Genomic DNA, 51,470 nt, shown 5'->3' with positions numbered 1-51,470 from the left:
GCCTTCGCCGCGCCCGTCCGCGCCTCCACCGCCCGCGAACTGCGCGGCAGCGACCTGAGCCTGGCCATCGGCCGCTCGCAGGTCAATTTCACCGGCCGCAGCCGCGGCGCCATCACCGTCAACGGCTCGTTGCCGGCGCCGACCCTGCGCTGGCGCGAGGGCGATACCGTCAACATCCGCGTGGCCAATACGCTTACCGACGAAATGAGCTCGATCCACTGGCATGGCCTGCTGCTGCCGGCCAACATGGACGGCGTGCCCGGGCTGAGCTTCGACGGCATCGCGCCGGGCGAGGCCTACCAGTACCGCTTCCAGCTCAGGCAGTCCGGCACCTACTGGTACCACAGCCATTCGCTGTTCCAGGAGCAGGCCGGCCTGTACGGCGCACTGGTGATCGATCCGCTGGAACCGGCGCCCTACCACTACGACCGCGAGCACGTGATCCTGCTCTCGGACTGGACCGACCTGGACCCGGCCGCGCTGCACCGGCGCATGAAGAAGATGGCCATGCACGACAACACCTACCAGCGCACGGTCGGTGATTTCCTGCGCGATGCCCGCCGCGACGGCCTGCGCGAGACGCTGGCCGACCGCGGCATGTGGGGCCGGATGCGGATGACGCCGTCGGACATCTCCGACATCAATGCGCACACCTACACCTACCTGATGAACGGCACCGCGCCGGCCGGCAACTGGACCGGGCTGTTCCGCAGTGGCGAGAAGGTGTTGCTGCGTTTCATCAACGGCGCGGCGATGACCTACTTCGACGTGCGCATTCCCGGTCTGAAGATGACCGTGGTCGCCGCCGATGGCCAGTACATCCATCCGGTGAGCGTGGACGAGTTCCGCATCGCGGTGGCCGAGACCTTCGACGTGATCGTCGAACCCGGCGGGCAGGATGCGTTCACCGTATTCGCGCAGGACATGGGCCGCACCGGTTATGCCTGCGGCACGCTGGCGGTCAGCAACGGACTGCGGGCACCGGTGCCGGCGATCGACCCGCGGCCGCTGCTGACCATGGCCGACATGGGCCATGACATGGGCAGCCACGGCGGCATGGAACACGGCGGCGCGGCGCCCATGGACCACGCTGGCCACGGCGGCGGCAAGGCGCCGAAGCATCCTCCCGGCGAAACCGGCAATCCGCTGGTGGACATGCAGACCGCGGCCAGCGAACCGAAGCTGGACGACCCCGGCATCGGCCTGCGCGACAACGGCCGCACCGTGCTGACCTATGGCGACATGCACTCGTTGTTCGAGGATCCGGACGGCCGCGAGCCGGGCCGCGAGATCGAGCTGCACTTGACCGGCCACATGGAAAAATTCGCCTGGAATTTCGACGGCATTCCCTTTGCCGGCGCCGAGCCGATCCGCCTGAACTACGGCGAGCGCCTGCGCATCGTGCTGGTCAACGACACGATGATGCAGCACCCGATCCATCTGCACGGCGTATGGAGCGACCTGGAAGATGCCGACGGTGAATTCCAGTTGCGCAAGCACACCATCGACATGCCACCGGGTACGCGCCGCAGCTACCGCGTGCGTGCCGATGCACTCGGCCGCTGGGCCTTCCACTGCCACCTGCTGTACCACATGGAAGCGGGCATGATGCGCGAAGTGAGGATCGAGGCATGAAGACGCTTGCCCACTCGCTGCTGTTCATCGCGCTGGCCGCCAGCGGCGCGGCGTATGCGAAGGATCCGCATGCCGGGCATGGTGCTGCGGCAAAGCCGTCAGCGGATCCACACGCCGCACATGCCAAGNGGCCGCCAGCGGCGCGGCGTATGCGAAGGATCCGCATGCCGGGCATGGTGCTGCGGCAAAGCCGTCAGCGGATCCACACGCCGCACATGCCAAGCCGAAAGCCAAGGCCGGCGCGCACGCTGCCCATGCAGGGCATCACAGGCCGGTCGCGAAAAGCGACCCCCATGCACCATTGGCGACGAAGGATGACCCGCATGCCGGCCATGACATGTCGGCGATGGACCCCAGCGCCCACGGCGCTGATCCACATGCCGGGCACACCACGCCGGCGGCGAAGGACGATCCGCATGCCGGGCACACCACGCTGGCGACGAAGGATGACCCGCATCCCGGCCATGACATGTCAGCGATGGACCACAGCGCCCACGGCGCCGATCCGCATGCCGGCCACCGGATGCCCGCCAAGGCCGCCAGTGCCACGCCACGCGAACCGATTCCGGTACCGACCGCCGAGGATTTCGCCGCCGCGTTCCCGACACTGGCGCCGCACGCGATGGAGCACGCGTCTGCCTTCAACAGCCTGGTGGTGTTCGACCACCTGGAAGCCTGGGACAACGCGCATGGCAGCGGCCAGGCCTGGGGCATCGACTCGTGGTTTGGCGGTGACATCAACCGGCTGTGGCTGCGCAGCGAAGGCGAACGCAGCGGAAGCCGTGTGCAGGACTGGTCGGCCGATGCGCTGTACGGCCGCGCGATCTCGCCGTGGTGGGACTTCGTGGCCGGCGTACGCCACGACAACGGTCGCGACAGCGCGGATCTGACCCGCGCGGCCGTCGGCTTCCAGGGCATGGCGCCGTACAAGTTCGAGGTATCGGCGATGGCTTATCTCGGCGGCACGCGCAAGGCCGAGCTGGCCTTCGAGGTGGAGTACGACGTGCTGCTGACCAACCGGCTGATCCTGCAGCCGGTGATCGAGGCCAACCTAGTCGCCGATGACGATCCGCAGCGCGGCGTGGGCAAGGGCATGAGCAGCGTGGAGGCGGGCCTGCGCCTGCGCTACGAGATCACCCGACGCTTCGCGCCGTATGTGGGCTTCGTCCACGAACGCGTGTACGGCAACACCGCCGACCTGCACCGCGACGCCGGCGAAGGCATCAGCGAGTCGCGCTGGGTTGCCGGCGTGCGCCTCTGGTTCTGACCTGCCGGGACGGGCGCCGCCTGGCGTCCGTCCCCCGGGCCGAACCGGCCACTACGCCATGACCGCACCGCGGTGGCGGTGCGACGACACCAAGGAATCAAACCCCATGAACTTCAATGCAAAGACCTCGCGGTTCCTGCTGCTGGCCGGCAGCGCGCTGCTGACCAGTGCCTGCAGCGCCGCCTCCCCGGCCCCGGCCGCACAGACGGCGACCATCGCCGCCAGTGCCGCATCGGCCACCCCACCGGTGACGGCTCCGGCCAGCAAACGCCTGCCGCTGGTGAAGGTGCACAAGGACCCGAACTGCGGCTGCTGCGGCGGCTGGGCCGAGCACATGCGCGCGGCCGGCTTCCCGGTGGAGATCCACAACACCGCCGACATGGCCGCGCTGAAACAGCGCCTGGGCATCGGCGAAGGCATGTACTCCTGCCACACCTCCGAGATCGACGGCTATGTGGTGGAAGGCCACGTGCCGGTGGCTGCGATCCACAAGCTGCTGGCCGAACGGCCGAAGGCGCGCGGACTGGTGCTGCCGGGCATGCCGATCGGCTCGCCGGGCATGGAATCGCCAGACGGCTACCGCCAGCCGTTCGCCGTCGCATTGCTCACCGAAGACGGCAGCGTAAGTGCGTTCTCGCAACACCCCTGAGCGGGCAACGACGGCGGCGGTTACGGCCGCCGTCATCCGCGAGCCGGACGCCGCACGTAAAATGACGCTCTGTGCCCCATGCATTCCCCCATCAAGGAGCCTCCATGAGCCTTCCATCCCTGCGTGAACAGCCCGGCGTCGCCGCCAGCGTGCCGGCGCAAACCCATGGCTTCGTCTTCAACCACACCATGCTGCGGGTCAAGGACATCCGCGCCTCGCTGGACTTCTACACCCGCGTGCTGGGCTTTTCGCTGATCGACCAGCGCGACTTCCCCGAAGCCGCGTTCAGTCTGTACTTCCTGGCCTACGTGCCGGCCGGCACCGCCATTCCCGAAGACGATGCGCAGCGTCGCCTGTGGATGGCCGGCATTCCCGGCGTACTGGAGTTGACCCACAACCACGGCACCGAGCAGCAGGATGGCCCGGTCTACCACGACGGCAACAGCGAGCCGCGTGGCTTCGGCCATATCTGTGTGTCGGTGCCGGATATCGAAGCGGCCTGCACCCGTTTCGAGCAGCTCGATGTGCCGTTCCAGAAGCGCTTGAGCGATGGCCGCATGAAGCACCTGGCCTTCATCAAGGACCCGGATGGCTACTGGGTGGAGATCATCTCCAACAGCGCGCGGCCCTGATCCATCGCACCGCGGACAGCAAAAGAAAACGCCGGCAACTGCCGGCGTTTTCAATGGCGGTGGTCCACGCCACACACGCCATCATCATCCATGCCATCAATGGCGGCCTGCGTGTTACTCCACCGTCACACTCTTGGCCAGGTTGCGCGGCTTGTCGACGTCGGTGCCGCGGGCCAGGGCGGTGTGATAGGCCAGCAGCTGCACCGGGATGGTATGCACGATCGGGCTGAGCACGCCGGCGTGGCGCGGGGTGCGGATCACGTGCACCCCTTCGGATTCGCTGAAGTTGCTGTCCTGGTCGGTGAACACGAACAGCTCGCCGCCGCGGGCGCGCACCTCCTGCATGTTGGACTTCACCTTCTCCAGCAGGCGGTCGTTGGGCGCGATCACCACCACCGGCATTTCCGCGTCCACCAGCGCCAGCGGACCATGCTTGAGCTCGCCGGCCGGATAGGCTTCGGCATGGATGTAGGAGATTTCCTTGAGCTTGAGCGCGCCTTCCAGCGCGATCGGATAATGCAGGCCGCGGCCGAGGAACAGCGCATTGGCCTTGCCGGCAAACCGCTCGGCCCAGGCGACGATCTGCGGCTCCAGGTTGAGCGCGTGCTGCACGCTGCCCGGCAGGTGCCGCAGCTGTTCCAGGTAATCGGCTTCCTGCGCGGCGTCGATGCGGCCATGCAGCTTGCCCAGCACCACGGTCAGCTGGAACAGCGCCGCCAGCTGGGTGGTGAAGGCCTTGGTCGAGGCCACGCCGATCTCGGCGCCGGCGCGGGTATAGCAGACCAGCTCGCTGGCGCGCGGGATCGCGCTTTCGGGCACGTTGCAGATCGACAGCGTATGCAGGTGGCCGAGCGACTTGGCGTATTTCAGCGCCTCCATCGTGTCCAGGGTTTCGCCGGACTGGGAGATGGTGACGATCAGGTGCTTCGGGTTGGCATAGGCGGCGCGGTAGCGGTACTCGCTGGCGATCTCCACGCTGCATGGCAGCCCGGAAATCGCCTCGATCCAGTAACGCGCGGTCAGCCCGGCGTAGTAGCTGGTGCCGCAGGCCAGGATCTGCACGCCCTCGATGCCGGCCAGCACCGCTTCGGCATGGGCGCCGAACAGCGTGGCGGGAAAGCCGCCGGCGTCGATGGCCGCTTCGACGGTATCGCCCAGTGCGCGCGGCTGTTCGTGGATTTCCTTCTGCATGAAGTGGCGGTACGGCCCCAGCTCCAGCGAGGCCAGCGACACGTCGGACAGATGCAGTTCGCGCTGCACCGGCTGATCGTGCGCATCGAACACCCGCACGCCATCACAACGCAGCTCGGCGGTGTCGCCCTCTTCGAGGAAGATCACCTGGCGGGTAGCCTGCAGGATCGCCGAAACGTCGGAGGCGACGAAGTTCTCGCCCTCACCGACCCCGACCAGCAACGGACAGCCCATGCGCGCGACCACCAGCCGCTGCGGCTCGGCGCGGCTGACCACCGCCAGCGCAAAGGCCCCGGTCAGTTCCTTGACCGTGCGCTGCAGCGCGGCCAGCAGGTCGTCGTCGTGCTTGAGATGGTGGTGCAGCAGGTGGGCGATGACTTCGGTGTCGGTCTGCGACTCGAAGGTGTAGCCCAGGGTGAGCAGCTTTTCGCGCTGCTGCTCGTGGTTTTCGATGATGCCGTTGTGCACCAGTGCCACCCCGTCGCTGATGTGCGGGTGCGCGTTGGCTTCGGTGACGCCGCCATGGGTGGCCCAGCGGGTGTGGCCGATGCCGAGCCGGGCACTGAACTGCTCGCCCTGCGCCGCCGACTCCATCTCCGTCACGCGGCCGGTACGTCGTACCCGGCGCACCTGGCCCGCCTCAACCACGGCAATGCCGGAGGAATCGTATCCCCGGTATTCCAGACGCTTCAGTCCTTCGATCAGTACCGGAACCACATCGCGATTGGCGATCGCACCCACAATGCCGCACATAGTTTGTCTACCCGTAACGTCAGGCAGGCATTTTAGCCTCGCTCGCGCCTGACTTTCCGGGCGTGCCGGCCACGCCAGCGGCCGCCCGTGTCCGCGCGGGTGTCCGCGGACACCCGGACACGGCGGAAAACGGGAACATCCCAACAATTTCAACAGGTTGAGATTGGCACGGCTTCTGCTTCAGCTAAGGCAACCCTCCAGCGAAGCCGAACGATGATCCGCGACACCTCTGCCCAGGACCAGTCCGTCACCCCCACGCGGGCCGCCTCGTGGCGACGCTGGCGCTGGCCGGCCCTCGCCGCGCTGGTGCTGGTGGCCGGCATCGGCCTGGCCGCGCAGAGCTGGCTCGCCGGCAGCCGTTCATTCGACCGCGCGCGGGTACGCATCGCCGAGGTCAAGCGTGGCGATCTGGTGCGCGACATTGCCGCCGACGGCCGCGTGATCGCCGCCAACAGTCCGATCCTGTATGCGATCTCGGCCGGCACCGTGGACCTGAAAGTGGTTGCCGGCGACGTGGTCAGCCAGGGCCAGGAACTGGCGGTGATCGACAGCCCGGAACTGCGCAGCAGGCTGGCCCAGGAGCAGACCACGCTGGCCGGGATGGAGGCCGAAGCCGGCCGCGCCGCGCTCGATGCCACCCTCGCCCGCGCCAACGCGCGCAAACTCACCGACCAGGCCGAAATCGACCGCCAGGCCGCGGCGCGCGAGCTGGAGCGGTTCCAGCGCGGCTTCGACGGCGGTGCGGTGCCGCAGGTCAACCTGTCCAAGGCGCAGGATGACCTGAAGAAGGCCGACATCCAGCTGCAGCATGCCCACCAGGATGCCGGCCTGCAGGGCCAAGGCGCGGACCTGGATGCCCGCAACAAACGGCTGCTGGCCGAGCGCCAGAAAGCGGTGGTGGTCGAAGTGCAGCGGCAGGTCGATGCGCTGACACTGCGCGCGCCGTTCGACGGCCAGGTGGGCCAGGTACAGGCCGCCCAGCACACCCAGGTCATCGCCAACGCGCCGGTACTGGGCGTGGTCGACCTGTCCCAGTTCGAAGTGGAAATAAAGGTGCCGGAAAGCTTCGCCCGCGATCTGGCCATCGGCATGCCGGCACAGCTGTCCAGCGGCAACGGCCAGCCGTTTGCCGGCGCCATTTCCGCCGTCTCCCCGGAAGTGGTCAATGGCGAGGTCACCGCCCGTATCCGCTTCTCTTCCACCCAGCCGCCGGGGCTGCGCCAGAGCCAGCGCATGAGCGCGCGGGTGCTGCTCGATACCCGCCGGGACGTGCTCAAGCTCGAACGCGGTCCGTTCGTCGAACAGAGCGGCGGCCGCTACGCCTATGTCATGGACGGCCGCAGCGCCGTGCGTCGCCCGGTGCAACTGGGGGTGAGCAGCCTGGGCGAAGTGGAAGTGCTGTCCGGCCTGAAACCCGGCGACCGCGTGGTGGTCTCCGGCAGCGAGCTGTTCGGCGATGCCGAGCGCGTCACCCTCAACTGATTCCGTTTCCCACTCTCCGCACAGGAACTTCCCATGCTCCAGATGCAATCCGTCTCCAAGGTGTTCCGCACCGAACAGGTTGAAACCCACGCGCTGCGTTCGCTGGACCTGCATGTCCGCGAAGGCGAATTCGTCGCGGTCACCGGCCCGTCCGGCTCGGGCAAGACCACCTTCCTCAACATTGCCGGGCTGCTGGAAACCTTCACCAGTGGCCAGTACCTGCTCGATGGCCAGGACGTCAGCCACCTCGGCGATGACGCCCGCTCGCGGCTGCGCAACCAGAAGATCGGCTTCATCTTCCAGGGCTTCAACCTGATTCCCGACCTGAACCTGTTCGACAATGTCGATGTGCCGCTGCGCTACCGCGGCATGCCCGCGGCCGAGCGCAAGCAGCGCATCGAGAAGGCATTGAGCGATGTCGGCCTGGGCTCGCGCATGAAGCACTACCCGGCTGAACTGTCCGGCGGCCAGCAACAGCGCGCCGCCATCGCCCGCGCCCTGGCCGGCAGCCCGCGCCTGCTGCTGGCCGACGAACCGACCGGCAACCTGGACACGCAGATGGCCCGCGGTGTGATGGAACTGCTGGAGGAGATCAACTCCCAGGGCACCACCATCGTCATGGTCACCCACGATCCGGAACTGGCCGCGCGCGCGCAGCGCAACGTGCACATCGTCGATGGCCAGGCCACCGACCTGCTGCGCGAACCGGTGCTGGCCCGTCCGCATCCCGTTTCCGTCGCAGGCTGAGGCCACCGCCATGTTCGGCTACTACTTCAAACTCGCGCTGCGCAGCTTTGGCCGCAACAAGGTCCTGACCGCGCTGATGGTGCTGGCCATCGCGCTGGGCATCGGCGCGGCGATGACCACCCTGACCGTGTTCAAGGTGCTCTCCGGCGACCCGATCCCGCACAAGAGCGAGCGCCTGTTCTACGTGCAGCTCGATCCCTACACCAGGGAAGGCTACAAGCCCGGCGAAGAGCCCGAAATGCAGATGACCCGCTTCGACTCGGAAGAACTGCTGCGGCAGAAGAAGGCGCCGCGCCAGGCGATGATGACCGGCGGCGGCGGCATCGTCGATCCGCGCGTGGATGCACTCAAGCCCTTCAGCCTGTCCATGCGCTACACCTCGGCCGACTTCTTCCCGATGTTCGATACGCCGTTCGCGTTCGGCCAGGGCTGGAGTGGCGAGGAAGACCAGGGCCGCAGCCGCGTGGCGGTGATCAGCAGCACGCTCAACGACAAGCTGTTCAAGGGCGCCAACAGCGTCGGCAAGGAAGTACTGGTGGAAGGCAACGCGCTGCGCATCGTCGGCGTGCTCAAGGAATGGAAGCCGGCGCCGAAGTTCTACGACCTGTATTCGGGCAAGTTCGACTCCGAGGAAGATGTCTACGTGCCCTTCAGCACCGCGCTGGACCTCAAGCTGGGCCGCAACGGCAGCATGAACTGCTTCGGCCGCGAACTGGTCAACGACACCAGCGCGCTGAACGTGCCCTGCTCGTGGATCCAGTACTGGGTGGAACTGGACTCGCCTGGCGATGCCCAAAGCTTCAAGGGCTACCTGGACAACTACTCCGAGCAGCAGCGCGCCGCGGGCCGCTTCGAGCGCCCGGCCAACACCCGCCTGCGCAATGTCATGGAGCTGATGGAATACCGCAATGCGGTGCCGGGCGATGTGCGCCTGCAGATGTGGCTGGCGTTCGGCTTCCTGCTGGTGTGCCTGGTCAATACCGTCGGCCTGCTGCTGGCCAAATTCCTGCGCCGCAGTGGTGAGATCGGTGTACGCCGGGCGCTGGGTGCCAGCCGCGCCGAGATCTTCAAGCAGTGCCTGGTCGAAGCCGGCACGATTGGTCTGGCCGGTGGCCTGCTGGGTCTGGTGTTCGCCCTGTTCGGGCTGTGGGCGGTGCGCCAGCGCCCGGCCGAGTACGCCTCGCTCGCCCACCTGGACGGTTCGATGCTGCTGATCACCTTCGCCCTGGCCGTGTTCGCCAGCATGCTCGCCGGCATCCTGCCCGCCTGGCGGGCGATGCAGGTGGCACCGGCCCTGCAGCTCAAGAGCCAGTAACGCGGTTGCCTTGCCGCCTCCCTTGCGCAATGCGCAGGAGGGCTGGGGAGGGCGGCCGTTGCAGGTGCCCTCGCCTTTTCCCCATCAACCTCATTCCCAGCTCCACGCTTCCCCGGAGAAACTTCATGGAAATCCGCCCCATCCTCTCCACGTTGTCGCGGCACAAGACCGCCGCGGCACTGATCGTGCTGGAGATCGCGCTGAGCTGCGCCATCATCTGCAACGCGCTGTTCATCGTCTCCCAGCGCATCGACGCCATGCAGCTGGCCAGCGGCATCGATGACAACCAGCTGATCGAGATCGGCCTCCGCGGCATCGGCAAGCAGGTGAATGCCGATGCCCGCACCGCCGAGGATCTGGCCTCGCTGCGCGGCATTCCCGGTGTGGAGAATGTCGCCATCGTCAACCAGCTGCCGTTCCAGGGCGGCTCCTGGAACACCTCTTTGTCCGCCTCGGCCGACCCGGACGCGCAGTCGATCAACGGCGCCCAATACATGATCGGCGAGAACGCGATCAAGACGCTCGGCGTGAAGCTGATCGCCGGCCGCGACTTCAACGCCGACGAGTACCAGAGCAGCGATGTGCTGGAGAAGGTGGAAGATCTGGGCAAGCTGAATGCGCCTGCGATCCTCACCGAGGCCATGGCCAAGCAGTTCTTCCCGGATGGCAACGCCGTCGGCAAGACCCTGTACATGGCCAACATCCCGGTCACCGTGGTGGGTGTGGCGCAGACCCTGCTGCGCCCGAACATGCAGGACAATAACCGCACCCATTCGGTGATCTTCCCGATCCGGATGAACTTCTCCAACGGCGGCCGCTACATCCTGCGCGTCACCGAGCCGGGCCGTCGCGACGAGGTGCTGACGCAGGCGCTGGCAACGCTGGAAAAGAACGATCCCAACCGTCTGGTGCGGAGCAAGCTCACCGTCGAGGAAAAGCGCGCCACGTACTTCGCCAACGACCGCGACATGATCGGCCTGCTGCTGATCGTCAGCGGCCTGCTGTTGCTGGTGACCGCGCTGGGCATCATCGGCCTGGCCAGCTTCTGGGTGCAGCAGCGCACCAAGCAGATCGGCATCCGCCGTGCGCTGGGCGCCACCCGCGCGCAGATCCTGCGCTACTTCCAGACCGAGAACTTCCTGCTGGCCAGCATCGGCATCGTGGTCGGCATGTTGCTGGCCTACCTGCTCAACCAGTGGCTGATGGGCCGCTACGAGCTGCCACGGCTGCCGCTGCTGTATCTGCCGGTCGGCGCGCTGGCGCTGTGGCTGCTGGGCCAGATCGCCGTGTTCGGCCCGGCACGGCGGGCGGCGGCGATTCCGCCGGCGGTGGCCACGCGCAGCGCATGAGCTCGCCCTGCTTCCTGCCATCGCACCTGCGGCGGCTGATGACGCCAATGCTGCTGAGCGTGCTGCTGGCACCGGGCTGTGCGCTGGCCCAGACCGGCGCTGCGGGCGACACCGCGCTGCACGCCACCATCGCCGCGCTCGACCAGGCGGTGTTCGACAGCTTCAACCGCTGCGCCGATCCGGCGCAGCTGGACAGGCACGCCAGCTACTTCGACCCGGCGGTGGAGTTCTATCACGACACCGGCGGGGTGACCTGGACGCGTGCGGCGATGCTGGCCAACACCGGCAAGTTCGCCTGCGGCCATTTCACCCGGCAGTTGGTCCCGGGCACGCTGGAGGTGTTTGCGATCAGGGACTTCGGCGCCTTGGCACGTGGCCAGCACCGCTTCTGCGACAGCGGCAACGGCAAGTGTGAAGGGCTGGCCGACTTCACCCTCCTCTGGCGCCTGCGCGACGGCCATTGGCAGATCACCCGCGTGCTGAGCTATGCCCACCGCGCCGACCGCATGGATGCCCCGCAATGAACTACACGCTGGAAACCGGCCTGCGCGGCTGCCTGCGCCATCCGCGGACGATGGCGCTGGTGATGCTCACCCTGGCCCTGGGGCTGGCCTCGGTGATGACGATGCTGACCCTGCTCTCGGTGCTGGGCGCCGATCCCCTGCCCGGCATCAGCCACACGCTGCACCTGGCCTGGGCCGACTCGCGTGAAACAGCGAGAAGCGGCGACAGCGACACCTATGGTGACGGCTCGCCGGTGCCGCCGCTGTGGAAGCTGGCCGATGCACGCGCGATGCAGCAGTTGCGCCCGGACGTCCGCCAGGTGGCGCTGGTCACCGCGCCCGTGACGCTGGCCAGCCTCGACGGCAGTGCCCGCAAGCAGGTCTCGGCGGCCTTCGCGCTCGGGCCGATGCTGCCGGTGTTCGACGTGCCGTTGCGCCATGGCCGCTACTGGACGCCGGAGGAGGAAGCGGCGCGCACGCCGGTGGTGGTGATCAGCCGTTCGTTGAGCCAGCGCCTGCTCGGGCGCGAGGACGGTACCGGCGCCGAGGTGCGTCTGGGCAAGCACAACTTCCGCGTCATCGGCATCAGCGAGCGCTGGGCGCCGCGGCCGCGCCCGCACTTCCTGCCGGCCAGCGACGCCGGCTGGCGTGGCGAGGGCGATGAAGTCTTCGCCCCGGCCGAAGCCGCGCTGGCGTCGGGCATCGAGATCAGCAGTACCCGCATCTGCGACGACGCCGGTTTCGGCGGTTTCCGCTTCGACCAGGTCAACGTGGAGCAGTGCCGCTGGCTGGTGCTGTGGGCCGAACTGGCCGATGCCGCCCAGCAGCGCAGCTACGCGCAGAGCCTGCAGGCCTTCGCCGCCGACCGGCACGCCGCCGGCATCTTCCCGCGGCCACCGCTCACCCGGCTGCAGTCCATGCCGCAATGGCTGCATCTCAACCGCGTGGTACCCGACAGCGTGCGCCTGAACCTGTGGCTGGCGATCGGCCTGCTGGTGCTGTGCCTGGTCAACGTCGCCGGCCTGCTGGCGGCGCGCTTCCTGCGCCGCTCCGGCGAATACGGGGTGCGCCGCGTGCTGGGCGCTCCCCGCCGCGCGATCATCGCCACCTGCCTGGTCGAATCCACCCTCGCCGGGCTGCTGGGCGGATTGCTGGCCTTGCCGCTGACCCTGGCCGGGCTGTGGCTGATGCGCCAGCAGGGCGATGCCTACGCGCCGCTGGCCCGCCTGGACCTTCCGCTGTTCGCACTGCTGGTGCTGCTGGCACTGCTCACCGGCGTGCTGGTCGGCCTGCTGCCGGCGCTGCGTGCCGCGCGCCAGGAGCCTGCGCTGCAGGTGAAAACGCTTTGAACGAGAGCACCGCATGAATCCCCTGTTTTCGCAGTTGCGCCGTCACCCGCTGATGCCCTGGCTGATCGTGCTGCAGATCGCGGTGGCCTGCGCGATCCTCTGCAACACCCTGTTCCTGCTCGCGCAGCAGGGCGGCCCCCTGCTCACCGACGATGGCATCGTCCGCGACGAGGTGATCATCGTCGACCAGCTGGTCAACGGTGGTGGCAACTGGAGCGCGGCACAGGCCCGCACCGGGGCCGACGCGCTGGCCCGCATTCCCGGGGTAAAGCGCGCCTCGGCGGTGGTCGGTGCACCGATGCGGCAGACCCTGACCATGGTCTACGACCTCAAGTCCGCCAATGACCCCACCCTGCAGGTCAGCGGCTTCATCGGCGAGCGGCTGATCGGCACCCTGGGCCTGCAGCTCAGCGCCGGCCGTGATTTTTTTGCCGAGGAATACCGCGACCTGCAACTGGACGGGGACGATGGCAGCGCCACCACACCGGTCATCCTCACCCGGGCGCTGGCGCGCAGCCTGTTCGGCACCGCCAACCCGCTCGGCCAGTCGCTGACCGGCGGCGATGGCAGCGGCCACTACGTGGTGGTGGGCGTGGTCGCGCACCTGATGCGCTATCAACTGGCCGAGCTGGACGACGGCAAGGCCGAGTACGCGATGCTGCTGCCGCGCCGACCGGCCGGCCTGCCGATGCTCAACTTCGTCATCCGCAGCGACGCCGGGCAGCGCGAGGCCGTGCTCAAGGCCGTGCCCGGCGTGTTGCAGGCCACCTTCGCCGGGCAGATCGCCAGCGGCTTCGAACCGCTCGTCGCCGACTACGAACAATTGCGCGATGCCGGCCTGCGCTCGCGCCGTGCCGCGGTATGGCTGCTGCTCACCGTCAATGCGGTGGTCACAGCCATCACCGCGATCGGCATCGCCAGCCTGAGCGGCTACTGGATCCAGCAGCGCACCCGCCAGATCGGTATCCGCCGTGCGCTCGGTGCCCGCCGTGGCCAGATCCTGCGCCAGTTCCTGGCCGAGAACCTGCTGCTCACCGCTGCGGGCGTGTTCACCGGCGTGCTGCTGGCGCTGCTGATCAACCAGTGGCTGATGCACCACTACGAGCTGCCCAGATTGCCGCTGGTCTACCTGCCCATCGCCGCGCTGCTGCTGGTGCTGCTCGGGCAGCTGGCCGTGGCCGCGCCGGCCCGGCGTGCCGCCAATCTTCCCCCTGCCAGCGCCTGCCGCAGCGTGTAATGTGCGGATGCGCCCCACTCTCGCTTTTTTCGACCGCCGATGCCGCAGATCCTGATCATTGACGACAACGCCGCCGTGGCCACCGCGCTGGACGTGCTGTTCTCCCTGCACGACATCGACACCCGCCATGCCAGCTCGCCCGAGCAGGGACTGGCGATGCTGGCCGAGCAGGAATTCGACCTGGTCCTGCAGGACATGAACTTCACCGCCGACACCACCTCCGGCGAGGAGGGCCAGGCGCTGTTCCAGCAGATCCGCCAGCGCCATCCGGACCTGCCGGTGATCCTGCTCACCGCCTGGACCCATCTGGGCAGCGCGGTGGATCTGGTCAAGGCCGGCGCCGCCGACTACCTGGCCAAGCCGTGGGATGACAGCAAGCTGCTGACCACGGTCAACAATCTGCTGGAACTGGCCGAGGCCAGCCGCGCCCTGGACCACCGGCGCGAGCGCGAACAGCTCAACCGCGAGCGGCTGCAGGCCCGCTACGATCTGCGCGGCGCGGTGTTCGCCGATGCCGCCAGCGAGCGCGTGATCGCGCTGGCCTGCCAGGTCGCCCGCTCCGACCTGCCGGTCCTGGTCACCGGCCCCAATGGCAGCGGCAAGGAAAAGATCGCCGAGATCATCCAGGCCAACTCCAGCGTCAGCCGCGGTCCGTTCCTCACCCTGAACTGTGGCGCGATTCCGGCCGAGCTGATCGAGGCCGAGCTGTTCGGGGCCGAAGCCGGGGCCTACACCGGTGCCAACAAACCGCGCGAGGGCAAGTTCGAAGCCGCCGATGGCGGCACCCTGTTCCTGGACGAGATCGGCAACCTGCCGCTGGGCGGGCAGATGAAGCTGCTGCGGGTGCTGGAAACCGGCCGTTTCGAGCGGCTGGGCTCCAACCGCGAGCGCCACGTGAGCGTGCGCATCATCAGCGCCACCAATGCCGACCTGGCGGCGATGATCCGCGACGGCAGCTTCCGCGAAGACCTGTATTACCGGCTCAACACCATTGAACTGGCGATGCCCGCGCTGGCCGAACGGCGCGAGGATATCCTGCCGCTGGCCACGCACTTCCTCGGCGACGGCAAGCCGTTGTCACCGCAGGCCTGCAGCGCATTGCAGCGGCACAGCTGGCCCGGCAACGTGCGCGAACTGCGCAATGTGATCCAGCGCGCCGGCCTGCTGGCGATGGGGCCGCGGATAGAAAGCGCCGACCTCAACCTGCCGCGTACCGCGAGCCGGCCCACGCCGCCGGAGCATGAACCGGACCGCGCGCGGATCCAGTCGGCGTTGAGCCGCGCCGGTGGCGTGATCAGCCAGGCCGCGGCCGATCTGGGACTGAGCCGGCAGGCGCTGTACCGGCGCATGGACCGCCACGGCATTCCGCGCGTATGAAATCGCGCTCCTTCACCTTCAGCCTGTTCCTGAGGCTGCTGCCGGTGCTGGCCTTGGCGGCGGCATTTCCGTGGCTGCTGGCCTACTGGATGGACCGCGGCTGGGTGGTTGCACTTGTTTCGGCCGCGTTGCTGGCGGCGTTCATGTGGTGGGCGTTGCGTCGCGCCACCGCGCCGGTGCGCTCACTGCTGCGCGCCCTGGCGGGCACCACCAGCAGCTACCGCGATGGCGAATTCAACTTCAGCGTGCACTGGCACGGCAACGACGAGCTGGCGCAGCTGGTCAAGGCACATGCCGAGCTGGGCGAAGTGCTGCGCGAGCAGCGGCAATCGCTGGTGCAGCGCGAACTGCTGCTCGACACCATGGTGCAGAACACCCCGGTGGCGATGCTGCTGCTCAACGACGGCGGTGACGGCGTGCAGCGCGTGGCCTTCTCCAACGTCGCCGCACGCAAGCTGCTGCATGGCGGCTGGAAGCTCGAAGGCCAGCGCATGCACGAACTGCTCGATGCCATGCCGCAGGAGCTGCGCAACGCGATCGCGCGCGGCGGCGACAGCCTGTTCTCGGTGCGCGAAGCGGATAGTGCCGACGAGGACGATGAGCAGATCTACCATCTGTCGCGACGCAGCTTCCATCTCAACGGCCGCCCGCATGAGCTGTTGCTGATCCGGCTGCTGACCGCCGAGCTGCGCCGGCAGGAAGTGCAGACCTGGAAGAAGGTGATCCGCGTGATCAGCCACGAGCTCAACAACTCGCTGGCGCCGATCGCCTCTCTGGCGCATTCGGGCGCTGAACTGGTGCGCCGTGGCAAGAGCGAACGGCTGGAAGACATCTTCAGCCTGGTCGAAGAACGCGCGCGCCACCTGGAAGGTTTCATCCGCGGCTATGCGCGTTTTGCCAAGCTGCCGCAGCCGCATCTGCAGACCGTGGTCTGGTCCGCTTTTCTGGGCGGATTGCAGCAGCAGATTCCCTTCCGCATGCAGCCGCCACCGCCGGAGCTGTGCAGCCGCGCGGATCCGGCACAGCTGTCACAGGCGCTGCTGAACCTGTTGAAGAACGCCCGGGAAGCCAATGCCGACGCCGACCACGACGGCATGGCCGAGGTCGAGGTACGCATCACCCGGTTGCCGCACTGGCTGCGGATCGAAGTCCTCGACCGCGGCAACGGCATGAACGAAGCGGTGCTGCAGAACGCGCTGATGCCGTTCTACTCCACCAAGCGCAACGGCAGCGGGCTGGGACTGGCCCTGACCCGCGAGATCCTGGAAGCGCATGGCGGCCGCATCTCGCTGCAGAACCGCACCGGCGGCGGGCTGTGCGTGGCGGTGCTGTTGCCGCAGGAGTGAGCGTGCCGCAGGCCGGCGCGGCGCCGCGGCCTTCCACCGGCCAACCGCCGCCGGCAGGGTTTCCGCTCGACCCCGGAACTGCCGGGCATGACCTGGCCCGGCCACCTGCAGCGCGGAGCCCCCGCTGCCAGCTCCTGCGACAGATCTGCCCGGCGCTACGGGTTCCCCTGTAGCGCGGAGCAATATCCCGCTGCGGCGCTCACTGCGCTGGCCCGCTCACTTCTTGCGCGGCCGCGCCCAGCCTTCGATCAGCTGCTGGCGACTGCGCGCGACGGTCAACTTGCCCTCCGGCGCGTTGCGCGTGATCACCGAACCGGCGGCGATGGTCGCACCGGCGCCCAGCGTTACCGGCGCTACCAGCGAACTGTTGGAACCGACAAACACGTGGTCCCCGATGACGGTCTGGAACTTGTTCACCCCGTCGTAGTTGCAGGTGATGGTGCCGGCGCCGATGTTGACCCCCGCGCCGATCACCGCATCGCCCAGATAGGTGAGGTGGTTGGCCTTGCTGCCCGGCCCCAGCACGGCCTTCTTGGTCTCGACGAAGTTGCCCACGTGCACCCCATCGGCCAGCACCGTGCCCGGCCGCAGCCGTGCGAACGGACCGATATGCGCCGCCCCTTCACTGACCACGCCTTCCAGATCGCAGTGCGGACGCACGTGGGTGCCGGCGCCCAGCTTGACGTCCTTCAGCCGCACGAACGCATCGACGGTGACCCCGTCGCCCAGCTCGACCTCGCCTTCCAGCACCACGTTGGCATCGATCTGCACGTCGCGACCCACGCGCACCGTACCGCGCTGGTCGAAGCGCGCCGGGTCCAGCAGCCGTGCGCCCTGCTCGCACAGCGCCCTGGCCGCGCGCAGCTGCCACGCCCGTTCCAGCTGCGCCAGCTGCCACGGATCATTGGCACCCTCGGCTTCCTGGGGATCGTGGACCAGCACCATTTCGGCAGGCGTGTATTCGGAGGCGGCGGTGGCGAACACATCGGTCAGGTAGTACTCGCCCTGCGCGTTGCGGTTGGACAACTGCGACAGCCAGCGCCGCAGCGCGGTCGACTCGGCGGTGATGATGCCGGTATTGACCGTGCGCACGCGGCGCTGCTCGTCGTCGGCATCCTTCTGCTCGACGATGGCCGCCACCTTGCCTTCGGCATCGCGCAGCACCCGGCCGTACCCGCCGGGATCGTGCGGCTCGGCCACCAGCACCGCCAACCGCGGCGAATCGCGCAGCAAGGCGTCCAGCGTCTGCGCGCGGATCAGCGGCACATCGCCATACAACACCAGCACCATCGCCGTATCCGGCACCTGCGGCATCGCCTGCAATACGGCATGGCCGGTACCGAGCTGCTGCGCCTGTTCGGCCCACAGCAGATCCGGCTGGTCGGCAAAGGCGGCGCGTACCGCCGCACCGCCATGGCCGTAGACGACGTGGATCGCTGCCGGCGCCAGTGCCCGGGCGGTAGCGATCACGTGGGCAAGCATCGGGCGCCCGGCAATGGGCTGCAGCACCTTCGGCAGCGCGGACTTCATGCGCTTGCCGGCGCCGGCGGCGAGGATGATCACGTGCAACGGCTGGGTCATGGGTTCGGGGCGTCCGCAAATTCAACAGACGCAAATTCTATGCTGCGCGCAGGTAGCATGGTGGTTTTCCAGCGACACCCCCCTGCTGATGAGCCTGTTCCGCCAAGGAAGCCAGTACCTCGCCTTCGGCCTGCTGCAACTGTTGCTGGACTGGGCGGTGTTTGTCGCCGCCACCGCACTGGGGATGCCGGCCGTCCCGGGCAATCTGCTCGGCCGCACCTGTGGCGCGCTGCTGGGCTTCTGGCTCAATGGCCGTTTCACCTTCGCCCGCGACGGCCAGCAGCGCCTGGGCTGGCATCGCTTTGGACGCTTCCTTGCACTGTGGCTGGTCACCACCGCGGTGAGCACCTGGCTGGTCAGCACCGTGGCGGCGACGCTGGGGCTGCAGCTGGCGTGGCTGGCCAAACCCATGGTCGAGGGCGGGCTGGCCATGGTGACCTTCTTCCTGCTGCGTCATCTGGTGTTCCGCTGACCGGCCACGCCAACCGGCGTGTCCCTGCTGCGCGGCACTCCCCACAACTACCCGCGCCTCACCGCACCGGCCGCCTCGCGATGCGCGCCTGCCGATCTACCGCGCCAGGCGTCCGTGCTGCTCCAGCGCCTGCAGCACCGCCGGCAACGGCAGCCCCGGCACCCGCCCGCGATGGCCGTCCATGCTGTCGGCGCGGAACAGCGAGTTGAGGATGGCCTCCTCGCTGGCCTCGGCAGCCGCCACGAACAGTGCATCCATCGCATTGTTGTCGAGCACCTGGCTGCTGGGCGGTGCCTGGCCGTTGCGACGGCGCATGGAGTCGGCGGTGGAAAATGCGATCACGTAATCCCCCGAGCCGTTGGACATCGAGGTGCCGGTCCGCGCCAGCCCGGTGACCGTGCGCTTGGCCAGCCGTTCGAGCTGGCGCGCATCCAGCGGCGCATCGGTGGCCAGCACGGTCATGATGCTGCCATCGCCGCTGGCCGGTGCCTGCTCGGGGCCCCTCGCCAGCACTGCCGGGTCCGGCAGCACGCCGCGCATCGGCACCCCGGCGACCACCAGGTCACCGCCATAGTTGCTCTGCACCAGCACGCCGACGGTATGCCGTACGCCCTCGATCTCCACTACCCGCGAACTGGTGCCGATGCCGCCTTTCCAGCCGAACGCCACGGTGCCGGTGCCGGCCCCGACCGACCCCTCTTCGACGTTGTCGGTACGGGCCGTCGCCAGCGCCTGGCGCACATGCGCGGCGGTCACCGGGCGGGCGCGGATGTCGTTGAGGAAACCGTCATTGGTCTCACCCACCACCGGATTGAGCGAGCGCACCTGCTGCATTCCGGGGCGCGCCAGTTGCCAGGCCACCAGCGCATCGGCGGCCTTCCACACCGACAGCGTGCCGGTCAGCAGGATCGGGGTTTCCAGCTCGCCCAGTTCGACCACCTGGGTCACCCCGAGCAGCTTGCCGTAGCCGTTGGCGACATGGATGGCCGCCGGCACCCGCTCGCGGTACCAGTCGCCGCCGTGCGGCAGGATCGCGGTCACGCCGGTGCGGATGTCCTTGCCCTGGCGCACGCTGGCATGGCCCACCGCCACGCCCGGTACATCCACCAGCGCGTTGCGCGCGCCAGTGGGCAGGCTGCCGATCACCACCCCGGCCTCGCGCGCGCGCGGACGCTCCCCAGCCTGCGCCGGCGCCCCCACCGAAGACGCCAGCAGCATCAGCATGGCCAGTACGGTCACTTTCATATCCACTCCCCCTCGCGGCAAACCCCGAGCCTGCCGCCGGCAGCCCGCGTTTGGCAAGCCGACAACGAAAAACGCCGGCTTTCGCCGGCGTTATCGAGACACTGCCGCGTGCGGCTCAGTGCTTGAGGCTCTTGCGCAGACGCTCCAGCGCCTGCAACTGGGCGGTGACTTCAGCCAGGCGCTGCTGCGCCTCGGCCACGTCCATCGCTTCGCCACGGTTGGCCAGGATGCGCTCGGCTTCTTCCTTGGCCTTGCGTACCGAGGCTTCGTCGATATCCTGCGCCCGGATCGCGGTGTCGGCCAGCACGGTCACCACCTGCGGCTGCACCTCCAGGATGCCGCCGGAGATGGCGAAGTCCAGCTGTTCGCCACCCGGCGTGGTCACCACCACCTTGCCCGGCTTCAGGCGGGTGATCAGCGGCGCGTGCTTGGGCGCGATGCCCAGTTCGCCCAACTCACCGGTGGCCACGACCAGGGTTGCCTCGCCACGGAAGATTTCCTGCTCGGCGCTGACGATGTCGCAACGGATGGTGCTACTCATAACGTGCTTCTCTTCCGTTTCCCCCTCTCCCGCCTGCGGGAGAGGGCTGGGGTGAGGGTGCAGGCGCGGCGGCCCTCACCCTGACCCTCTCCCGCAACCGGGAGAGGGAATCAGATCAGGCCTTCTCGGCCATCTTCTTGGCCTTCTCGACCGCTTCTTCGATGCCGCCGACCATGTAGAACGCCTGCTCGGGCAGGTGGTCGTACTCGCCATCGACGATGGCCTTGAAGCCACGGATGGTGTCCTTCAGCGGTACGTACTTGCCCGGCGAGCCGGTGAACACTTCGGCCACGTGGAACGGCTGGCTGAAGAAGCGCTCGATCTTGCGCGCGCGCGACACGGCCTGCTTGTCCTCTTCGGACAGCTCGTCCATGCCCAGGATCGCGATGATGTCCTTCAGTTCCTTGTACTTCTGCAAGGTGGACTGCACGCGACGCGCGGTGTCGTAATGCTCGGCGCCGATCACCAGCGGATCGAGCTGGCGCGAGGTGGAGTCGAGCGGATCGACCGCCGGGTAGATACCCAGCGAGGCGATGTTGCGCGACAGCACCACGGTGGCGTCCAGGTGGGCGAAGGTGGTGGCCGGCGACGGATCGGTCAAGTCATCGGCAGGCACGTACACGGCCTGGATCGAGGTGATCGAACCGGTCTTGGTCGAGGTGATGCGCTCCTGCAGCACGCCCATTTCCTCGGCCAGGGTCGGCTGGTAACCCACCGCCGACGGCATACGGCCCAGCAGCGCGGACACTTCGGTACCGGCCAGGGTGTAACGGTAGATGTTGTCCACGAACAGCAGCACGTCCTTGCCCTTGCCGTTGGCGTCCTTCTCGTCGCGGAAATACTCGGCCATGGTCAGGCCGGTCAGTGCGACGCGCAGACGGTTGCCCGGCGGCTCGTTCATCTGGCCGTACACCATCGCGACCTTGTCCAGGACGTTGGAGTCCTTCATCTCGTGGTAGAAGTCGTTGCCCTCACGGGTACGCTCACCCACGCCGGCGAACACGGACAGGCCGCTGTGCGCCTTGGCGATGTTGTTGATCAGTTCCATCATGTTGACGGTCTTGCCGACGCCGGCGCCGCCGAACAGGCCGACCTTGCCGCCCTTGGCGAACGGGCACATCAGGTCGATGACCTTGATGCCGGTTTCCAGCAGGTCGTTGCCCGCGGCCTGGTCTTCGTACGACGGCGCGGCACGGTGGATTTCCCACGTGTCCGAGGCCTGCACCGGGCCGGCTTCGTCGATCGGGCGACCCAGCACGTCCATGATGCGGCCCAGGGTGCCGGCACCGACCGGCACCGAAATGCCACGACCGGTGTTGGTCGCCAGCAGGTTGCGCTTCAGGCCGTCAGTGGAACCCAGCGCGATGCAGCGAACCACGCCGTCACCCAGCTGCTGCTGTACTTCCAGCGTGATCTCGGTGTTTTCCACCTTCAACGCGTCGTACACCTTCGGCACCGACTCGCGCGGGAATTCGACGTCGACGACCGCGCCGATGATCTGAACGATCTTGCCCTGACTCATTGCTGCATCCTCTAGATAAATGCTTTTGACTGCGCGCGTCAGACTGCCGCGGCGCCGCCGACGATTTCGGAAATTTCCTGGGTGATCGCTGCCTGGCGCGCCTTGTTGTAGACGAGCTGCAGTTCGCCGATCAGCTTGTTGGCGTTGTCGCTTGCCGACTTCATCGCCACCATGCGTGCGGCATGCTCGGAAGCGACATTCTCCAGCACCGCCTGGTACACCAGCGACTCGATATAACGCGTCATCACATGCTCGAGCACGGTGGCCGCATCGGGTTCGTACAGGTAATCCCAGTCGTGGTGCGAGACCTGGGCTTCAGACGCCTGCAACGGCAGCAGCTGATCGAAGCTGGCCTTCTGCGTCATCGTGTTGATGAAGCGGTTGTAGACCAGGTACACGCGGTCGATCTTGCCTGCGGTGAACGCATCAAGCATCACCTTGATCACGCCGATCAGCTGTTCCAGCTGCGGCAGGTCGCCGATGTGGGTGACGCTGCCGACCATGTTGACCTTGACCCGGCGGAAGAAGGTCGAGGCCTTCTGGCCGATGGTCACCACATCGATTTCAGCGCCCTTGCCCTGCCACTGCGACACTTCGCCCAGCATCTTGCGGAACAGGTTGTTGTTCAGGCCACCGGCCAGGCCGCGATCGGACGAGACCACGATGTAGCCGACCCGCTTGACCTCGTCCCGCTGCACCAGGAACGGATGCTGGAAGTCGGTGCTGGCCTGGGCCAGGTGACCGATCACCTGCTTCATCGCCTGCGCATAGGGGCGCGAGGTCTTCATCCGCTCCTGCGCCTTGCGGATTTTGGAAGCCGAGACCATCTCGAGCGCGCGCGTCACCTTGCGGGTGTTCTGCACGCTCTTGATCTTGGTTTTGATTTCGCGTCCGCCTGCCATCTCTTATTCCCGTAGAGCGGGGCCGTGTTGCCCCGCTTTGTCATTGCGCAGCGGGGCAGAGCCCCGCTCTACAAAGCTGCTTACCAGCTGCCGGTGGTCTTGAACTCTTCGATGCCCTTCTTGAAGGCGGCTTCGATTTCGTCATTCCAGCCGCCGGTGGCGTTGATCTTGGCGATCAGCTCACCCTGGGTGTTGGCGAAATGCGCATGCAGGCCTTCCTCGACCGCCAGCAGCTTGGCCACCGGCACGTCGTCGAGGTAGCCCTCGTTGACGGCATAGATGGACAGCGCCTGGTCGGCGATGGACATCGGCGCGTACTGCTTCTGCTTCATCAGCTCGGTGACGCGCTGACCGCGCTCGAGCTGCTTGCGGGTGGCTTCGTCCAGGTCCGAGGCGAACTGCGCGAACGCCGCCAGCTCACGGTACTGCGCCAGCGAGATGCGGATGCCGCCCGACAGCTTCTTGATGATCTTGGTCTGGGCCGCACCACCGACGCGCGACACCGAGATACCGGCGTTCACGGCCGGACGGATGCCGGCGTTGAACAGGTCGGTTTCCAGGAAGATCTGGCCGTCGGTGATCGAAATCACGTTGGTCGGCACGAACGCGGAGACGTCACCGGCCTGGGTTTCGATGATCGGCAGCGCGGTCAGCGAACCGGTCTGGCCCTTCACCGCACCGTTGGTGAACTTTTCCACGTACTCCTCGGAAACGCGCGCAGCGCGCTCGAGCAGGCGGGAGTGCAGGTAGAACACGTCACCCGGATATGCTTCACGGCCCGGCGGGCGCTTGAGCAGCAGCGAGATCTGGCGGTAGGCCACGGCCTGCTTGGACAGATCGTCGTACACGATCAGCGCGTCCTGGCCGCGGTCCATGAAGTACTCGCCCATGGTGCAGCCGGAGTAGGCGCTGATGTACTGCATCGCGGCCGATTCGGAAGCGGTGGCGGCCACCACCACGGTGTGGGCCAGCGCGCCGTTTTCTTCCAGCTTGCGCACGATGTTGGCCACGGTCGAGGCCTTCTGCCCGATCGCCACGTACACGCACTTGATGCCGGTGCTCTTCTGGTTGATCACCGCATCGATCGCCATCGCGGTCTTGCCGGTCTGGCGGTCGCCGATGATCAGCTCGCGCTGGCCACGGCCGATCGGAATCATCGCATCGACCGACTTGTAACCGGTCTGCACCGGCTGGTCGACCGACTTGCGCCAGATCACGCCCGGGGCCACGCGCTCCACCGGAGCGGTCAGCGCGGCGTTGATCGGACCCTTGCCGTCGATCGGCTCGCCCAGCGCGTTAACCACGCGACCGAGCAATTCCGGACCGACCGGCACTTCCAGGATGCGGCCGGTGGTCTTGGCCACATCACCTTCGCGCAGCTGCTGGTAGTCACCGAGCACCACGGCGCCGACCGAGTCGCGCTCCAGGTTCAGGGCCAGGGCAAAGGTGTTGTTCGGCAGTTCGATCATCTCGCCCTGCATCACGTCGGCCAGGCCGAAGATGCGCACGATGCCGTCGGCAACGCTGGTCACGGTGCCTTCGTTGCGCGATTCCGCGGACAGCTTGACCTTCTCGATACGGTTCTTGATCAGTTCGCTGATTTCGGAGGGGTTGAGCGTGGTTGCCATGGTCAAGTCCTAGTGCCGGCGATCACGCCGGACGTTAAATGAATTCAGTGTGCGAGCGCGGTCTGCAGACGCGACAGCTTGCCCTTGAGCGAACCGTCGATCACCACGTCGCCGGCGTCGATCACCGCGCCGCCAATCAGCGATGCATCCACCGCGGTGCGCACTTCCACTTCAAGGCCGAAGCGCTTTTTCAGCGCGGCTTTGATCGTGTCCAGTTCCGCAGCCGACATTTCGGTGGCCGAGGTCACGGTGGCCTTGACCACATGCTCGGCGTCGGCGCGCAGCTGTTCGTACATGGCGGCGATTTCCGGCAGCACCGGCAGCCGGCGGGCATCCGCCAGCAGCTCCAGAAACCGGCCGAAGGTTTCGGCGGACGCTTCCGGGGCCAGCATCGCCACCGCTTCGCCGCGCGTCAGCTCCGGGTTCAAGAGCAGGGCCGACACGTGCGGATCGGCAGCCACGCGGGCCGAGAACGCGAGCGCTTCGGACCATGGCGCAAACTTGCCTTCGTCGCGCGCAATCGCGAACGCGGCGCGGGCATACGGGCGGGCAAGCGTGAGGGCCTGGCTCATCGATCAGATCTCCGCCGCCAGCTCATCGAGCAGCGCCTTGTGGGCAGTGGCATCGATTTCGCGCTTGAGCAGCTTTTCCGCACCGCTCACCGCCAGCGCCGACACCTGCTTGCGCAGATCTTCACGGGCACGGGTCGTGGATGCGTCGATTTCCGCCAGGGCCAGATCTTTCTGCCGGTTGGCTTCGGAAATCGCTTCGTTCTTGGCGGTCTCGATGATCTGGTTGGCGCGCGCGTGGGCCTGGTCGATGATCTCGTTGGCCTTGCTGCGGGCGTCCTTCAGCGCATCGTTGACCTTCTCCTGCGCCTGGGCCAGATCTTTCTGGCTGCGATCAGCCGCGGCAAGCCCTTCAGCGATCTTCTGCTGGCGCTCTTCGATGGCATTCATCAACGGCGGCCAGATCTTGGTCGCGATGATCCAGATCAGACTGGCAAAAGCCAGCGCCTGGGCGACGAGGGTAAAACCGATATCCATGGGATTCGCTCAATCGTTGGTGACGGGGTGGAAGCGTCGCCGCAGCGACGCTCCCGAACCTTCATCCGCGACCGGGCACCGGGAAGGTGCCCAGCCGTCTCGCTACGGCCGGATCAGCCTGCCAGCTTGGCGGCTTCGGTCAGCAGCGTCGAAGCCAGCGGGTTGGCGAATGCCAGCAGCAGGCCCACGGCGACCGAGATGATGAACGCGGCGTCGATCAGGCCGGCGGCGATGAACATGCGCACCTGCAGGACCGGGATCAGTTCCGGCTGGCGCGCGGCCGACTCGAGGAACTTACCGGACATGATGGCCAGACCCAGACCGGCGCCCAGCGCGGCCAGGCCGATCATCATGCCGACGGCGAGGGCGGTGGAGCTCTGAACTTGGGCGAGATTGGTCAGGACGGCGAAGTACATGGTTTTCTCCAGGAACTAATAGCTAAGGGTAATGAAACGGATGAAGGTTGAAACTGGTTTGAAGCGTTAACTCAGTGACTGTCTTCCGACAGGCTCAGGTACACGATGGACAGCATCATGAAGATGAACGCCTGCAGCGGAATCACCAGCAGGTGGAACAGCATCCAGCCCAGGCCGAACACGCCACCGGCTACGGCACCGAACAAACCGGCGCCGCCCAGCACCCAGATCAGCAGGAAGACGATTTCGCCGCCGAACATGTTGCCGAACAGTCGCATCGCCAACGAAACCGGCTTGCTCAGCCATTCGACGATGTTGAGAATCAGGTTGAACGGCCACATCCACTTGCCGAACGGGGCGGTCAGGAATTCCTTGATGAACCCGAGTACGCCCTTGGACTTCAGCGCGAAGAAGATCATCAGGAAGAACACACTGATCGACATGCCCAGGGTGGCATTGACGTCAGCGGTCGGGACCGGCTTCCACTCATGCACGCCGAACCACGACAGCGGAGTGGCGATGAAATCGGCCGGGATCAACTTGATCGAGTTCATCAAGAGGATCCAGAAGAAGATGGTGATCGCGATCGGCGTCACCAGCTTGCTGCGGCCATGGTAGGTGTCCTTGGCCTGGCGGTCGACGAACTCCAGGCAGATTTCGACAAACGCCTGCCACTTGCCCGGCACGCCGGCCGTGGCCTTGCGGGTCGCCACCCAGAAGGCGAACACCATCAGCAGCCCCATCAGGACCGCGGTGATGAACGTATCGACGTGGAGCGTCCAGAAACCACCGCCTTCACCGACCGGAGCGGTCAGGTTCTGCAGGTGATGCTGGATATAGGAGGTAGGGGTTAGTGCCTCGCCCGCCATGTGTCCGTAACCTTTATGAATTAGATCAACGCCTGGCCAAAGCCAGAACCTGGAACATCAGCCCCACCGCGATACCCGCCAGCAGAGCCAAAGGAGGAAGCCGCCACCAGACAAAGCCTGCAAACAGCACGACAATGACCAGCACCCACTTCAGCAAGACCGCCGTAATCAGGCGCATCATCGCAGAACCGGCAGCCTGAACGCCGCCACCGAGAGCCACTCTTGCGGCCAGCCAGCCGCCCAGCACCACTGCCAATCCCGACGCCGCGGCGCCGATCGCATGCCTTGGCCCCATATAGAGGAAGGCCAGAGCCAGGACAGCCACCGCGACCAGCGGATAGACCGCCGCACGCAGCATCAGTCGCCGACCCGAATCAACGGAGTTCAGCACGTGAATGTGTCCTGCTTGATGAAGGGGAGCTGAGCCGCGCCATGGCGCCTCGTCGAGCTACAGGATTATAGCAGGGGGACATTTTGCGAGACAACCGCCGCAGATTGCCGGTTCACATATGCAAGTACCTGCCAACTCTGGCTTTTCTCCATTGGGACCAGCTTCTTCGTACAAATTATTTCCGCACTGCAGCATCGGGAACTTTGAGCGGGAGCGCCGGTCACACTGTTCGCCTGCCGGCATTTCCTCGTCGATGCGCTTGGCAGGGCTTCAGCAAGGTGGCCCTGTCCGCCCTCGGCAGGGTCACCTTGCCTTCTCCGCCCGGCCAAGCGCCGGCTGATCAACCTGCAACGGCGGTACCCCGACACCGGCCGGGGCAACTTCGACGACTACAAGGGCGACCTGAGCCGGGCCAATGCCATCGTCGAGTACCGCTTCAGCGACACCTTCGGCATCTTCGCCGGCGATAACTGGTTCAAGCTTGATGCCGACAAAGAGCCACGGCGGCCGCATCGGCCTGAAGCAGGAATTCAAGGGCCCGGTGACCGGCGTCAGCGTCTCGTTCTGAGCCAGCAACAGCCTTCCACGAGAGTGGCAACCGGCCAGACCTGTTGCCGCTTTGTTTCAAGCCGCAGGGGCAATGCGCACTTTCCATTGGGCATAGGCGCCGGGCGCTGATCAGGTGGCGCCACGCGCAGCACCTGGACCCACCGGAAATTGGCCGGCAGTCGTCCATCTGCCACCCGTTCGCCGGACAGGCACCAAGTAAAAAAACCCCGGCATTGCCGGGGTTTTTGGTGAGCCGGTTACTTCTTCTTCGGCATGTAAAGATCGGTGATGGTGCCGTCGTAGATCTCCGCGGCCATCGCCACCGATTCACTCAGCGTCGGGTGGGCGTGGATGGTGTGGCCGATGTCTTCGGCTTCGGCGCCCATCTCGATGGCCAGGCCGATCTCGGCCAGCAGATCACCGGCATGCACGCCGACAATGGCGCCGCCGATCACCCGATGGGTCTGCTCGTCGAAGATCAGCTTGGTGAAGCCTTCGGTGCGGCCGATGCCGATCGCACGGCCACTGGCCGCCCACGGGAACTTGGCCACGCCGACCTTCAGGCCCTTGGCCTTGGCTTCGGTCTCGGTGACGCCGACCCAGGCGATTTCCGGGTTGGTGTAGGCCACCGACGGAATCACCCGCGCCACCCATTCCTTCTTCGCGCCGGCCGCCACTTCGGCCGCCAGCTTGCCCTCGTGTGTGGCCTTGTGCGCCAGCATCGGGTTGCCGACGATGTCGCCGATGGCGAAGATGTGCGGCACATTGGTGCGCATCTGCCGATCAACCGGAATGAAGCCGCGGTCGGTCACTTCCACGCCCGCCTTGTCGGCACCGATCTTGTTGCCGTTCGGCGCACGGCCGACCGCGACCAGCACGCGATCATAGCTGGCCGATTCCAGACCCGGCTTCTCGCCCTCCACCGCCGCTTCGAAGCTCACGGTGATGCCGCTGTCGTCGGCCTTGACCCCGGCCGCCCTGGTCTTCAGGTGCACGGTGATGCCCTGCTTCTTCAGGCGGTCGGCCAGCGGTTTGACCAGGTCCTTGTCGGCGCCCGGCATCAGCTGGTCCATGAATTCAACCACGGTCACCGCACTGCCCAGCGCGCCGTAGACGGTCGCCATTTCCAGGCCGATGATGCCGCCGCCCACGACCAGCAGCTTGGCCGGCACGTCGGCCAGCTCCAGCGCGTCGGTGGAATCCATCACCCGCTTGTCGTCCCACGGGAAGTTGGGCAGCTTCACCGCCTGCGAACCGGCGGCGATGATGCACTGCTCGAAGCGCAGCAGCTGGGTGGTGCCGTCGTCGCCGGTGATCTCCAGCTCGTGCGCCGAGACGAACCTGGCCAGCCCCGCCACGGTGCGCACCTTGCGCTGCTTGGCCATGCCGGCCAGGCCCTTGGTCAGCTGGCTGACAACCTTTTCCTTGTAGCCGCGCAGCTTGTCCAGGGTGATGGTCGGCTGGCCGAATTCGACACCGAAATCACCGGCGTGGGCGACCTCATCGATCACCGCGGCGGCATGCAGCAGCGCCTTGGAGGGAATGCAACCGACGTTGAGGCAGACGCCGCCGAGGCTGGCGTAACGCTCGACCAGGACGGTGTCCACGCCCAGATCGGCCGAACGGAACGCGGCGGTATAACCGCCCGGGCCGGCCCCCAGCACCACCATCGCGCATTCGATGTCGGGCTTGCCGCCGCTGGCCGGCAGCGCCTTGGCCGCCACTGCCGGGTCGGGCGCACGGTGCGACGGCGTCACCGGCGGCTTGCTGGCCGGAACCTCGACCTTGGGCGCCTCGGCCTTGGCCGGTGCCGCCGTGGCGCCGTCGGCTTCCAGCAGCACCACCACGTCGCCCTCGGACAGGTTGTCGCCGAGTTTGACCTTGATTTCCCTGACCACACCGGCCGCCGAGGCCGGCACTTCCAGCGTGGCCTTGTCCGATTCCAGCGTCACCAGCCCCTGATCCTTGACCACCGTATCGCCGACAGCCACCAGGATTTCGATCACCGGGATGTCGCGGTAGTCGCCGATATCCGGCACCTTGAGTTCAATTGCCGCCATTCGTGTTCTCCTCGCGCTCAGCCGGCAGTGCCGGCGAGCAGTTCCTGCAGTTTGTCCAGCGACTCTTCGAGGTCATTCCAACGACGGTCGCGCTTTTTTTCTTTGGTATCGGTGGCGCTGACCAGCAGGGCCGCCTGTTCCAGCATCAGCTTGCCGGCGCCGCAGCCCGGACGGGCGCCGCTGTAGCGCTTGCCATCCAGCTGGAACGACAGCACTTCGCCTTCCAGCACCGGCGCCTTCTGCGTGGCCGGCACGTCCTGTTCAAATGCCGCCTGCCAGGTCCGCACCAGACGCTGTGCCAGTGCCGCGGGCATCTGCACTTCGTCGCGTTGCGGCACCTGGTCCACGCGCAGCTCCAGGCCGCCCTTGCTGCTGCCGCTGTTCCAGTTGTAGACGCGCCTGTCGGCGACGGAGCGGCGTACCGTCCACTGGCTGCCGGCAGCGTTGGTGATCAATGACACGCCACTTTCAGCACCGCGCGCCGGCAACACCACCAGCGACAGTATCGGCGCCTGTGGCCCGTCAAACAGCCGCTCCACCGCTTCGCCGTAATTGCCGACCGCCGGCGGCCAGCCCTGCCCCAGCCCCATCGTGCATTCGCGCGCCGCCCACGCCGGGGCCGCCGGCACGGCCAGCAACAGCAGCGCCGCAACCGCGGCTCGGATCACAGCAGGATCCGGCGCATGTCGGCCAGCACCTGGGCCAGATAGGCGGTGAAACGGGCTGCGGCCGCGCCATCGATGACGCGGTGGTCGTAGCTCAGCGACAGCGGCAGCATCAGCTTCGGAGCGAACTCCCTGCCGTTCCACACCGGCTGCATCGACGATTTGGAGACGCCGAGGATGGCCACTTCCGGCGCGTTGACGATCGGCGTGAACGCAGTGCCGCCAATACCGCCCAGCGAGGAGATCGAGAAGCACCCGCCGGACATGTCGGCCGGACCAAGCTTGCCGTCGCGGGCCTTTTTGGCCAGTTCACCGGTTTCCTGCGCGATCTGGATCACGCCCTTCCTGTCGACATCGCGGATCACCGGCACCACCAGCCCGTTGGGCGTGTCGGCGGCAAACCCGATGTGGAAGTACTGCTTCAGCGTCAGGTTCTCGCCGCTGGCATCGAGCGAGGAATTGAAGGTCGGGAATTTCTTCAGCGCCGCGGCGCTGGCCTTGATCAGGAACGCGAGCATGGTCAGCTTGATGCCGGCCTTCTCGTTCTCCTTGTTCAGCGCCACGCGCAGCGCTTCCAGATCGGTGATGTCGGCCTGGTCGAACTGGGTGACGTGCGGAATCATCGCCCAGTTGCGGGCCAGGTTGGCGCCGGAGATCTTCTGGATGCGCGACAGCGGCTGGGTCTCGATTTCGCCGAACTTGGCAAAGTCCACCTTCGGCCACGGCAGCAGATTGAGGCCGCCCGCGGCCGCCCCTGCGCCACCGGCCACCGCCACGCCGCCACTGAGCGCGGCCTTGACGAACTTCTGCACGTCGTCGCGGGTGATGCGCCCGCCCTTCTCGGTGCCGCTGAGCTGGCCCAGGTCCACGCCCAGTTCGCGGGCAAACACGCGCACTGCCGGGCTGGCATACGGCACCTTGGCCGGCAGCACGCTGTCGGCGTTGAATTCAACCGGCGGGGTCGACGGCGGCCCGCCCGCGGGCAGCGCATCGGCCCGCTGGATCTCGCGCTGGGCCAGCTTGTCAGGCATCGCGGTGACGGCTACCGGCTCGACCTTGGTAGCGGTTTCGACCGCTTCCACCTTGGCCGGGGCCGCCGGAGCGGCGGCTGCGGCCGGCCTGGCCTCGGCTTCTGCCACTTCGATCAGCGCCACGACCTTGCCTTCACCAAGGTTGTCGCCCACCTTGACCTTGATCTCCTTGACCACGCCGGCATAGGCGCTGGGCACTTCCATCGTGGCCTTGTCCGACTCCAGTGTCACCAGTCCCTGGTCTTTTTTTACCGTATCGCCGACGGCGACCAGCACTTCGATCACCGGGATATCGCTGTAGTCACCGATATCGGGGACAAGTGCTTCCTTGATTTCGGCCATGGGGGTAACTCCAGCAACAGATGAGGGAAACGCCTATTGTGGCCGCACGGAGCCGCAGCGCCAACCGTTGCGGACCAATTGCATTGCGTCTGTCCCGGGACAGGGGGCGGCATCGGCTGCCGCTGCGGTGCCGGGTTGCCGGTGGCGTCGGTGGCGATGGCCGCCAGGCTGTCCCTGCTGTCCGTGGCAGCCACCGGTCGCTGACCGGCAATCAGCGCCGGACGTGCTGCTGCGCCAGCCACGGTTCAAGCCGGCGCCACTCCTGCAGCAGCCGCGGCAGCGACCAGGCTGCATTGGCCGGGCTGGTCGAGGGCAATGCCAGCACCGGCAAGCGCTGCGCGTGTGCGCACAGCAGTGGCTGCACGAAGCGTTTGAACGCGGCCGCGGCACTGGCGCCATTGCAGGCGATGCCGCGCAACTGTGGCAGGCCGGCGATCAAGGCCGGCAGCGGATTGGCCACTTCGCTGCCGCGCACGATGGCCGAATCCAGGCTGCCGCGGCGCTGGCACTGGCCGATCACATCCCACAACCCGGCGCCACATTCCTGCAATGCGGCCAGGCGTTGTGGATACGGCTGCCGCGGATCGAACCCGCCCAGTGTCGCCATCACCGGCCAGAAACGGTTGCGCGGATGGGCGTAATAGCGCGCGGCCTGCAGCGAGGCGATGCCCGGCATCGAGCCGAGCAGCAGCACCCGGCAATCCGCATTCACCTGCGCCGGCAGACCCCGCACGACAGAATCGGTCATCACACCTCCCACAACATCGTGAACACCCGTTTTTTCCTCATTGCCGTCGCGGCAGCCTTTGCCACGGACTTGCTGAACATTCGCCGCCAGCCTCCGGATCGCGTCGGAAAGGATTCATGTTGCGATCGCTACGTTGACCGCGCCCCGATCGAGGGCCTTCAGAACAAATTGAGGAGATTCCCATGCGATCCATTCATGCCCTGAGTCTGGCCACTGTGGCGGCACTGGCCATTGCTCCTTCCGCCTTTGCGCAGGACGCCGCCGATACCGCGTCGGGCAAGCACTTTGCGGTAGTGGGCGGCGCGGCTCTTCTCGAGCCCAAGGGCAGTCCTGCCGACGGCGTCAACGTGGATGGCGGTCCGGCACCCACCCTGAGCGCCAGCTATTACTTCAACGACAATTTCGCCATCGAGCTGTGGGGCGCGGCCGACAAATTCAACCATCGGGTGCGGGCCGATGGCCTGGGCAAGGTCGGCACGGTCGAGCAGCAGCCGCTGGCACTCAGCGGCCAGTACCACTTCGGTGCAGCCGACAACGTGTTCCGGCCGTTCGTCGGCGTGGGCTACTACGAGTCCAACTTCAGCAACGAGAAGATCGATGGCCTGGCGGGCAGCGGCGAGCACGTGGCGCTGGATACCGCCAAGGGTGCGATCGGCACCGTCGGTGTGGATATGAACATCAACTCCACCTGGTTTGCCCGTGCCGATGCGCGCTACATGCATTCGCGTCCGGAAGTGACGGTGGCCGGCAGTGGCACCGGCCAGGAACTGAAGCTGGACCCGTGGACGGTCGGCTTCGGCATCGGCGCCCGCTTCTAAGCGCCCTGCCCTGCATCAGGGCGCACGCCCGCTACACCGCTGACACCCCGCGGCCCCCCGGACGGGGCCGCGCCGGTGTCAGCGGTCCCGTCCTCGCTGCTCCACTGCAGTGCGCGATAGTCGAATCCGGGGGTGAGCCGCGGCTTGATGATGTCGAAGAACGGCGACACGTCGAAATCGCGCGGGGTGTAGAGGCTGTAGTGGCGGATATGCAGGATCTCCTCGCGCTGGTGATGGCCGCCGGTATGCACCTGCACGGTTTCGATCTCCGGCAGGATCGGATAGCGGATCGCCTCGAACGCCTGCGCCAGCAGCGTCGAACAGATGGCCCTAGTCGGCTCGCCACTGCCCAGGGCGATCAGGCGCCGGCGCATATGCCCCGGCACCGGCGGTTCGCGGATCAGATAACGGGCCAGATCGACCACGTTCTTCAGGTCATACCGGTAGCCCACGCGCGTGCACATGTAGTCCACCAGCGCATCAATGGCGGCCTCGTCGAGCCCGCGCGGCCGACAGATCCGCGAATGCTCATGGACAAAGCTGCTCAACGGGGCGATGCGCACGCCCTGGATCACATCGACATCGGCCAGCAGCGGCTGCATCCTGCCGCCCGCGGGAAACGGATGCTCGCCGATATACAGCGCCGCATGCGACCAGGTGGACTGGGTCATGTACTTGATGGCGGTGGAAAAACGGCTGTTGCCCTCCACCAGCAACACATCGCCGCGCCGCAGCGTCCCCGCCAGCAGGCCGGCATCGATGGTGGAAGGCCGGGTGTGGCGGGGCCGCTCCTGTGCCAGGAAGCGCGCCAGCCGGTGTCCGAAAAACTGCAGCAAACCCATCGCTGTGCTGCTCCGTGTCCGCCCGCCACCTGGTACGGCCAGGCCCCGCGAAAATCCGCCGCGCATCCATCCCGGTATGGCCGGGCAACAGCGCCGCCGGTGCCAGCACACCGCTGTGGTGCAAGGCCGCTGCCAGCGGCGCGGAAGCTCCCTGCGCCAGCGTCAGCCATCTCTGTACCAGACCGGCGACCACGCCCGCCAGTCCCCGCGCAGTCAACGCCAGTTCCCGTCCCATGCCCGGGTATGAAAACAGCGCGCCTGGGGTGGCGTCAAAACGGGACGGCGCATCAGTCGATGCGCCGACCGCGACGCCGGATCAACAGCGGCGCGACCCGCACCAAGAGTGCCGGCAACGCCGTCGAGACCCGCATCTGCCACGGGGTGAGCCGCAGCCGCCACGGCTGCGCCGGGCGCCGCGCCCTGCCGCCGCGGCAGCGCTGTCACTGCGCCAGTGGCCAGCGGCATCGACGCGTATCCCGCTCAGAACGCCGGCAGCACCGCGCCCTTGTACTTCTGCGCGATGAAGGCTTTCACTTCCGGCCCGGTCAGCGCCTTGGCCAGCTTCTGCACGCGCGGGTCGTCCCGGTTGTCCGGGCGGCCGACGAGGAAGTTCACGTATGGCGAATCGCTGCTCTCGATCGCCAGCGCGTCGCGGGTCGGATTGAGCCCGGCATCGAGCGCGTAGTTGGTATTGATCAGCGCCAGATCGACCTGGTCGAGCACCCGCGGCAGCATCGCCGAATCGAGCTCGCGGAATTTCAGGTGCCTGGGGTTCTCGATGATGTCGCGCTGGGTGGACAGCGCGTTGCTCGGGTCCTTCAGTTTGATCACCCCGGCCTTGTCGAGCAGGAGCAGCGCGCGGCTGTTGTTGCTCGGATCGTTGGGAATCACCACATCGGCGCCGTCGGGCAGGTCGGCCAGCGACTTGTAGCGGTGCGAATACGCACCGAACGGCTCGATGTGCACCCCGACAATGGTCACCAGGCCGGTCTTGCGGTCGCGGTTGTAGGCGTCCAGGTAGGGCTCGGTCTGGAAGTAGTTCACGTCCACCTGTTTCTGCACCAGCTGGTCGTTCGGTTGCACGTAGTCGTTGAACACGCGCACCTCCAGCGTCACGCCTTCCTTGGCCAGGATCGGCTTGACCACCTGCAGGATCTCGGCGTGCGGCACCGCCGTCGCGGCGACCACCAGCCTGGAGTCATCGGCGGCCGGTTTGCCGCAGGCGCCCAGCGCCAGGGCGACGGCGAGCAACGGGAAGGCGAGAAGCTTTTTCATCGGGGAGGAAATCCTGTGGGGTTGGAACGGCGACGGCACCCACCGTAGCAGGCACGGGCGCTGGCGGGCGTCGACTGCGGGGCCTATTTGCGGCTGTAGTGCGCCACCAGCCGGTCACCGAGCATCTGCAGCAGCTGCACCAGAACCAGCAGCACCACCACCGTGACCAGCGCGACATCGGTATGCGAGCGCTGGTAGCCGTCGCGGAAGGCCAGATCGCCCAGGCCACCGGAACCGATCGCACCGCCCATCGCGGTGAAGCCGATCAGCGCGATGGTGGTGACGGGGGCGCCGGCAATCAGCCCCGGCCGCGCTTCGGGCAGCAACACGCGGATCACCAGCTGCCAGGTGGTCGCGCCCATTGCCTGGGTCGCTTCGATCACGCCGCGGTCCACCTCGCGCAGCGCGGTTTCCACCAGCCGCGCGTAGAACGGCGCCGCGCCCATCACCAGCGGCAGGATCGCGCCGCGCACGCCCAGCGAGGTACCCATCAAGCCCAGCGTGACCGGGATCAGCACGATCATCAGGATGATGAAAGGTATCGAGCGCAGCAGGTTCACTCCCAGCGCCAGGGCGCCATACAGCACCGGTTTGCGGTGCAGCTGCGGCGAGCCGGTGAGAAACAGCAGCACCCCCAGCGGCAGGCCGATGGCCATGGTCAACGGCAGCGAGCCGGCCAGCATCAGCAGGGTGTCGATGCTGGCCTGGCCGATATCGGCCCATTTGCCGGCATCCAGATGGCGGAAGAATCCGCTGGCGGCAGCGAGGATCATCGGCGCAGCTCCTGCACGTGCACGCCGGCGGCGACAAAGCCGGCCAGGGCGGCCTCGTGGTTGCCGCCCACCAGCGACACCGTCAGCTGGCCGTACGGGGTTTCCTTGATGCGGTCGATACGGCCGGACAGGATGTTGTAATCGACCCCGGTCTCGCGCGCGATGCGGCCCAGCAGCGGCTCGTAGGTGTCATTGCCGAGGAAGGTCAGGCGCACGATGCGGCCGCCGACCGAGGCGAAATCCCTATGCAGCTCGCCCTCGTCGACATGTTCGGACTCGGAGACGAAACGGCGGGTGGTCGGGTGCTGCGGATGCAGGAACACGTCGGTCACCGCACCCATCTCCACCATGTGCCCGGCATCGAGCACCGCGACGCGGTCGCAGACGCGGCGGATCACGTCCATCTCGTGGGTGATCAGCACGATGGTCAGGCCCAGCTCGCGGTTGATCTTGCCCAGCAGCGCCAGCACCGAGGCGGTGGTCTGCGGATCCAGCGCACTGGTGGCCTCATCGCACAACAGGATCTGCGGGCGCGTGGCCAGCGCGCGGGCGATGCCGACGCGCTGCTTCTGGCCGCCGGACAGCTGCGCCGGATATTTGCCGGCATGGTCTTCCAGACCCACGGTGTGCAGCAGCTCGGCCACCCGCGCATCGATCTGCGCGCGCGCGGTGCCGGCCAGCTCCAGCGGGAAGGCGACATTGCCGGCCACGGTGCGTGCCGACAGCAGGTTGAAGTGCTGGAAGATCATGCCGATCCGGCGCCGCAGCGCGCGCAGGCCTTCGGCATCGAGCGCGGTCACATCCTCGCCGTCGATCAGCAGGCGCCCGCCACTGGCCTGCTCCAGCCGGTTGATCAGCCGGATCAGGGTCGATTTGCCGGCGCCGGAATGGCCGATGATGCCGAACACCTCACCGGCGTTGACCGTCAGTTCGAGCGGATGCAGCGCGACAATGGCGCGGCCGGCCACGGCATAGGATTTGTGCAGACGCTGGAACTCGATCACTGCGTGGTGGACCCGGGGCTAGGACAAGGGGGCGTGAAGCCTACCAGTGCCGGCCGGAGCGCGCCCGCCACTGCGGCCAGAATCATATTCCTTTTGCTTCTAAGCCGGCCCCGCGCCGCGCTGACCGGCTCACGGATGGTCCAACGGCTGCATGTGGCGCGTGCGCGTCACCCGCTCGCGGTGCAGCAGGTACAGGCCGCTGGCGACGATGATCGCCGCCCCCACCCAGGTCATACGGTCGGGCAGCACCTGCCACAGCAGCAGATCCCAGCCGATCACCCACACCAGCCCGGTGTATTCCAGCGGCGCGATCAGCGATGCCTGGCCCAGCTGGAAGGCGCGGGTCAGCGCAATCTGCCCCAGTGCCCCGGCCAGGCCCATGCCGGCGATCAGCGCGGCGTGGCGCAGCTGCAGGGGCCGCCATTCCGGCCACGCCATCAGCCCCGCGCCCAGCGCCAGCAGCAACAGGAACCACACCACCATCGATTGCGGGGTATCGGTGCGGGTCAGCAGGCTGACGGTGACCGCGGCCACCGCGTAGGCCGTGGCGGCCAGCAGCACCATCAATCCGGGAAACGAAACCAGCCCGCCCACGCCCGGCCGCAACACCACCAGCACCCCGACCAGGCCGATGCCGATGGCAACCCAGCGCCGTGGCCCGACGTGTTCGCCCAGCAACGGCACCGACAGCGCGGCCACCAGCAGTGGCGCCACAAAATAGATGGTGTAGGCCGTGGACAGCGGCAATTCGCGCAACGCATAGACGAAGCAGGCGATCATCACGATGCCGAGCAGGCCGCGCAGCAGGTGCAGGCCCCAGCGCACCGGAACCAGCGAACGCGGCCCCGCGGTGGCCAGCACCCACACCAGCACGAATGGCAGCGAGGCGGCGCCGCGCAGCACGGTCACCTGCAAGGCGGGGTAATGCGCCGACAGCAGTTTCATGCCGGCATCCATCAGCGAAAAGGACGCGACCGCGGCAAGCATCCAGACGATGGCGCGCGCGGGGGAAGAATGGGCAGTCATGGCCGCCATTATCCGCCCTCCGCGGGCGGCGGCGGGGCTGGAAGCACCGCCAAAGCGCGATTCCAGGGTTGCGGCCAGATTCGACACAGCGCTCCGGCGGTGGCCGCGGATCGGGCCTTGGCCCGCACTTGCCTGCCCGGCCGGCGAAAGCGCTGCGGTGATGGCCTGCGCACCGCGCCGCGGCACGCGCCTCCGCGCCGGAGATACCGCGACGCCCCGTTCGTGGGCCGCTCCGGCCTGGCGCACCCGGCCAACCCGTCCCCGGCGCGGCCGTGGTCCCGGCATTGGCCTAAAATGGGGGCCGTTTTCCAACAGGAGCCGCTTCATGCCCTCTTTTGACGTCGTTTCCGAAGTCGACAAGCACGAGCTGACCAATGCCATCGACCAGGCCAACCGCGAGCTGTCCACCCGCTTCGATTTCAAGGGCGTGGACGCCAGGTTCGAGCAGGACGACCAGGTCATCAACCTGTCCGCGCCCAGCGACTTCCAGCTCAAGCAGATGACCGACATCCTCAATGCGCGCCTGGCCGCCCGCGGCATCGACTTCCGCTGCCTGGAATCGGGCGAGGTGGAAACCAACCTGGCCGGCGCCCGGCAGAAGGTGACCGTCAAGCAGGGCATCGAGCAGAAAGTGGCCAAGCAGATCGCCGCGAAGATCAAGGAAGCCAAGCTCAAGGTCGACACCCAGATCAACGGCGACAAGCTGCGCGTGACCGGCAAGAAGCGCGACGACCTGCAGGATGCGATCGCGCTGCTGAAGAAGGCCGAGTTCGAAGTGCCGCTGCAGTTCGACAACTTCCGTGACTGACGCCTCGCCACTGCCGGCCGGCCGCCCCGATCCGATCGCGCTCACCCGTCGCTGGGTGGAAAAGGCGGTGATCGGCCTGAACCTGTGCCCGTTCGCCAAGGCGGTCTACGTCAAGGACCAGGTGCGCTTCGTGCTCAGCGATGCCACCACGCCCGAGGCGCTGCTGGAAGAACTGGCCGAGGAGCTGGTGCTGCTGCGCGACACCCCGGCCGCGCAGATCGACACCACGCTGATCGTGCACCCGGACGTGTTGACCGACTTCCTCGATTACAACGACTTCCTGGAAAACGCCGACGCCGCGGTGGAAGCGCTGGACCTGCAGGGCATCCTGCAGGTGGCCAGCTTCCACCCGGACTACCAGTTCGCCGGCGCGGCGGCCGATGACGTGTCCAACTACACCAACCGCTCGCCTTATCCGACCCTGCACCTGTTGCGCGAGGACAGCGTGGAGCGCGCGGTGGCCGCGTTCCCGGACCCGGACGTGATCGTCGAGCGCAACATCGAGACACTGGACAGGCTCGGCGTGGACGGCTGGAACAGGTTGCTGGGCGAGGACTGAATCGTTCTGGTGCCGGGGAACGTCCGGCACCCTGCCCGGCCGCGGGCGCGGATAGCAGGCACAGCCCGGGGCGGCGGGGTGGCTCCAGCACCCCGACGACCGCCGCTGGCGGCCACTACCGCCAGCGGCGGTCGTCGGGTCACGCGTCGTGTCCGAACAACGTCTTCAGGTCGGCCTCGTGCAACTGCCGCCACTGCCCCGACGCCAGATCCCCCAATTCCAGCCCGCCCACCCGGCAGCGGTGCAGCGCCTGCACGTGGTTGCCGACCGCGGCGAACATGCGCCGCACCTGGTGGTACCGGCCTTCATGCAGGGTCAGCCGGGCGCGGCGCGGCGACAGCACCTCCAGCTCGGCCGGCAACAGCGGCTTGTCGTCCGATTCGAGCAGCAGCGTGCCGCTGGCGAAGCGCGCCGCCTCGTCACCGCGCAGGTCCTGCGCCAGCTCGGCCTCGTAGACCTTGTCCAGGCGCGACTTGGGCGACACGATCCGGTGCAGCAACGCGCCGTCATCGGTCATCAGCAACAGGCCGCTGGTGTCGCGGTCCAGCCGCCCCACCGGCGACAGCAACGGCGAGCGGTCGCGGAAACGCTCCGGCAGCAGCTCATAGATCAGGCGGCCGACATCCTTGGTCGAACAGGTATAGCCGGCCGGCTTGTGCAGCAGGAGGGTCAGCCCCGGCGGCGGGTCCAGCGGCTGGCCATCGATCCGGATCGCCTCGTGCGCGGGCTTGTCGTCGGCGTACAGCACCTCGCCGTCGGCATCGGTGATGCGCCCCTCGCGGAACATCGCCGTGACCTGCTTGCGGCTGCCGTAGCCCAGGTTGGCGATGTGCTTGACCAGCTTCATGCACGGCCGCCGGTGCGGACGTGCGCACGTGCCCGGGTGGCGGCAATCACCTTGAAGCCGTCGCGCTCGGCCGCCACGCGGATCTCGCCGAAGCTCTCATTGAGGATCTGTTCGTATGGCAGGTGGCGGTTGGCCACCAGGAACAGTTTCCCGCCCGGGCGCAGCGCCTGCGCGGCCACGGCGATGAAGCGCTGGCCGATATCCGGACGGTCCGCGCGCGAGGGGGTGTGGAACGGCGGGTTGCTGACGATGAAGTCGAAGCGGCCATCGATGCCGGTGGTGACATCGTGCCAGTGGAAATGCAGCGCCGCCTTGCTGCCGGTGTCGCGCAGGTTGCGCCGGGCCAGCGCCAGCGCGCGGCCCTCGGCTTCGTACAGGTCCAGCGCGGTCACCCCCGGGCAGCGGGCCAGCACTTCGGCCGACAGGTAGCCGAAGCCGGCGCCCAGATCGGCTCCGTGGCCCCCCAGGTCGGCCGGCAGCTGGTCCACCAGCAGCGCGGAGGCCGGATCGATGCGGTCCCAGGCAAACACGCCCGGACGGCTGTGGAAGCGGCCGTCGAGGATCGGCCGCGGCGCATCCAGCATCGCCCAGCGCTGGCGCAGGGCTTCATCGTGGTTGCCCTGCAGCGGCACGGTCCAGTAGGCGCGGCAGTGGTTCTTGGTCAGCTTGCCGCCCAGAGCCACCAGCTGTTGCAGGTCGCCTTCGCCCGAGCGCGCGCCTTCGTTGTTGGACTGGCAGGCCACGACGATGCCACCGGGCGCCGCCAGCGCCAGGGCGCGGGCGAACAGCGCACGGGCTTCCTCCCGCTGCCGCGGCGGCAATACCAGCACCAGCGCATAGCGGGTCGCATCGGCGTCTATTTCATCTTCGCTGCGGACGGTGCCGCCAGCACGCTCGATCGCCTCGGCAAACGGGCGGAAGCTCTGTTCGCACACCAGCGGGCCGGCGCCGGCATGCGCACGCAGCGGCGCGCCGTCGCGGGCGCGCAGGAACAGCACCGGTCCCTGCGGCCAGCGCAACGCTCCATTGGAGAACGGAAGGAACAGGGTTTCCAGGGGAGCATCGTGCAAGGCAGCCATCGCCGGGTCTTTCCAGTACAGGGCCGGTCATTCTAACGGTGCCGCCGTTGCCGGCCGCATCCCCGGCGTCGGTGAACGGGTCTACCGGTGCCGCGCCGGCCCGGGTCCCGCTCATTCGCTCCGCGGCGGCAGTTCGTTGATCTCGCGGATCGTATCCAGCCAGATCAGGTGCTGCTGCGCCGGCCGTTCGAGGTCATCCAGGCGCACCATCGCGTTGACCCCGGACTGCTCGGTGTGGTCGTGGAACTGCTGCAACGCCGGCTGCACCGAGACCGTTCCCGAGACCCGGCTGTCATCCTCCAGCACCAGCTGCACCCGCGCTTCCCCCGGCAACCGGGTGATCAGCGATTCCAGCACCGCGATGCGTGACTGGTCCACGTAGACATGCGGGGCGTAACGGGCCATGGGTCGCTCCTGTTGGAAGTGGCAGCCTCGCCCGTTCAGCGTGAAATCGCCGGCAAGACCGGGCTGGCTGCGGCAATGCGCGCCACGGATCGCGGCCACCAGCTGGGCCAGACTGTAGGGCTTGGCCAGGTGGCCCTGGAAGCCGGCCTGCAGCGCGCGCCGCCGATCGTCGGTACGGGCCAGCGCCGTAACCGCCACCGCCGGCAGGACCGTCGGCGCGATGCCCATGTTCTCGCGCAGGGTGCGCAACAGTCCGTAGCCATCCATACCGGGCATGCCGATATCGCTGAGCAGCAGATCGAATGACTGGCAGCCTTCGGCGGCCAGCAGCTCCAGCGCCTCGGCGGCCGAATCGACCGCCACCACGTCGGCGCCCTGCTGTTCCAGCAGCCGGCACAGGTAGCCACGCATGTCCGGCTGGTCTTCCACCGCCAGCAGGCGCAGCCCGCGCAGCGCATCCGGCTCGATCACCTGCTCGGCAATCGGTCCCTGCTGCACCTCGCGCCGCGGCCGTCCAGGCGCTTCCTGCTGATACGCCGCCAGCCGCACGGCGAACGTCGCCCCCAGGCCCTTGCCCGGGCTGCTGGCCGTCACCGTGCCGCCGTGCAGCTCCACCAGCTGCTGCACGATCGCCAGGCCCAGCCCGAGCCCGCCATGCCGGCGGGTGGTGGTGCCGTCGGCCTGGGTGAAGCGACTGAACAGATGGCTGAGGAAACCCGCTTCGATGCCATCGCCGTTGTCACGCACCTGCACCAGGTAATGCCCCTCATCCAGCCGCAACTCCACTTCGATCCGGCCGCCGGCAGGGGTGAACTTGATCGCATTGGCGACCAGGTTCCACAGCACCTGCTGCAGCCGGGTGGCATCGCCGAGTACCAGACACGGCGTGTCGGGAATCTGCAATTGCAGCGTCTGCGCCTTCTCCGCGGCCGCCAGTTCCTGGCCGCGCACGGCCTCGCGCACCTGCTCGGCCAGATCCAGCGTCTCCACCTCCAGCTGCACCTTGCCCAGCAGCATGCTGCTCAGGTCGAGCATGTCCGAGATCAGGCGTTTCTGCGCCATCGCACTGGCCGCAATCACACTCAACCCCTTGCGCATCGGGTGGTCGTCCTCCATCCGCTGCAGCAGCAACTCGCTCCACCCGAGAATCGTGGTCAGCGGAGTGCGCAACTCGTGCGACAGCGTGGCCAGGAATTCGTCCTTCAGCTTGGCAGTGCCCTCGGCCGCGTTGCGCGCACTGCGCTCGGCTTGCAACAGCTGCTCGCGTGCCATTTCGATTTCACGGCGCTCGGTTACATCGGGGCTGTTGCCGGCCAGGCCCACGAAACGGCCATCGGCGGCGAACCGCGGCACGGCATTCATCTCCAGCCAACGCCATTTCCCGTCGTGCCGCCGCGCCCGCGCCAGCAGCTGGATTTCGCGCTTCTCCTTCAGGCCGCCGCGCAACGCGTATTCGAACGCCGGCAGGTCGCCGGGATGCAGCACCTGCTGCCACCAGCGCTGCTCGAAACACTCCACGCTGCCGCCGAAAAATTCGCCGAACGCGCTGTTGACGAAGCGGGTCTGGCCCAGGTCATCCAGTACCCAGACCGGCATCGGCATGCCGTCGGCCAACGCGCTGAAGCGCGCCTCGCTCTCGGCCAGTTCGGTTTCCACCAGCTTGCGCTGGGTGATATCGAAGAACATCACCGCTACCCGATGCTGGCGCGGGTCGCCGATGCGCACCGCATCCACCGAGTACCAGCGCCCCAGCGCATGCGCTTCGCGCTCGAATTGCAGGCTCACCCCTTCACTGGCCACCCGGCCGTACAAGCGGTACCAGTAGTCCTCGTGATGGGCCGACAGTTCGCGCATGCGTTTGCCGCGGGCGTTGACCAGGCCGGTGCTGCGTTCAAAGGCGTGGTTGACTTCGATGAAGCGGTAATCGACGGCGTTGCCCTCTTCAAACAGCACTTCGATCACGCAGAAGCCGGCACCGATGCCGTCAAACACCTCCCGATACAGCGGACGCTCTTCCTGCGGGCAGTGCGGTGGCGCGGCAGGCGAGCGCGAATCGGTGTCAACAGAGGTCATGGCAGCAATCAATCCCGGCCGGAAGCGGCCTTTCAACATCTTGTGAAGGACGTCGGCAACGCGTCAAGCGGCGCCTTGTGAAGGCTGAATCGTGCGCAACTCGATCGCGCGCGCGCGCCTGCGCGGTTGTCCGCCGCCGCCAACAGGACCAGACTGGAGTCCTCTTCCCCACCGGAGGCTGCAATGAAAACCTGGACCCTTGCCGGACTTGGGCTGGCTTGCCTGTTGGCGATCGGCGGCGCCGACGCCAAGCCGCGCAACGTGACCGATCCGGATGTCCCGCGCGCCGTGCTCGGCAATGGCCCGGTGCAGGTGCAATGGACCGATCCGGCGCAGTTCAGCGAATTGCGCCAGAGTACCAACCGCTTCGAGGCACAGCGTGGCGACTGGGTCACCCAGCTGGCCGAATACCTGCAAAAGTCGGCCACCCGGCAATTGCCGAAAGGACAGCGACTGGACGTGACCATCACCGACATCAAACGTGCCGGTGATTTCGAACCGTGGCGCGGACCCAACCTGACCGATGTGCGCTTCATGCGCGACATCTATCCGCCGCGCATCACCCTGCGGTTCAAGCTCACCGACGCCAACGACCAGGTGATCAGCCAGGGCGAGCGCACGCTTTCCGACATGGCGTACCTGATGAACAGTGGCCTGCGCAACGACACCGATCCGCTGCGTTACGAAAAGCGCTTGCTGGATGACTGGCTGCGCAGCGAGCTGCGCCTGGAACGGGCCAATACCGGGCAATGAAGCGGCGACAGGCCGCGGGCCAGATCACCGCGCCACGCACTGGACACCGGCCGGGCCGCGACGCGACCCGGCCTTTTCATAGCGGCAGATACACCCGTGCGGCGCGTTTGAGGCTGCACGGCAGCCGGTAGGCACTGGTGCCGCAGCGTGGCGCCAGTTCGGAAATGGTGGGCGCCGTGCCCCACAGCGTCACCACGCTGCCATGTCCGGCGTGCGGATGGTCGGTCAGGTCCACGGTCAGCATGTCCATCGACACCCGCCCGATCAGCTCGCCGGGCACGCCGTCGATCAGCACCGGGGTGCCATTGGGCGCGAACTGCGGATAGCCATCGGCATAGCCCATCGCCACCACGCCGACCCGGGTGGAGCGCGTGGCGACAAAACGCGCGCCGTAGCCCAGCGGCTCGCCCACGGCCAGCTCACGCACCGCGATCACCTGCGATTGCAGCGTCATCACCGGGCGCAATTGGCAGGCATGGGGACTGGCTTGCGGATACAGCGGATCGGCCCCGTAGAGCATCAGCCCCGGGCGTACCCAGTCGCTGTGCAGCTGCGGCCAGCCGAGCAGCGCCGGCGAATTGCACAGGCTGGTTTCGCCCGCCAGACCGGCGCAGGCCTGTTCAAACAGTGCGACCTGTTCGGCGGTGCGGCCACAGTCCAGTTCATCGGCGCGCGCGAAGTGGGTCATCAGCACCATCGGCCCGACCTGCGGCAACGCGCTCAGCTGCGCATGCGCGGCCCGGAACTCGTCTGCCGACAGCCCGAGCCGGTGCATGCCGCTGTCCAGCTTCAGCCAGATCCGCAGCGTCGCCGTGGTGGAGAACGCGGCCACCGCCTCGACCTGCCAGGGCGAAGCCACCGCGGTCCACAGGTCATGTTCGACCACCAGCGCCAGCTCGGCCGCGTCGAAGAAGCCTTCCATCAACAGGATCGGGGCGCGGATGCCGGCCGCGCGCAGCTCCAGCGCTTCCTCGATACAGGCCACACCGAAGCCGTCGGCCTCCGCTTCCAGCGCGCGTGCGCAGGCCACCGCGCCGTGGCCATAGGCATCGGCCTTGACCACGGCCAGCGCCTTGCCCCCACCCAGCCGACGGGCCAGGCGGTAGTTGTGGCGCAACGCGTCCAGGTCGATCAACGCGCGGGCTGGGCGCATGGCAGCTGCTCGCGGTGGGAAGCGGTACGGGTGTGGCCGGGGTAACGGAAGATGTCCAGCCCTTCGGGGCTGATCTGCGGCTGCTTCTGGCTCATCAGGTCGGCCAGATAGCGGCCCGAACCGGCGGCCATGGTCCAGCCCAGCGTGCCGTGGCCGGTGTTGAGAAACAGGTTGCGATAGGGCGTGGCGCCAATCACCGGCGTGCCATCGGGGGTGGCCGGGCGCAGCCCGGTCCAGAATTCGGCGCGCGACAGATCGCCGCCGTGCGGATACAGATCGTTGACCACTTTTTCCAGCGTGGCCCGGCGCCTGGGCGCCAGCGACAGGTCGAACCCGGACAGTTCGGCCATGCCGCCGACGCGGATGCGGTCTTCGAAACGGGTCACCGCGACCTTGTAACTCTCATCGAGGATGGTCGAGGTCGGTGCCATCGCCGGATCGGTGATCGGCAGCGTCAGCGAATAGCCCTTGAGCGGGTATACCGGCAGGTGCATGCCCAGCGGTGCCAGCAGCTGCGAGGAATAGCTGCCCAGTGCGACCACGTAGTGATCGGCGGTTTCCAGCCGGCCATTGACGCGCACCCCGGTGATGCGGCCGCCATCGCCCTGCAGCGCGGAAATGTCCTGGCCGTAGCGGAACTCGACGCCGGCCGCGGCGGCCATCAGCGCCAGCTTGGCGGTGAACAGCTGGCAGTCGCCGGTCTGGTCTTCGGGCAGCCGCAGCGCGCCGACCAGACTGTCGGCCTTGCCGGCCAGTGCCGGCTCGACACGGATGATACCGGCGCGGTCTAGCACCTCATACGGCACGCCGTACTGCGCCAGCACTTCGATATCCTGCGCGGCGGCGTCCAGCTGCTGCTGGGTGCGGAACAACTGGGTGGTGCCGAGCTGGCGGCCTTCGTAATCGATGCCGGTCTGGGCACGCAGCTCGTTGATGCAGTCGCGGCTGTAGTCGGACACCCGGACCATGCGCGCCTTGTTGATGGCGTAGCGCTCGGCCGTGCAGTTGCGCAGCATCTGCCACAGCCAGCGGTACTGCTGCAGGTCGGCGGTCGGGCGGATCGCCAGCGGCGCATGCGCCTCGAACAGCCACTTGATCGCCTTGAGCGGCACGCCCGGGGCGGCCCACGGCGAGGTATAGCCGAACGAGAGCTGGCCGGCATTGGCGAAGCTGGTTTCCAGTGCCGGGCCGGGCTGGCGGTCGATGACCGTCACCTCGAACCCCGCCTGTCGCAGGTACCAGGCACTGGTGGTGCCAATCACGCCGCTGCCAAGGATCAGAACACGCATCATCCACTCCGGACCGGATCATTCCCTGCCTGGAAAGCGACAGGAGCCATAAACGGCGCAGTATAGTCACCCCGGATCAGTGTTTTTTCCTGTTTTTAGTTGTCAAAACAGGATAATTTGCCGACACACCCCTGCCAGCCAGACTCCCATGCCCACCCGCAGCCGCGAACTGGACAAGATCGACCGCAAGATCCTGCGCATCCTGCAGCTCGAGGGGCGTATTTCCTTCACCGAACTGGGCGAGCGCGTGGGCCTGTCCACCACCCCGTGCACCGAACGGGTGCGACGGCTGGAGCGCGAAGGCGCCATCACCGGCTACTACGCGCGGCTGGACCCGCACTACCTCAAGGCGAGCCTGCTGGTGTTCGTGGAAATCAGCCTGGCCTACAAGTCCGGCGACATCTTCGAGGAATTCCGCCGCGCGGCATTGCGCCTGCCCAACGTGCTCGAATGTCATCTGGTGTCCGGGGACTTCGACTATCTGATCAAGGCCCGCATCAGCGAGATGGCGTCCTACCGCAAGTTGCTCGGCAGCACCCTGCTGACGCTGCCCCATGTGCGCGAGTCCAAGAGCTATATCGTGATGGAAGAGGTCAAGGAAACGCTGTCGCTGCCCATTCCCGATTGAGTCCACCGGGTCGCACATACGCCGGAGGCGGCACGCCAGGCGCACCGCCTCCGGAAATAATGCCGCGCGCGATCAGCGCTGCTGCTTCATATGCTCATTCGGGTCCGGCTTCTTGCCACCCTTCTGATGCGGTTCTTCGGGTTGTTGCTGGCTGTGTTGCCGCCCCTGTTGGCTGTGTTCCTGACTACCGCTTTTTTGCGGGCTGCGAGTGGGTGACTGGTTCTGTTGGTTAGCCATTTCTGCACTCTTTTCAGATGTGGGAAGTGCGCTTTTTGCCTTGTCACGCGGCATTCCGGCGCAGGGACAGCCTCTGCCAAAAACGGTTAACCACACGCGAAGTTGCGGTAATTCCAGCGGTCATAACGCTGACTGCGATCGTTGCGTTCTTAACTGTTCAGACGCCGCGCGGAGTCACGGCACGATGCGTTGGCCATCGCCACTGGGCACGGTGCTGTAGTAGCGCCCGCTGCCGGTATCGAGCACCCGGCCGGGTCCCGCCGGCTTCATGCCCATCAGCACCCGCCCCCGGGCGTCATAGACGCGCAATGGCGTCACCGGTTTTACCGGCAGTTGCGGCGTGGAGACCCCCGTGCTGGAGACGGGGTGCTCGGCCAGCCGATCACGCAGGCGGGCATCATCGACTTGCCCTGCATTGACCGGCGAGGATGGCAACGCGGGGCGGCTGCCCACCGGACGGGTCGCTGTGGGCGCGGTGGGAGGTACGATCTGGGCGGCCCCCGCCACCGGCAGCAGGACCAGCAGCAGTCCGGCGATTTGGTGCAATGAACGGTGCATGGCGATCTCCCGGATCAGGTGACGGCACCAACCTGCGCCGCGGCCACTGTAAGCGTGGTGAATGCTGGCCACGCGGCAGTGGGCATGCCGGCCAGCGCGGCACTACCATGGCGATGATCGGCCACCGTTGCGCCCTCCTCCTTCCCCCGCTGCGAGCCCCTGCCATGACCGCTTTTGATCTCTCCGCGCCTTCGCCCGCGCAGCGCGACGCCCTGATCGCCGGCCTGAGCGCCGACGAACAGCGCGTGCTGCTGCATCACGGCACCGAAGCGCCGTTCTGCGGCGCCTTCCTGGACAACAAGCGCGACGGCGTCTATTGCTGCCGGCTGTGCGGGCTGCCGCTGTTCCGTTCCAGCACCAAGTTCGACTCGGGCACCGGCTGGCCCAGTTTCTTCGCGCCCTACGCCGCGGCGCACGTGCGTGAGATCCGCGACCTGAGCCACGGCATGGTCCGCACTGAAGTGGTCTGCGCCCGCTGCGACAGCCACCTGGGCCATGTGTTTCCGGATGGCCCGCCGCCGAGCTTCGAGCGCCACTGCCTGAACTCGGTCGCGCTGTCGTTCACCGCCAACGGCGAACCGTATCCGGATCCGTTGCACCGCGGTGGCGCCGAAGCACAGGCGGCGGCCTGAACCGCACCGGGCCGCCGCGCGCGGCCCCTTCAGATCCAGCGGCCGGTGCCGACAACGGAAGATATCCCGTCCTTCGCGCCCGCTCCCATGCTCATCCTTGTCGGCCTGCTCATCGTCATCTTCAGCGTGCTCGGCGGCTACCTCGGCGCGCATGGCAGGCTGGGCGCCCTGTGGCAGCCCTACGAGCTGGTCATCATCGGTGGCGCGGCCCTGGGCGCGTTCCTGATCGGCACTCCGCTCAAGACCGTCAAACAGACGCTCAAGGCGGTGGTCGGCACCTTCAAGGGGCCGCGCTACGGCAGGCAGGATTATCTGGATGTGCTGAGCCTGCTCTACGAACTGCTCCACAAGGCGCGCCGCGAAGGCTTCATGTCGCTGGAAGAACATGTGGAAAACCCGGGCGAAAGCGCGATCTTTGCCAACTACCCGAAAGTCCGCGCCGATCACCACCTGATCGAGTTCATCACCGACTGCCTGCGCCTGATGATCGGCAGCAACATCGAACCGCATGAGCTGGAACCGCTGCTGGAGCTGGAGCTGGACAAGCACCATCACGAGGTGCTGCAGCCGGCGCATGTGCTGAACAAGGTAGCCGATGGCCTGCCCGGGTTCGGCATCGTCGCCGCGGTATTGGGCATCGTCATCACCATGGGCTCGATCGGTGGCGACATCAAGGAAGTCGGCGGCCACGTCGCCGGTGCGCTGGTCGGCACCTTCCTTGGCATCCTGCTCGGCTATGGTTTTGTCGGCCCGCTGGCCGCGGCGGTGGAAGCCCGCGCCGAACAGGACGCGCGCATCTACGAGTCGGTGAAGACCGCACTGCTGGCCTGCCTGCGCGGTTACAACCCGAAGATCGCCCTGGAATTCGCGCGCAAGACCGTGCCCTCGTCGCTGCGCCCGGGCTTCAGTGAATTCGAACAGCACCTGAAGTCGGTCAAATAGGCCCGGCCCGATGAGCGAAACCAGACCGACGGTGATCGTGCGCCGGGTGAAGAAGGTCCAGCGTGGCGGCCATCATGGCGGCTCATGGAAGGTGGCCTACGCCGATTTCGTCACCGCGATGATGGCGTTCTTCCTGGTGCTGTGGCTGCTGGCCACCACCAGCAAGCCGGAGCGTGCGGCCATTTCCGAATATTTCCGCAATCCCAGCCCGCTCACCGGCAGCAGTCCGGTCGCGGCGCCGGGCATGGCCGGCCCGGGCGGCGCCAGCACCTCGATGATCAAACTCGGCGGCACCACCGACCTGTCGCGCGGCACCGGTGATGCCCCGTTCGAGCAGCAGGCCAAGGCCAGCGCCGAGGCCGAAGAACGCCAGCGCGAGCAGCAGCGGCTGGAAACGCTGATGCAGGATCTGCGCGAGGCGATCAGCAAGAGCCAGGCGCTGGAGCCGTTCAAGGACCAGCTGCTGTTGGATATCACCCCGGAAGGGTTGCGCATCCAGATCGTGGACCAGCAGAACCGGCCGATGTTCGATATGGGCAGCGCGCGGCTGATGCCGTACACGCGCGCCATCCTGTTCGAGCTATCGCAGTTCATCAACCAGGTACCGAACCACATCAGCCTCACCGGCCATACCGACACCACCGCCTATGCCGGCAGCCACGGTTACAGCAACTGGGAGCTGAGCGCGGACCGCGCCAATGCGGCGCGGCGCACGCTGCTGGAAGGCGGCATGGCCGAGGCCAAGGTGTCGCGCGTGGTCGGGCTGTCCTCCTCGGTCTTGTTCGACAAGCAGAATCCGCAGAATCCGGTCAACCGCCGCATCAGCATCGTGGTGATGACCCGCGACGCCGAAGCCGCCGCGCTGGCCGATACCGGCACCCTGCCGCTGCCGCTGCGCGCCCCGCTGCCGCCCACTGCGGGGGCAGCCG

Annotated in this window: 48 protein-coding genes and 4 pseudogenes; 23 read left to right on the top strand and 29 right to left on the bottom strand. The window is 67.1% G+C overall.

Features of this window, described 5'->3' with window-relative positions:
* From QZH66_RS10445 to gloA, 4 genes are all read left to right on the top strand, one after another.
* Window positions 1-1,635, top strand: a 1,635-nt coding sequence (locus QZH66_RS10445; RefSeq protein WP_305805878.1) for a copper resistance system multicopper oxidase, incomplete at its 5' end; no start/stop codon positions are given.
* A 301-nt stretch (window positions 1,636-1,936) separates the two neighbouring features.
* Window positions 1,937-2,902, top strand: coding sequence for a copper resistance protein B (locus tag QZH66_RS10440; RefSeq protein WP_305805877.1), 966 nt, complete (start codon window positions 1,937-1,939; stop codon window positions 2,900-2,902).
* A 106-nt stretch (window positions 2,903-3,008) separates the two neighbouring features.
* Window positions 3,009-3,551, top strand: a complete 543-nt coding sequence (locus QZH66_RS10435) for a DUF411 domain-containing protein (protein WP_305805876.1) — start codon at window positions 3,009-3,011, stop codon at window positions 3,549-3,551.
* 104 nt (window positions 3,552-3,655) lie between these two features.
* Entirely contained in the window at window positions 3,656-4,183 is a 528-nt protein-coding gene (gene gloA / locus QZH66_RS10430) for a lactoylglutathione lyase (RefSeq protein ID WP_305805875.1), read from the top strand.
* A gap of 114 nt (window positions 4,184-4,297) precedes the next feature.
* On the opposite strand, the gene glmS is transcribed toward gloA, so the two are convergent.
* Window positions 4,298-6,127, bottom strand: a complete 1,830-nt coding sequence (gene glmS / locus QZH66_RS10425; RefSeq protein WP_305805874.1) for a glutamine--fructose-6-phosphate transaminase (isomerizing) — start codon at window positions 6,125-6,127, stop codon at window positions 4,298-4,300.
* Window positions 6,128-6,340: 213 nt separating this feature from the next.
* Between glmS and QZH66_RS10420 the strand changes: the two genes are divergently transcribed.
* The 9 genes and pseudogenes from QZH66_RS10420 to QZH66_RS10380 all read left to right on the top strand — a co-directional run.
* Window positions 6,341-7,609, top strand: coding sequence for an efflux RND transporter periplasmic adaptor subunit (locus QZH66_RS10420; protein WP_305805873.1), 1,269 nt, complete (start codon window positions 6,341-6,343; stop codon window positions 7,607-7,609).
* Between the two features lie 33 nt (window positions 7,610-7,642).
* Window positions 7,643-8,356, top strand: a complete 714-nt coding sequence (locus QZH66_RS10415; protein WP_305805872.1) for an ABC transporter ATP-binding protein — start codon at window positions 7,643-7,645, stop codon at window positions 8,354-8,356.
* A gap of 10 nt (window positions 8,357-8,366) precedes the next feature.
* The gene (locus tag QZH66_RS10410; protein ID WP_305805871.1) at window positions 8,367-9,671 is read left to right on the top strand and encodes an ABC transporter permease; all 1,305 of its coding nucleotides are present in this window, start codon (window positions 8,367-8,369) and stop codon (window positions 9,669-9,671) included.
* A 125-nt stretch (window positions 9,672-9,796) separates the two neighbouring features.
* On the top strand, window positions 9,797-11,020 hold the full coding sequence (locus tag QZH66_RS10405; protein WP_305805870.1) for an FtsX-like permease family protein: 1,224 nt from the start codon (window positions 9,797-9,799) through the stop codon (window positions 11,018-11,020).
* Window positions 11,017-11,544, top strand: a complete 528-nt coding sequence (locus QZH66_RS10400; RefSeq protein WP_305805869.1) for a nuclear transport factor 2 family protein — start codon at window positions 11,017-11,019, stop codon at window positions 11,542-11,544. The genes QZH66_RS10405 and QZH66_RS10400 overlap by 4 nt, the downstream gene beginning before the upstream one ends.
* The gene (locus tag QZH66_RS10395) at window positions 11,541-12,872 is read left to right on the top strand and encodes an ABC transporter permease (protein WP_305805868.1); all 1,332 of its coding nucleotides are present in this window, start codon (window positions 11,541-11,543) and stop codon (window positions 12,870-12,872) included. Before QZH66_RS10400 ends, QZH66_RS10395 begins: the two co-directional genes overlap by 4 nt.
* A gap of 13 nt (window positions 12,873-12,885) precedes the next feature.
* Complete coding sequence (locus QZH66_RS10390) at window positions 12,886-14,109, top strand: FtsX-like permease family protein (protein WP_305805867.1); 1,224 nt, start codon at window positions 12,886-12,888, stop codon at window positions 14,107-14,109.
* A 39-nt stretch (window positions 14,110-14,148) separates the two neighbouring features.
* Window positions 14,149-15,486 carry a sigma-54 dependent transcriptional regulator gene (locus QZH66_RS10385; RefSeq protein ID WP_305805866.1) on the top strand — a complete coding sequence of 446 codons (1,338 nt, stop codon included), beginning with the start codon at window positions 14,149-14,151 and terminating at the stop codon, window positions 15,484-15,486.
* Window positions 15,411-16,832, top strand: a pseudogene (locus QZH66_RS10380) (HAMP domain-containing sensor histidine kinase); the annotation flags it as partial. The gene QZH66_RS10385 and the pseudogene QZH66_RS10380, both read left to right, overlap by 76 nt.
* Before the next feature lie 216 nt (window positions 16,833-17,048).
* On the opposite strand, the gene glmU reads toward QZH66_RS10380, so the two are convergent.
* Window positions 17,049-18,413 (bottom strand): bifunctional UDP-N-acetylglucosamine diphosphorylase/glucosamine-1-phosphate N-acetyltransferase GlmU, encoded by a 1,365-nt coding sequence (gene glmU, locus QZH66_RS10375; protein ID WP_305805865.1) that lies wholly within the window; start codon window positions 18,411-18,413, stop codon window positions 17,049-17,051.
* 88 nt (window positions 18,414-18,501) lie between these two features.
* Here glmU and QZH66_RS10370 point away from each other — a divergent pair, with 88 nt between their 5' ends.
* Window positions 18,502-18,885, top strand: coding sequence for a GtrA family protein (locus tag QZH66_RS10370; protein WP_305805864.1), 384 nt, complete (start codon window positions 18,502-18,504; stop codon window positions 18,883-18,885).
* Between the two features lie 96 nt (window positions 18,886-18,981).
* On the opposite strand, the gene QZH66_RS10365 is transcribed toward QZH66_RS10370, so the two are convergent.
* The 10 genes from QZH66_RS10365 to QZH66_RS10320 form a co-directional block, all read right to left on the bottom strand.
* Window positions 18,982-20,130: a P1 family peptidase gene (locus QZH66_RS10365; RefSeq protein ID WP_305805863.1), complete on the bottom strand. Its 1,149-nt coding sequence runs from the start codon at window positions 20,128-20,130 to the stop codon at window positions 18,982-18,984.
* Between the two features lie 115 nt (window positions 20,131-20,245).
* Window positions 20,246-20,671 carry a F0F1 ATP synthase subunit epsilon gene (locus QZH66_RS10360; protein ID WP_305805862.1) on the bottom strand — a complete coding sequence of 142 codons (426 nt, stop codon included), beginning with the start codon at window positions 20,669-20,671 and terminating at the stop codon, window positions 20,246-20,248.
* A gap of 115 nt (window positions 20,672-20,786) precedes the next feature.
* Window positions 20,787-22,193, bottom strand: coding sequence for a F0F1 ATP synthase subunit beta (gene atpD / locus QZH66_RS10355; RefSeq protein WP_305805861.1), 1,407 nt, complete (start codon window positions 22,191-22,193; stop codon window positions 20,787-20,789).
* Window positions 22,194-22,231: 38 nt separating this feature from the next.
* Window positions 22,232-23,095, bottom strand: a complete 864-nt coding sequence (atpG, locus tag QZH66_RS10350) for a F0F1 ATP synthase subunit gamma (protein ID WP_305805860.1) — start codon at window positions 23,093-23,095, stop codon at window positions 22,232-22,234.
* 80 nt (window positions 23,096-23,175) lie between these two features.
* Window positions 23,176-24,723 (bottom strand): F0F1 ATP synthase subunit alpha, encoded by a 1,548-nt coding sequence (atpA, locus tag QZH66_RS10345; RefSeq protein WP_305805859.1) that lies wholly within the window; start codon window positions 24,721-24,723, stop codon window positions 23,176-23,178.
* Between the two features lie 44 nt (window positions 24,724-24,767).
* Window positions 24,768-25,295 carry a F0F1 ATP synthase subunit delta gene (locus QZH66_RS10340; protein WP_305805858.1) on the bottom strand — a complete coding sequence of 176 codons (528 nt, stop codon included), beginning with the start codon at window positions 25,293-25,295 and terminating at the stop codon, window positions 24,768-24,770.
* A gap of 3 nt (window positions 25,296-25,298) precedes the next feature.
* Window positions 25,299-25,769, bottom strand: coding sequence for a F0F1 ATP synthase subunit B (locus QZH66_RS10335; protein ID WP_305805857.1), 471 nt, complete (start codon window positions 25,767-25,769; stop codon window positions 25,299-25,301).
* A gap of 113 nt (window positions 25,770-25,882) precedes the next feature.
* Window positions 25,883-26,185, bottom strand: a complete 303-nt coding sequence (gene atpE, locus QZH66_RS10330; RefSeq protein WP_305805856.1) for a F0F1 ATP synthase subunit C — start codon at window positions 26,183-26,185, stop codon at window positions 25,883-25,885.
* 71 nt (window positions 26,186-26,256) lie between these two features.
* Entirely contained in the window at window positions 26,257-27,054 is a 798-nt protein-coding gene (gene atpB / locus QZH66_RS10325) for a F0F1 ATP synthase subunit A (protein WP_305805855.1), read from the bottom strand.
* A 25-nt stretch (window positions 27,055-27,079) separates the two neighbouring features.
* Window positions 27,080-27,445, bottom strand: a complete 366-nt coding sequence (locus QZH66_RS10320) for an ATP synthase subunit I (RefSeq protein ID WP_305805854.1) — start codon at window positions 27,443-27,445, stop codon at window positions 27,080-27,082.
* A gap of 318 nt (window positions 27,446-27,763) precedes the next feature.
* On the opposite strand from QZH66_RS10320, the pseudogene QZH66_RS10315 reads away from it, so the two are divergent.
* A pseudogene (locus tag QZH66_RS10315) lies at window positions 27,764-28,013 on the top strand (hypothetical protein); the annotation flags it as partial.
* A 238-nt stretch (window positions 28,014-28,251) separates the two neighbouring features.
* On the opposite strand, the gene lpdA reads toward QZH66_RS10315, so the two are convergent.
* The 4 genes from lpdA to QZH66_RS10295 form a co-directional block, all read right to left on the bottom strand.
* Window positions 28,252-30,054 (bottom strand): dihydrolipoyl dehydrogenase, encoded by a 1,803-nt coding sequence (gene lpdA, locus QZH66_RS10310; RefSeq protein WP_305805853.1) that lies wholly within the window; start codon window positions 30,052-30,054, stop codon window positions 28,252-28,254.
* Between the two features lie 17 nt (window positions 30,055-30,071).
* Window positions 30,072-30,719, bottom strand: coding sequence for a hypothetical protein (locus tag QZH66_RS10305; protein WP_305805880.1), 648 nt, complete (start codon window positions 30,717-30,719; stop codon window positions 30,072-30,074).
* Window positions 30,719-32,092 (bottom strand): dihydrolipoyllysine-residue acetyltransferase, encoded by a 1,374-nt coding sequence (aceF, locus tag QZH66_RS10300; RefSeq protein ID WP_305805852.1) that lies wholly within the window; start codon window positions 32,090-32,092, stop codon window positions 30,719-30,721. The genes QZH66_RS10305 and aceF overlap by 1 nt, the downstream gene beginning before the upstream one ends.
* A gap of 211 nt (window positions 32,093-32,303) precedes the next feature.
* A complete protein-coding gene (locus QZH66_RS10295; protein WP_305805851.1) occupies window positions 32,304-32,840 on the bottom strand; it encodes a DNA-deoxyinosine glycosylase in 537 nt (178 codons plus the stop codon).
* Window positions 32,841-33,022: 182 nt separating this feature from the next.
* Between QZH66_RS10295 and QZH66_RS10290 the strand changes: the two genes are divergently transcribed.
* Window positions 33,023-33,658 carry an OmpW family outer membrane protein gene (locus QZH66_RS10290; RefSeq protein ID WP_305805850.1) on the top strand — a complete coding sequence of 212 codons (636 nt, stop codon included), beginning with the start codon at window positions 33,023-33,025 and terminating at the stop codon, window positions 33,656-33,658.
* Here QZH66_RS10290 and QZH66_RS10285 read toward each other — a convergent pair.
* The 5 genes from QZH66_RS10285 to QZH66_RS10265 all read right to left on the bottom strand — a co-directional run bounded on the left by QZH66_RS10285 (window position 33,655) and on the right by QZH66_RS10265 (window position 38,578).
* Window positions 33,655-34,500, bottom strand: a complete 846-nt coding sequence (locus tag QZH66_RS10285; protein WP_305805849.1) for a YiiX/YebB-like N1pC/P60 family cysteine hydrolase — start codon at window positions 34,498-34,500, stop codon at window positions 33,655-33,657. The two genes, QZH66_RS10290 and QZH66_RS10285, sit on opposite strands and share 4 nt — an antisense overlap.
* Before the next feature lie 480 nt (window positions 34,501-34,980).
* On the bottom strand, window positions 34,981-35,775 hold the full coding sequence (locus tag QZH66_RS10280) for a MetQ/NlpA family ABC transporter substrate-binding protein (protein WP_305805848.1): 795 nt from the start codon (window positions 35,773-35,775) through the stop codon (window positions 34,981-34,983).
* Between the two features lie 83 nt (window positions 35,776-35,858).
* Window positions 35,859-36,548 (bottom strand): methionine ABC transporter permease, encoded by a 690-nt coding sequence (locus QZH66_RS10275; RefSeq protein WP_305805847.1) that lies wholly within the window; start codon window positions 36,546-36,548, stop codon window positions 35,859-35,861.
* Window positions 36,545-37,552: a methionine ABC transporter ATP-binding protein gene (locus tag QZH66_RS10270; RefSeq protein ID WP_305805846.1), complete on the bottom strand. Its 1,008-nt coding sequence runs from the start codon at window positions 37,550-37,552 to the stop codon at window positions 36,545-36,547. Before QZH66_RS10270 ends, QZH66_RS10275 begins: the two co-directional genes overlap by 4 nt.
* Before the next feature lie 129 nt (window positions 37,553-37,681).
* Complete coding sequence (locus tag QZH66_RS10265; protein WP_305805845.1) at window positions 37,682-38,578, bottom strand: DMT family transporter; 897 nt, start codon at window positions 38,576-38,578, stop codon at window positions 37,682-37,684.
* 325 nt (window positions 38,579-38,903) lie between these two features.
* Between QZH66_RS10265 and QZH66_RS10260 the strand changes: the two genes are divergently transcribed.
* Together QZH66_RS10260 and QZH66_RS10255 are read left to right on the top strand one after the other, a co-directional pair.
* A complete protein-coding gene (locus tag QZH66_RS10260; protein ID WP_305805844.1) occupies window positions 38,904-39,386 on the top strand; it encodes a YajQ family cyclic di-GMP-binding protein in 483 nt (160 codons plus the stop codon).
* Window positions 39,379-39,945 (top strand): DUF1415 domain-containing protein, encoded by a 567-nt coding sequence (locus tag QZH66_RS10255; protein ID WP_305805843.1) that lies wholly within the window; start codon window positions 39,379-39,381, stop codon window positions 39,943-39,945. The genes QZH66_RS10260 and QZH66_RS10255 overlap by 8 nt, the downstream gene beginning before the upstream one ends.
* A gap of 139 nt (window positions 39,946-40,084) precedes the next feature.
* Here the strand turns inward: QZH66_RS10255 and QZH66_RS10250 are convergent, their stop codons facing one another.
* From QZH66_RS10250 to QZH66_RS10235, 4 genes and pseudogenes are all read right to left on the bottom strand, one after another.
* Complete coding sequence (locus tag QZH66_RS10250) at window positions 40,085-40,792, bottom strand: 16S rRNA pseudouridine(516) synthase (RefSeq protein ID WP_305805842.1); 708 nt, start codon at window positions 40,790-40,792, stop codon at window positions 40,085-40,087.
* The gene (locus QZH66_RS10245) at window positions 40,789-41,871 is read right to left on the bottom strand and encodes a class I SAM-dependent methyltransferase (protein ID WP_305805841.1); all 1,083 of its coding nucleotides are present in this window, start codon (window positions 41,869-41,871) and stop codon (window positions 40,789-40,791) included. Before QZH66_RS10245 ends, QZH66_RS10250 begins: the two co-directional genes overlap by 4 nt.
* A 111-nt stretch (window positions 41,872-41,982) precedes the next feature.
* Window positions 41,983-42,264, bottom strand: a pseudogene (locus QZH66_RS10240) (DUF3247 family protein); the annotation flags it as partial.
* A gap of 90 nt (window positions 42,265-42,354) precedes the next feature.
* Window positions 42,355-44,280: pseudogene (locus tag QZH66_RS10235) on the bottom strand (ATP-binding protein); the annotation flags it as partial.
* Window positions 44,281-44,532: 252 nt separating this feature from the next.
* Here QZH66_RS10235 and QZH66_RS10230 point away from each other — a divergent pair.
* Entirely contained in the window at window positions 44,533-45,102 is a 570-nt protein-coding gene (locus QZH66_RS10230; protein ID WP_305805840.1) for a DUF3016 domain-containing protein, read from the top strand.
* Window positions 45,103-45,178: 76 nt separating this feature from the next.
* Here QZH66_RS10230 and alr read toward each other — a convergent pair whose 3' ends face one another.
* Both alr and QZH66_RS10220 read right to left on the bottom strand, forming a co-directional pair.
* The gene (gene alr, locus QZH66_RS10225) at window positions 45,179-46,255 is read right to left on the bottom strand and encodes an alanine racemase (RefSeq protein WP_305805839.1); all 1,077 of its coding nucleotides are present in this window, start codon (window positions 46,253-46,255) and stop codon (window positions 45,179-45,181) included.
* On the bottom strand, window positions 46,234-47,544 hold the full coding sequence (locus tag QZH66_RS10220) for a D-amino acid dehydrogenase (RefSeq protein WP_305805838.1): 1,311 nt from the start codon (window positions 47,542-47,544) through the stop codon (window positions 46,234-46,236). Before QZH66_RS10220 ends, alr begins: the two co-directional genes overlap by 22 nt.
* 148 nt (window positions 47,545-47,692) lie before the next feature.
* On the opposite strand from QZH66_RS10220, the gene QZH66_RS10215 reads away from it, so the two are divergent.
* On the top strand, window positions 47,693-48,172 hold the full coding sequence (locus QZH66_RS10215) for an Lrp/AsnC ligand binding domain-containing protein (protein ID WP_305805837.1): 480 nt from the start codon (window positions 47,693-47,695) through the stop codon (window positions 48,170-48,172).
* Window positions 48,173-48,244: 72 nt separating this feature from the next.
* Here QZH66_RS10215 and QZH66_RS10210 read toward each other — a convergent pair whose 3' ends face one another.
* Together QZH66_RS10210 and QZH66_RS10205 are read right to left on the bottom strand one after the other, a co-directional pair.
* Window positions 48,245-48,463 (bottom strand): lana protein, encoded by a 219-nt coding sequence (locus tag QZH66_RS10210; protein ID WP_305805836.1) that lies wholly within the window; start codon window positions 48,461-48,463, stop codon window positions 48,245-48,247.
* Window positions 48,464-48,583: 120 nt separating this feature from the next.
* Window positions 48,584-48,967 carry a classical arabinogalactan protein 4 gene (locus tag QZH66_RS10205; protein ID WP_305805835.1) on the bottom strand — a complete coding sequence of 128 codons (384 nt, stop codon included), beginning with the start codon at window positions 48,965-48,967 and terminating at the stop codon, window positions 48,584-48,586.
* A 164-nt stretch (window positions 48,968-49,131) separates the two neighbouring features.
* Here QZH66_RS10205 and msrB point away from each other — a divergent pair, with 164 nt between their 5' ends.
* The 3 genes from msrB to motB form a co-directional block, all read left to right on the top strand.
* Window positions 49,132-49,599: a peptide-methionine (R)-S-oxide reductase MsrB gene (gene msrB / locus QZH66_RS10200; RefSeq protein WP_305805834.1), complete on the top strand. Its 468-nt coding sequence runs from the start codon at window positions 49,132-49,134 to the stop codon at window positions 49,597-49,599.
* An 87-nt stretch (window positions 49,600-49,686) separates the two neighbouring features.
* The gene (motA, locus tag QZH66_RS10195) at window positions 49,687-50,541 is read left to right on the top strand and encodes a flagellar motor stator protein MotA (protein WP_305805833.1); all 855 of its coding nucleotides are present in this window, start codon (window positions 49,687-49,689) and stop codon (window positions 50,539-50,541) included.
* A gap of 10 nt (window positions 50,542-50,551) precedes the next feature.
* Window positions 50,552-51,470, top strand: a 919-nt coding sequence (gene motB, locus QZH66_RS10190) for a flagellar motor protein MotB (RefSeq protein ID WP_305805832.1), incomplete at its 3' end; no start/stop codon positions are given.

Origin of the sequence: Stenotrophomonas sp. YIM B06876, assembly GCF_030711595.1 — a bacterium.
In the GTDB taxonomy this organism is placed as follows: domain Bacteria; phylum Pseudomonadota; class Gammaproteobacteria; order Xanthomonadales; family Xanthomonadaceae; genus Stenotrophomonas.
This window is presented reverse-complemented; position numbering and strand designations above follow the sequence as displayed.

Bases quoted from the DNA above. Each gene is read 5' to 3' on its own strand.
- QZH66_RS10435 (WP_305805876.1), top strand. From the start codon at position 3,009: ATGAACTTCAATGCAAAGACCTCGCGGTTCCTGCTGCTGGCCGGCAGC.
- gloA (WP_305805875.1), top strand. From the start codon at position 3,656: ATGAGCCTTCCATCCCTGCGTGAACAGCCCGGCGTCGCCGCCAGCGTG.
- glmS (WP_305805874.1), bottom strand. From the start codon at position 6,127: ATGTGCGGCATTGTGGGTGCGATCGCCAATCGCGATGTGGTTCCGGTA.
- QZH66_RS10420 (WP_305805873.1), top strand. From the start codon at position 6,341: ATGATCCGCGACACCTCTGCCCAGGACCAGTCCGTCACCCCCACGCGG.
- QZH66_RS10415 (WP_305805872.1), top strand. From the start codon at position 7,643: ATGCTCCAGATGCAATCCGTCTCCAAGGTGTTCCGCACCGAACAGGTT.
- QZH66_RS10410 (WP_305805871.1), top strand. From the start codon at position 8,367: ATGTTCGGCTACTACTTCAAACTCGCGCTGCGCAGCTTTGGCCGCAAC.
- QZH66_RS10405 (WP_305805870.1), top strand. From the start codon at position 9,797: ATGGAAATCCGCCCCATCCTCTCCACGTTGTCGCGGCACAAGACCGCC.
- QZH66_RS10400 (WP_305805869.1), top strand. From the start codon at position 11,017: ATGAGCTCGCCCTGCTTCCTGCCATCGCACCTGCGGCGGCTGATGACG.
- QZH66_RS10395 (WP_305805868.1), top strand. From the start codon at position 11,541: ATGAACTACACGCTGGAAACCGGCCTGCGCGGCTGCCTGCGCCATCCG.
- QZH66_RS10390 (WP_305805867.1), top strand. From the start codon at position 12,886: ATGAATCCCCTGTTTTCGCAGTTGCGCCGTCACCCGCTGATGCCCTGG.
- QZH66_RS10385 (WP_305805866.1), top strand. From the start codon at position 14,149: ATGCCGCAGATCCTGATCATTGACGACAACGCCGCCGTGGCCACCGCG.
- glmU (WP_305805865.1), bottom strand. From the start codon at position 18,413: ATGACCCAGCCGTTGCACGTGATCATCCTCGCCGCCGGCGCCGGCAAG.
- QZH66_RS10370 (WP_305805864.1), top strand. From the start codon at position 18,502: ATGAGCCTGTTCCGCCAAGGAAGCCAGTACCTCGCCTTCGGCCTGCTG.
- QZH66_RS10365 (WP_305805863.1), bottom strand. From the start codon at position 20,130: ATGAAAGTGACCGTACTGGCCATGCTGATGCTGCTGGCGTCTTCGGTG.
- QZH66_RS10360 (WP_305805862.1), bottom strand. From the start codon at position 20,671: ATGAGTAGCACCATCCGTTGCGACATCGTCAGCGCCGAGCAGGAAATC.
- atpD (WP_305805861.1), bottom strand. From the start codon at position 22,193: ATGAGTCAGGGCAAGATCGTTCAGATCATCGGCGCGGTCGTCGACGTC.
- atpG (WP_305805860.1), bottom strand. From the start codon at position 23,095: ATGGCAGGCGGACGCGAAATCAAAACCAAGATCAAGAGCGTGCAGAAC.
- atpA (WP_305805859.1), bottom strand. From the start codon at position 24,723: ATGGCAACCACGCTCAACCCCTCCGAAATCAGCGAACTGATCAAGAAC.
- QZH66_RS10340 (WP_305805858.1), bottom strand. From the start codon at position 25,295: ATGAGCCAGGCCCTCACGCTTGCCCGCCCGTATGCCCGCGCCGCGTTC.
- QZH66_RS10335 (WP_305805857.1), bottom strand. From the start codon at position 25,769: ATGGATATCGGTTTTACCCTCGTCGCCCAGGCGCTGGCTTTTGCCAGT.
- atpE (WP_305805856.1), bottom strand. From the start codon at position 26,185: ATGTACTTCGCCGTCCTGACCAATCTCGCCCAAGTTCAGAGCTCCACC.
- atpB (WP_305805855.1), bottom strand. From the start codon at position 27,054: ATGGCGGGCGAGGCACTAACCCCTACCTCCTATATCCAGCATCACCTG.
- lpdA (WP_305805853.1), bottom strand. From the start codon at position 30,054: ATGGCGGCAATTGAACTCAAGGTGCCGGATATCGGCGACTACCGCGAC.
- aceF (WP_305805852.1), bottom strand. From the start codon at position 32,092: ATGGCCGAAATCAAGGAAGCACTTGTCCCCGATATCGGTGACTACAGC.
- QZH66_RS10295 (WP_305805851.1), bottom strand. From the start codon at position 32,840: ATGACCGATTCTGTCGTGCGGGGTCTGCCGGCGCAGGTGAATGCGGAT.
- QZH66_RS10290 (WP_305805850.1), top strand. From the start codon at position 33,023: ATGCGATCCATTCATGCCCTGAGTCTGGCCACTGTGGCGGCACTGGCC.
- QZH66_RS10285 (WP_305805849.1), bottom strand. From the start codon at position 34,500: ATGGGTTTGCTGCAGTTTTTCGGACACCGGCTGGCGCGCTTCCTGGCA.
- QZH66_RS10280 (WP_305805848.1), bottom strand. From the start codon at position 35,775: ATGAAAAAGCTTCTCGCCTTCCCGTTGCTCGCCGTCGCCCTGGCGCTG.
- QZH66_RS10275 (WP_305805847.1), bottom strand. From the start codon at position 36,548: ATGATCCTCGCTGCCGCCAGCGGATTCTTCCGCCATCTGGATGCCGGC.
- QZH66_RS10265 (WP_305805845.1), bottom strand. From the start codon at position 38,578: ATGACTGCCCATTCTTCCCCCGCGCGCGCCATCGTCTGGATGCTTGCC.
- QZH66_RS10260 (WP_305805844.1), top strand. From the start codon at position 38,904: ATGCCCTCTTTTGACGTCGTTTCCGAAGTCGACAAGCACGAGCTGACC.
- QZH66_RS10250 (WP_305805842.1), bottom strand. From the start codon at position 40,792: ATGAAGCTGGTCAAGCACATCGCCAACCTGGGCTACGGCAGCCGCAAG.
- QZH66_RS10245 (WP_305805841.1), bottom strand. From the start codon at position 41,871: ATGGCTGCCTTGCACGATGCTCCCCTGGAAACCCTGTTCCTTCCGTTC.
- QZH66_RS10230 (WP_305805840.1), top strand. From the start codon at position 44,533: ATGAAAACCTGGACCCTTGCCGGACTTGGGCTGGCTTGCCTGTTGGCG.
- alr (WP_305805839.1), bottom strand. From the start codon at position 46,255: ATGCGCCCAGCCCGCGCGTTGATCGACCTGGACGCGTTGCGCCACAAC.
- QZH66_RS10220 (WP_305805838.1), bottom strand. From the start codon at position 47,544: ATGCGTGTTCTGATCCTTGGCAGCGGCGTGATTGGCACCACCAGTGCC.
- QZH66_RS10215 (WP_305805837.1), top strand. From the start codon at position 47,693: ATGCCCACCCGCAGCCGCGAACTGGACAAGATCGACCGCAAGATCCTG.
- QZH66_RS10210 (WP_305805836.1), bottom strand. From the start codon at position 48,463: ATGCCGCGTGACAAGGCAAAAAGCGCACTTCCCACATCTGAAAAGAGT.
- QZH66_RS10205 (WP_305805835.1), bottom strand. From the start codon at position 48,967: ATGCACCGTTCATTGCACCAAATCGCCGGACTGCTGCTGGTCCTGCTG.
- msrB (WP_305805834.1), top strand. From the start codon at position 49,132: ATGACCGCTTTTGATCTCTCCGCGCCTTCGCCCGCGCAGCGCGACGCC.
- motA (WP_305805833.1), top strand. From the start codon at position 49,687: ATGCTCATCCTTGTCGGCCTGCTCATCGTCATCTTCAGCGTGCTCGGC.